Raw genomic sequence first — 57,671 nt, 5'->3', positions numbered from 1 at the left:
CTGTTCTCAGTAGCCATGATGACCATCTGGATGAATCTTGGCTTCAATTACATTATCTTATCGAGCGGACTTCAAGGGATTCCAGATGACATGTATGAAAGTGCCAAAATGGACGGAGCTGGCCCGCTCGTCACGTTCTGGCGTATCTCCTTGCCACTGTTATCACCGACGATCTTTTTTGTAACAGTAGTTTCCATCATTGGAGCCTTCCAGTCTTTTGCTCAAATTAACATTTTGACCAAAGGCGGTCCGGTGAACAGTACGAATGTATTCGTATATTCCATCTATCAGGAAGCTTTCGTTAATTTCCGGTTTGGAACGGGGAGCGCGCAGGCCATTGTCTTGTTTGCCGTCATTCTGCTGCTCACGATGATTCAGTTCAAATGGGTGGAAAGAAAGGTGCATTACCAATGAAACGACACCTGAATTCAACATTGCTGTATGTACTGCTTACGATTGCAGCTGCTCTCATTTTGTATCCGGTTATATATACGTTTTTTATGGCAGTCATGTCGCCGGAGGAAGCAAGCGCTTATCCACCAAGCTTTCTTCCACATTCTTTTCATATGGCAAATTTCACTGAAGTGTTTGAAATTGTTCCGATTGCAGCCTTTATTGGAAATACATTTCTCATTTCGGGTCTGACGATGATTGGGCAGTTGATTACAGCCAGCTTGGCGGCCTACGCCTTTGCCAAAATGGAATTCAAGGGAAAAAACTTCATCTTCAGCATGTTTGTAGCGACGATGATGATCCCTTGGGAAGTGACCATTATTCCAAACTACCTGACGGTACGAAGCTGGAACTGGCTTGATACATATCAAGGATTGACGGTTCCTTTTCTGGCGACGGCATTCGGAACATTCCTGTTAAGGCAATTTTTTCTCCAGCTTCCCAAGGAACTGTTTGAGGCGGCTCGTATGGATGGGTGCGGACATATCCGTTACTTTGTGTTCCATGTGCTTCCATTATCGCGCCCTGCGCTTGGAACACTGGCTGTGTATTCGTTCCTGAATATGTACAATTCGTATCTCTGGCCTTTACTGATCACCAATAGTGAGAATATGCGTACGGTACAGATCGGAATATCCATGCTCGAATTTCAGGAATCGACTTCATGGAATCTGGTGTTTGCGGGTACGGCACTTGTCATTTTACCGTCTCTGCTCTTGCTGATCTTTGGACTAAAGCAGTTGGTACGTGGAATGGCAGCGGGTGCGCTTAAAGGCTGATCACATATTTCAAATGAAAAGCAACACCTGCGCAAGCAGCCCATATACAGAGCTTCAACACACAAGAATATCGCAAGAGAATGCCAATTCAAGATCATTTAATCAAAGGGAGAGAAGAGAGATTATGAGATTTTTTCGTCTGAAAAGTACATTGACCCTGCTTATTCTGACTGCCATGGTGGTTGCAGCAGGTTGTAGCAATAATACTGCTGCAGAGAAGCCGAGTAATGGTAGTGATGGGGCAGCAGCGACTTCTCCAGTGAAGCTGACTTGGTGGCATTCGATGTCCGGTAACGGTGAAAAAGCAATCAAGCAGATCGCTGCTGACTTTAACGCCAGTCATAAGGACATTCAGGTAGAGCCAGTATATCAAGGCAAATATGATGATAGCTTGAACAAGCTGAAAGCGTCGCTTGGTTCCAACAGCGGCCCGGACATCATTCAAGTATACGAAATCGGTAGTAAATTCATGATCGACTCCAAAATGATCACACCTGTACAACAATTTATTGATGCAGACAAGTTCGATCTGTCGCAGCTAGAGCCGAATATTACACGATACTACACGATTGATGGTAAATTGAACGCCATGCCGTTCAATACGTCAAACCCGATACTATACTATAACAAGGATGCATTCAAAGCCGCAGGACTTGACCCAGCTAATCCTCCGAAAACGTATGCTGAGTTCGAAAAGGCTGCAAAAGCCTTGAGCAAGGATGGTAAATCCGGTGCTTCCATTGCCATCTACGGCTGGTTTATGGAGCAACTGTTTGCCAATCAGAACGCGGATTATGTGAATAATGGCAATGGTCGTGACCAAGCGGCAACGGAATCTATGCTGAATTCGGATGCCGGTGTAAAAACGCTGACGTGGTGGAAGAAAATGATCGATGAAAAGGTTGTATCCAATCTGGGACGTAACTCGGACGATACGGCAAAGGCTTTTTCCGCAGGACAAATTGCGATGACGCTGGATTCCACCGCTTCGCTGCGTAATATTGTGGAGCAGGTTGGCGATAAATTTGAAGTAGGCACAGGATTCCTGCCAAGAGCCAATGAAGCTAAAGAAGGCGGCGTGGTTGTAGGCGGCGCGAGTTTGTACATTATGAACAACAAGCCTGAAGCCCAACAGAAGGCAGCGTGGGAGTTCATTAAATTCGTCGCTTCCCCAGCTGTACAGGCACAATGGAGTGTAAATACCGGGTACTTCCCGATCACGAAAGCAGCCTATGACGAGAAGGTACTCAAAGACAATATGGTAAAATATCCGCAATTCCAGACGGCGGTTGACCAATTGCACGCATCGGCACAATCCACCGCTACACAGGGCGCAGTGATGGGCGTATTCCCAGAAGCGCGCCAAATCGTCGAAGGTGCAATCGAGGCCGTTCTGAGTGGCCAGCAACAGCCAAAACAGGCATTGGATCAAGCTGCACAAGAAATTACAGGCAAAATTGCGCAATACAATCAAACGGTGAAAAAATAGTCGGCCTTCCCTTAAAATCGGCCTGATAATCTGTAGAATGGCCCCCTTATCATCCGATTTTATGACATAGCGGATCGAATGAGTGACCCCCTCACTTATTCGATCCGTTTTTGCATTTTTATTTTTTAGAATAAGCGTTTAGACGAAATGTCTAAAATGAATTATTTTCATTTTTCCTATTGCTGGGTAACTAAAGATGGGCTTATAATAAATACATAATTTTTGTACTGGACGGTCAGTTCAAAAAAGGAGGAAGCATGAAACAGCAAACGAAGGAAATTATTTTTAACGGCGCACTTAAAGCTTTTTCCGAACGAGGATTTAACGAAACAAACATGGAAGAAATTGCTAAGGTTTGTGGCATAGCCAAAGGAACCCTGTACTACAATTTTAAAAACAAGCAAGAATTGTACATTTACATTTTGAAGATGGGGATGGAGCGATTTGTGCAGGATATCCGTGAAGCGATGGCTCAGGTTCCTATGGATCAGGTAGAACTGAGGGTTCACAAGCTGATCCAAGTACATATTGAGTTCATTGGGAGAGAGCCGGATTTCTGCCGTTTACTGGTTAGCAAGGGATGGGTCTCACAGGAACAGCATTTTAATATTAGGCAGGTGCTGGCAGACTACTTTGATTTTATGGAGGCGGAGATCGATTCCGGTAAGTTATATGGGAAAATTTCAAGTAAGCTGGATGCCAAAACAACAGCCAATTGCTTATTTGGGATTTACATTTTCGCTCCGATGCGGTCCATGGTTTGGGGCGAAACGATGAATCTGCAAGAGGTTCGAGAAAGTATCGAAGTATTTGTGTGTAATGCATTGGGCATGCAACATTAATAGACAGATGGAGTGATGAAAACATGAAAGCTAAAAAATATACGATTTACGTCGTACTTATTATTTTAATCGCGGTAGGAATTTATGCCTTGACTGCTTTCCCACGGGGTGGGAGCAGCTTGTCTGCGGATCAGTCTTCTTCCATACCTACGGCTTATGTAGAGTCGGATACCCTCAATGCCAGCTTTAAAATGGCAGGACGGATTGACCAGATGCTCGTCAAAGAAGGCGATCAGGTTAAAAAGGGGCAGGTGTTAGCCCATCTGGAAAGTCGCGAGTTGGAAGATAAGGTGAAGCAGGCACAGGCGGCGTTGCTGGCAGCTAAGAGTAATGTATCCAAAGCAAAAGCCAGTGTGTTGCAGGCTCAAGCAGGCGTAGGTCAGGCACAGGCTACTGTGAGCGCCGCTCAGGCCAAGAAGAGCCAAGGTACGACATCGGTCAGTGTGACCGCTGAGGCATCCTCCAGCCAGATTGAACAGGCCAAAGCGGCTGCGAACGCCGCCAAGGCAAAACTGGATGCGCTCAAGAGCGGGGCAAGACCGCAGGAGCTTGAGCAATTGCAAGTATCTGTGAAGATAGCCAAGGAAACGCTGGACCTGACCGTTAAAAATCTGGAGCGTGCCAAAAAGCTTCAAGAAGCCGGAGCAGCAACCCAGGCATCTTTGGATCAAGCGACATTGGAACATCAACAGGCAGTGGCCAAGTATAATGCAGAGTCGCAAAAATTGGATATGGCACGGGAGGGAAGCCGCAAGGAGGAAATTACGGCGGCTGAAGCTCAATACCGTCAAGCCTTGGCTGCGGTGAAGGAAGCACAGGCAGGAGCGGGCAAAGTTGCTGTGCAACAGGAAGATGTCAAAGCTGCTCAGGCTTCGGTAGAACAAGCGCAATCTGCTGTGAAGGCGGCGCAATCCACAGTTGAGCAGGCTCAATCTGCGGTTGCAGGTGCCAATGCTCAGGTAGCCCAAGCGGAAGCCGCACTTCAAGAGGCTCAGACCTATTTGAGCTACACGACGCTATATGCGGCCGAAGATGGAATCGTAAAATCCAAGTCGCTTAGCTTAGGTGAAATGGCTAGCGCAGGATTCCCGGTCTATACCATTGAAACTTCGACACAACGTTGGGCTAAATTCTATGTACCTGAAACGTCTCTGAATGGCCTTCAAGCAGGGGATGCCGTCCAAATTAAATTGCTGTCTGGCGGTAAGGAGCTGAAGGGTAAAGTCATTCTGTTAGAATCGGCTGCTGACTTTGCCATTCAAAAACCGAGCCAAAGCTCCGGTGACAAGGATGTCCGTTCCTTCGGTGTTAAAGTAGCATTGCCGGACCTTGCTGCTTCGGTTCCAACAGGCTCCACGGTCCTGTTTACAGGCAAAGGGGCGCAGTAATATGCAGGATTCACAGGAAAGACTTCGTATCCGCGATGTGTTTCGCGAGGAATGGCTGAGCATCTTCCGGGACCGCCGCTTTATGGCTATTCTGCTGATTACGCCGATTGTGTATACGATACTATTCGGCTTCCTATATTCACATCAGCGGATTACCGAAATGCCTGTCACAGTGTACGATGGAGATAATTCACAGCTCAGTCGCCAGATCATTCAGGCGTTCGATTCGACCGACTCATTTGCCGTTACACGGCAAGCGACCAATCAGGAAGATGCTGTCCGTCAGGTAGAGACCGGGGAAGCTAAGGTCGGAATTGTCATTCCCGACAACTTTACGACTCGGCTTAAGCATGGGGAGAATCCACCCGTGCTCACGCTGATTGACGGCAGTAATATGATGTATTCCAATAGTGCCAGTCGGATTGCGAATCAGGTCATTAGCAGCGTGAGCGCTGGAGTATCGGTCAATTCCATGAAACAAAAGGGAATGAACGCCGATCAGGCCGCGTCGACGCTGACTACCATCCCGTTCCGATCCAGAGTGCTATTTAACCCGGTATATGATTATAAGCTTTTCATGCCACTAGGGGTTATCTCTGCGGCTCTCCAGCAGTGTTTGCTGCTTGGTATCGCGTTGTCCTGCACGCGTGATAAGGAAGCAGGGACTTGGGGAAGATTTGGTGCATGGAGAAATACCCCTTGGCGTTTGGCTATTGCCAAACTGGCACCGTATTATGCAGCGGGAGCTTTCAATGTGCTGACTGTATTCAGTATCAGCGCTTTATGCTTTGATATTCCGTTTAGGGGACAGGTACTGCCGTTAATTTTGGTGTCGCTGGTCTTTAACTTTGCCTTGTGCGGATTAGGCTTCCTGTTCAGTCTCTTTTCCAAGACCAGAGTGGATGCGACCCAAACGCTGATGCTGATTGCTGTTCCTTCCTTTATGTTGTCAGGTTATACGTGGCCATTAGAGGCAATGCCCGGCTTCTTGCGGGGGCTTGCTGAAATATTGCCACTGACGTATTACCTGGACGCTGTACGGAACATCACGCTCAAAGGACTGGATATCACCTACATCTTCAAAGATATGATTGCTCTAGGCGTCATTGGTTGTGTGAGTCTGCTGGTGTCCTTTGTGATCTATCCGTTATTCTTTAGACAGCACCAGACGACAGGGCAGCATGCCGATGTGCCCGCTCAAGAAGGATTCACGCTAAAAGGCTGAGAGCAACTTTAAATCTGGAACTCATAAAAAGGCAGATCAGGAGTAAACCCTGATCTGCCTTTTACTTGTTCGTATGGTTTAAAAGCGGAAAAAATATTATTGCGGCGCTTTAAGATCCTCGATAGAATCAATCGGTACATAGGATGGAACGACAAGCCCGGACATAACGCCAGTCATGCTGGTTCCGATGTCATCCACCTTATCCTTGTATTGAGCCCAATAATCAGCATGCGTCAATGGAAGCCAAGCGGCAGCAGTAGCATCTACACTTCCGCCGGCCACGCCAGTCCACATCGGGCCGATTTCCACTTGCAGGGCTGTTACTTTATAGCCCAATTTTTGTTCCAATACATATTTCAATACGTTCGTACTGGCAATTTCAGAATCCCAAGCAGCGTAGCTCAGCTTCAAAGGATCACCGTTGACGGGCTGTAGGCCCTTGATCCATGCCTGTACCTTGTCAGGATGTTTATCAGCCCAGTTCTTGGCAGCCTGCTGTGGGGCAATACCGTCCTGAATCGCGATCATCACTTCACCCATATCTTCAGCAGTCCACTTAAAGCGGCTTAGAAATTCATAAGCCACAGGAGCATCCTGCTTCAAACCTTTGCGGGCGATTGTATGAATTTCTTCCTTATCACCGTACGCTTTTTTAGGATCTTTCAAGTATTTCAAATCATATTTGTTAAACATCCAGTGAGGAGTCCAACCTGTTACGACGATAGGCTGCTTGGCTTTGATAGCTTTATCCAGTGTAGCGGTCATAGCAGCTCCAGAGCTTTCAAGCAGCTTCCAGTCGGATAAGCCATAGTCATTAATAGCTTTAGCGGTCAGCTTCATTAGTCCGGCGCCAGGGTCGGTACCGACAATGCGGTAACCGACCTCTTTGCCAAAGTCCTCGGTTGTGGCGGAAGCCGGAGCCGCTTCGGCTCCGTTATCCTGCAAATCAGTAATCGATTTAACATCCATGTAAGCTGGAACGACCAATCCGGTTTTAACACCGCTCATATTAGCCCCAAGATCGTCGAGCTTATCCTTGTATTTAGCCCAGTAATCCGCATGTGTTAACGGCAGCCATGCAGCCGGTGAAGCATCTACATCACCACTAGCGACACCCGTCCACATAGGACCTGCTTCCACTTGAAGTGCGGTTACTTTGTAACCCAGTTTGTTCTCCAAAATATAACTTAGCAAATTCGTACTGGCAATTTCGGAATCCCAAGCGACATAACTCAGCTTGAACGTGTCGCCATTGACAGGTTGCAGTCCTTTAGTCCATTCCTGAACCTTGTCGGCATGTTTCTCCGCCCAATCCTGGGCAGCTTGTTCAGGACTGGTTCCGGCTTGAATGGCAACCATCATTTCACCCATATCTTCCGGTGTCCATTTGAAACGTTTTAGAAACTCATAAGCGATAGGAGCATCCTGCTGCAAGCCTTTACGGGCAATCGTATGAATCCCCTCGGCTTCACCATAAGACTTCTTAGGGTCTTCCAAATATTTGAGATCATACTTGTTGAACATCCAATGTGGAGTCCAACCTGTAATAATGATCGGTTTTTTCGCTTTAATGGCTTTGTCCAGTGTGGCCGTCATAGCTGCACCGGAACCTTCAACCAGCTTCCAATCAGACAAATTGTAGTCTTGAATTGCTTTGGCAGTCGATTTCATAATGCCTGCCCCGGCATCAATACCGATAATTTTGTAACCGACTTCTTCGCCAACCGGGTTGGCAGCAGCGTTACCTTTGCCAGATGCGGAATGATCTGTACCAACAAAATATTGGGAAGCACCAGCGATCAAAATGACAGCTGTAACTGCAGAAGTAATCCATACTTTTTGCTTGCTGGATACGCGGCTTTTGCCTTTTTGCGTAGGTTTAAACAGGTTTTGCGTAAAACGGTCAAGCACAATAGCCAGAACGACAACAGCTAAGCCGGCTTCAAAACCTTTACCGATTTGCAGCTGTGTCACAGCACGGTATACAACAGCACCGATGCCTTCTGCACCGATCATGGAAGCAATAACAACCATGGATAGTGACAGCATAATCGTCTGGTTAATACCAGCCATTAAGGTAGGCAATGCCAGTGGAAGCTGAACTTTGAACAGCTTTTGCGCAGAGGTTGAACCGAAAGCATCTGAGGCTTCGATGAGCTCACCTGATACTTGCATAATCCCCAAGTTAGTCATGCGAATGGTTGGGGGGATAGCAAAGATAACAGATGCGATAACACCAGGTACAACACCCAGACTGAAAAAGGTAACCGCTGGGAGCAAGTACACGAACGCAGGCATCGTCTGCATAAAATCAAGTAAAGGCGTGATAATGCGGGATGCGGATTTACTGTATGCACACCAGATCCCGATGGGAATCCCGATAACAATGGATACGAGTGCAGACGTGATGACCAGTCCGAGCGTATTCATTGTTTCACTCCAATAGCCGAGATTATCAATCAGCAGGAAGCCGATGACAGTAAACAGCGTAAGCTGAACCCGCCCGATCATAAAGGCGATAATCCCGATGATCACGATGAACACCAGAGGGTGCGGAAGCATGAACAGGCCTGAGAAAAAGCCTACTACAGCTTCTATAATAGAAGAAATAACATTAAACAATCCAGCCAGATGAATACCCATCCAGTCGACAATGGATTGAATCCACTCAGCGATTGGCAGTTTCGGTATCATGGGCATTCACCTCCTTTGTAGTGGTAACATCTCCACCAAGTGCGCCGAGCAATGCTCCACGGACGATAACGCCCAGCAGCTTTTGCTTGTCATCGACCACAGCCAGCGGCACCTTGGACGAGCTTGTAATTTCAAACAAATCATTAATGACAGTCTCGGCAGCAACCTGCGGTCCGTCAGTAATCAAAATATCTTCAATCTTCAAATTATTGCGCAGTGCATGAACAGCATCCTCGGCGTTAATAACACCCAGTAGCTTTTTAGTACGGTCAATGACGAACAAATTGGAAATCCCACGCTCCCGCATCAATTCCAGAGCCACACGCGGACCACGATCCATGGTGATGGTTTCTGGACGAAGCATGACATGAGCAGCCGTCAATACCTTGGACAGATCCACATCCTCGACGAAGCGGGCTACATAAGAGTTAGCCGGTTGGATCATAATTTCTTCCGGTGTACCGATTTGTACGACCGCACCGTCTCGCATCAAGGCAATCCGGTCACCAATCCGCAACGCTTCATCCAGATCATGGGTGATAAACACAATTGTTTTCTTCATTTTATCTTGAAGCTCCAACAGCTCATCCTGCATGTCACGGCGAATGAGAGGGTCCAATGCACTGAACGCTTCATCCATCAGGAGCACTTCAGGGTCATTAGCCAGCGCTCGTGCCAGGCCGACACGCTGCTGCATACCGCCACTCAATTCATCGGGCATTTTATCGCCCCAGTTTTTAAGACCAACCAGTTCCAACGCTTGTTGCGCCTTTTCCTGACGCTGTGCTTTTTCTACCTTTTGAATTTCAAGACCATATTCTACATTTTCTAATACAGTCCGATGTGGGAACAGGGCGAATTTTTGAAAAACCATGCTGATGGTTTTACGACGAACTTCGCGAAGTTGTTCTTTGTTCATCTTACGGAGATCTTTGCCGTGGACCAGAATTTCACCGGAGGTAGGCTCAATCAAGCGATTTAGCATTCGCACCAAAGTGGACTTGCCACTGCCCGATAGCCCCATAATTACGAAAATTTCACCTTGCTTAATTTCCATGTTGGCCTTATTGACACCAACAGTAATCTGTTTTTCTTTGGCCAACTTTTCCTTGCCCCAGCCTTGCTCCAGGAGCGGAACACCTTGCTCTGCGTGAGGACCAAAGAGTTTGCTGACATTTTTGACTTCCAAAATCGTCATACATACACCTCTTCTTTCTATACTTTGCTTGGTATTAACCCCTTGTTGCATTAAGGATTGAGTATAAAAATCATAATTCTGAACATCCTGAACGGTTAATGACAAAATTAATTGTAACAGAATCATTGCTTACATTTCAAACAAAAAAACTGTTCATAAAGTACGTACAGAAAAAACTGTACAAAGTTTCCTCTGATATGCTCCTTCGTTCTTTAGAATGCTCAAACATTCGGAACTTTACAACCGATAGTGCTTTTTTTAAAATAGACAATGAAATATAACCATAAGAAAAAGATTTATGTATATTCATAATTTTAAAAGTTTACTATCATTAGCAATTTTGCGAATTATGATTTTGAACGATCCATGCTGTTGTAATATAGACAGAAGCTTTGTTTTTGAAACATTTCACTTATTAATTGAAAGATTTCATACATTGCGTCAAAGCTAATCTTTTACGGGTAAATCGTTCATACTAGGTTGTGCAAAATGCTCTAAAATTAGGAGGTTGCAAGCATGAGCTTGTACCAGTTAGGTGATGAGCAGCAGGCTTCGCTGCAAAAAATTCGCAAACGTGTTATAGAAGCTATAGGTAAAAACATGGACCTGTATGGGATCACTTTGTCTGCGGGGCATTTATACGGTTTGCTTTTCTTTGCGGATAAACCGATGACGCTGGACGAGATGGGCCGTGAAATGGAAATGAGCAAAACGAGCATGAGTACAGGAGTTCGAACATTATTGGATCTGAAAATGGTAAATAAGGTTTGGAGCAAGGGCTCACGCAAAGACTTGTATGAAGTCGAATATGACTGGCATCAAACCTTCACTGATTTCTTCGCTATTAAATGGAGAAAAGCGGTAGAAACAAATTTACTGGTGTTGCGCAAAGCCATTGATGAGCTGGACAGATTGATGAATCAGGGTGAAGAGTACGAGGAATTTAAGGCGATTCTTCAGCAAGATCGTATGAAAATGAAGCAGGCTGTCGCTTATTACAAGTGGCTAGACCGACTAATTGACTCTATGGAAAGCGAAGAAATTTATAAGCTGATTCCCAAAGAAGAAGTTCGGGATTAATCGCTATTTCCCTATCTTGTTTATAAAAATGCCGGAGCGCAAAAGTGCTTCCGGTATTTTTTGGTTTGGCCGTGTGCAAAGGGTATAATAGAGATATGTAAAGATTGATATTATACCGTTATGTTGAAGATACGAAATAAAGGAGGCTTCATGATGGAGAGTATTACAGTACATACTCGTTTAGGTCAATTACGTGGGGAAACCGGGAATGGATATCATGTATGGAAAGGTATCCCATATGCACAGCCTCCTGTTGGAAAACTACGTTTTCACGCGCCCCAGCCTTTGGAGTCTTGGGAGGGTGTGCGGGCTGCGACGAGCTTTGGGCCAATCTGTCCGCAACCTATGCCATCCGCTGAAAGTATGACTGGAAATCTGGTGGAGCCGCCTGAGCAGTCAGAGGATTGCTTATACCTGAACATTTGGACACCTGCTTCGAAGGCTCCTGAGAAGGGACGTCCGGTGATGGTGTGGATTCATGGCGGTGCCTTTGTCACGGGGTCCGGGATTATACCTTTATATGACGGGGAACGCATGGCGAAGAATGGCGATGTTGTGGTTGTTACGATTAATTATCGATTGGGGCCGTTAGGATTTTTGCATCTGACTCCAAAGGGAGATGGCCTGACCTCTAATGCGGGACTGCTGGATCAGATCGCTGCGCTGGAATGGGTTAGGGATCACATCTCTGCCTTTGGCGGTAACCCGGACGAAGTAACGGTGTTCGGTGAATCGGCAGGCGCGATGAGTATTGCCGCTTTATTGGCGATGCCAGCCGCTAAGGGACTGTTCCAGCGTGCGATTTTGCAGAGCGGTGCGTCGCAGGTATTGCCAACCTCACAGGCCGAACAAGTGACGGCTGTGTATCTGCAGCAGCTAGGTGTGGACACTCAGCATCCAGAACGGTTGTTTACGCTGCCGACAGATGCGCTGATGCTAGCTATGGCGAAGACGCATGAAGTCATCGGACCAGGGATGGCGATGATCTATCAACCCGTCGTGGACGGTGTGACCTTGCCAGATGAACCGCTGTCTGCAATCGCGCAAGGTTCAGCAAAACAGGTATCCGTTTTGATTGGAACGAACTTGCATGAGGGGGCCTATTTCATCCGAAAAGAATCCCATCTAATGAACAAGTCAACAGCGAGTCAGGCATTGGAAATGATGACGGGCATGTCAGACATCGGCGACCTGATAGAACCATTTCCTGTTACGATTGAGGGACAGGCACAAATGTTGACTGATTTATTTTTTTGGCGTCCTGCATTGGCTCTTGCTGTTGCGCAGTCGGCGCATGCGCCTGTATGGATGTATCGTTTTGATTGGACATTGCCGGGGCATCCTACCTTTGGACAAGCGGTTCACGGTGCCGAAATTGCGTTTGTTTTCGATAATCTGGAGCTGCTAGGTAAGCTTGGATTAGAGATTCAACCGTCGATGCAGAAGCTCGCTCAAGCTATGCAGCAGGCATGGGTTGCTTTTGCACGTGATGGGAAGCCTGTGCTGTCCGAGGAGGCTTGGCCGATGTACGACAGGGAAGAGCGGACTACAGCTATTTTCCATCAGGATATTAAAATGGAGCACGACCCCGAAGGAGATAGACGCCGTCAGTTAACCGGTCAGATGACCCTATAAGTAAATAAGAGAGATCACCCCAAGTACTCACATGGAAAAAGCCTTCGCCCGTAATTAGCATACGGACGAAGGCTTTTGTTAGTCATTAGATATACTGCTGCTCATTCTTACTTTCATGAAATTGCAACGATACGATGTGTAACTTAAATCTTAAATCGCTTAACCAGCTGTTGCAAATCCTGCGCCATGTTGGACAACTCCTGAGACGAAGATGCGATTTCCTCCATGGCCGCCATTTGCTCCTGAGCGGCAGCAGAGGTTGTCTGCGAACTGTCCGCCGAATTGCGAGACAGACTTGCCAAATGGGTGACAGTAGCCGAAACTTCCTCTGTGCTGGCTGAGATTTGTTCAGCCGCAGCCGACACACTTTGAATTTGTTCCACAATATGAGATGTAGAGCGTTCAATATTCGTAAATGCACCTTCTGCATCTTGGCTAATACGTAATCCTTCACCTACCTGGTTACGAACATTACCGTTCATGGTAGCGGTGGAGCGTTGAATCAAATCGAGCATCTGAGTAATGATCTGACTGATGGAATCTGCGCTTTCCTTGGATTGCTCAGACAGCTTGCGTACCTCTATAGCGACTACGGCAAATCCACGCCCGGCTTCGCCAGCTCTGGAAGCTTCAATAGACGCGTTCAGAGACAACAAATTGGTTTGCTTGGCAATGGCGGCAATAGCTGTATTCATCTGCTTCGCATCGTCTGAGAGCTGGGATAGCTCATCCATCAGGCTAGCCGTTTGGCTTACAGCTTCCAGAATACGGTCCATTTGTGTCCGCACATGGCTGATCATTTGACTGCCTTGAGCTACATCATGCTCGGTTTGTCCTGCTGAATCTACGATGGAGCTTGCTGATTCGGCAATGGTGCTGACACCCTTGGCCATTTCTTCAACGGCATTAGCGGTTTGCTCGGATGCCTCGGCGCTGGTGGCTGCATTTTCTGCGGATTCCATAACCGTTTCCGCTACGTGTTGTACGGACTCCGTCGTTTGTTCTGTGCTTTCCTTGATCATCAGAGAAGAGGAAGCAAGTCGGGAGGACGTTTGATTGACCTCGGAAACCATCGTATGCAAGGAATGCGTCATCTGGTCAAAATTCTGTGCCAGTTCGCCGAACTCATCCTTGCTGGATAGGTTAACACGTTCGGTCAGATTTCCGTCACGGACGATGCGTGTTCCTGCTTGCAGCTTGCGCAGCGGAATTAAGAACGAGCGGACCATAAGCACAATGATGATCGCAGCGGCAAGTATGGAAATGACAATCACAATCAGGCTTTGCTTCAGAATCGGTTGGGCTGCATCACTGTAATCCTCCAGATCCGACAGTGCGACAATGCTCCATCCGGTGAGAGGGTCCTTAAGTGTAAAGGCCAGCATATCTCGATTCATAAATTGAATTTGCGACATGGAAGGAGTATCATTTTCGACGGTTGTCGCCACTTCGGGAAGTCCCTCTATGGCGTCAGCCGGTTTTTTGCCTGTCTTGTTAAAGGCTGTTCCAGTCCCAGATACAACTTTATGTTCAGAATCAACAATAATGAGTCCTCCGCGTTCACCAATCTTAACAGACTGCAGACTTTCACCCATCTTGTCCAGATTCAAAGCCAATGCAACAGCTCCTTCACCGTCCTCCAGCGTTCCCGATATATTAACGACTAAATTCCCTGTCGTGACGCTGGCAACTGGAACACCGACGAATACTTTGCCCTTTTCCAGCATCGCATTTTTGTACCATTTTCTCTCCCGGGGGTCATAATCGGCCTCCTGTTTTTTCGGCGAACGTATGTATTGCCCTTTCGCATTGCCGAGAAGCGCGGCATCTAGCTCGGGATGAGCCTTGACGATGACATCTAACTTTTTCTGAAGGGCCTCTTGGTTGGTACCAATGGAATCAGAATTGATTTCAGTGGTAAGCACGTCCAGGTCTTTCATAATGGGCGCTACATACTGATTGACATTGCTCTGGATCAAATACAGATTCGTGTATACGGAACCGCCCATTTGCTGACTGAGTTGTGTTGTAGCCCCCTGATAGGAAAAGTACCCGATAAGTACGCTCGGAATCAATAACACAGCCAAAAAAGATATTATTAATCTTGTCCTCATTAAATAAAACTGCTTGAGAAACCTGTTCCACCACGGAACTGTTTGTTTTGTTTTAGTCATAGCTCTTGCTCCTCTGTGTCTGATGATCACTACATTCTTTTATTCGACAGAAACCGACTAATTTTATAGATGTAATCTTTGAGAAACGAAGAATAATTACATGTTTTAGACACTTTTTCTGAAAGATGGGTCTGAAGAACTATATTTTATATGAATACGAATACATAAAAAAGCCAAATCGGAGATACAAAAGCATCTTCACGATTTGGCTTGGGTGAGTCATGAAAGGGACGTTGAACTGTTAATTTTTTTGCTGACGTGAAATCATAAAGAGCGTAATCCAGATGAGCATAAAACCAGTCAATTGCGCTACAGTGACAATTTGCTGAAATGCGATCCAGTTAATCACGACACCAACCATGGGAAAGCTCAGTTCTGCCATCGTAGCATAAGACGCTTTGGTCGTACTTAAGCCTTTGTAATACAGCAGCAAGCTGAGAAGACCCGGAAGCAATGCCTGCAATAGCAGATTGATAATCACAGCTGCGCCCGCCCATGTACCGGCAGGCATATTCCATGGCGCATGCTCTACAGAGGTGAGGACAATCAGCAGAGGGAGCGCCACCATGAAGCGGAGGGAGGTTACTGTTTCATATTTCATTGAACGAAGCAAGTAACTTCCCATGACTGTCGAACCGCCCCACAGCACTGCTGCACCGAGTGCAAGCAGACTACCAACCTGAACAAAATCACGAACATGTCCGAAGGGGAGCGACCAACCGAAGGTCAGAAGATACGTCCCGAACAGAGCGACAACAATTAATAATCCAAAATGACGCGGCAACATTTCCTTCAAAATAATACGGGCTAGAACAATAGCGACCAAGGGTTGAAGCTTCTGGAGTAAGAGTACAGCATTCAAATCACCATTGCTGAGCGCCATAGTGAAAATCACGCTGGCCAGAGCCGAGCCGCCCCATGAGACGAATAAAATAGCGAAAACTTGACGAAGCCGTACCGCTTTGAGTTCCTCACGATGCTTCCACAGCATCGGTGTCAGAGCGAGGAAGAGCAGCACATGCTCCATAAGTACAATTTGTGTTGAAGTAAATGACTTTAGCAAAATAATACGAAAAAGCGGGTCTGCGCCCCACAAGGCTGCTCCAATTGCGACCAGCCAAAAACCGCTTTTCATGTGGGAGCTACGATCAAAACCTTTGGATGTTAGTACAGTAGAAGATTGACTCATACTCAATTAGCTCCTTGCGAATACAGGACCGGTGGCACAAAAACCCCCGTCCATGGCGAAAGGCCATGCAAGACGGGGGTTGATCAAATAAACTTGCCGCTTTATGCAAGTTAAATGAAGTTGCTGCAAAACTAATAACGCAGTATTCATCCACTTCGCGGCATGTTGATATTTCGATCTTCTTCCATCCGGACTTTACCGTCGGCTTTGGCATCTCACCAAATCAGTCCGTATCCTGTTGCCAGATACAGAGTCGCGGGCTTAGCTCCATGAGCCATACCGCCGGTTGGGAATCTCACCCTACCCCGAAGATCCTTATTCCGTTTTTAATTTCTCCTATAGGATATACCTGTTTTAGAATGAAGTCCAGTGAAAAATGTGTGTATATCTAACAATGATTTTCATCTTTTTTTTGAAAGCGCTCTACGAAATTACATATTACGAGGTAATATCCTTATACTCAATACGTCGAATCGCCGCATAAGCCACAAGCATTCCTAGTAGAGAGAAGCCAATTTGCACGGGGGCTATGGAACTAAGTGGAGCACCGTTATTATTGGAGAAAAGCAATGCTACAATCAGGATTGAGGTCACAATGGTGGTGGGTACAGAGTATCTTCGCATCCCCATATACAGCGGAACCAATCCCATAAAGCTGGCAGCAACGGCATTGATCAGCGTTCGTGCTGATTGTTGGCCCAGTATGGAAAGAGTAAGGTTATCCGGTACAATCAAGACAAACTGGTTGAGCAGATGAATAGCAGCCGTAATGATTATTTCCGAAATAATAATAGACAAGAACGTAAACAGCAGCACAACCAAGAGCTTGGCGATCATCAGCTTTTGACGGTGAATCGGATACATGAACAAGATTGTAATCGATTTGGATTTAAATTCTCCGACGATAAAGCGGCATAGCAAAACGGAGGAAAATACAATAAATGTTGCTCTCACAAAATTGTCTATTAGATCCAAGAGTTGGGTGTATTGTGTGAATTCGGGTATTCCTTCACTTTGACTGTCCAGCGCGATAATACAGAGCAGCCCAAGAATGCATGCATTGGCGATCAGTGCTGAACGGATATAACCCGCGAGATGAAATTTTTTCAGCTCCAACTGCATCAATTTAAGCATGGAGATCACCTCCGTTTAACAGGCGCAAAAAGTAGTCTTCCAGCGTGCTGCTTTTCTGATGAATGGAATCCACCTCTATATCATTTAAAATGAGTGTTTTCGTAATTTGTTTCTGTGGTACATTTGAATCGTAAATACGTATACTCTGTTCATTTAGTACCTTTATATTATTCAGATTCAGATGATGGGAGAGGACATAGGTCGCTTTTTTACAATCGTTGGTCGTAAATTCGATATATTCCGTATTGGTTTCCCGCACCTGCTCCATCGATACTTCCTCAATCAGTCGTCCGTGATTAATCACGCCTACCGTATCCGCAATCTGCTCTATTTCCGCTAAAATATGACTGGACACGAGCAGAGTCATCCCATATTCCTTGCATAGCATGTGGAATAGTTGGCGGATTTCCTTGATACCCACGGGGTCCAGACCATTAATGGGTTCATCCAAAATGAGTAGCTCTGGCTTAGTCGCGATAGCGCGGGCAATCCCAAGACGTTGCTTCATTCCCAGCGAAAAATCCTTTACCGGCTTGTCATCCGCATTTCGCAAATTCACTAATTCCAGGGCATCCCGAACCGCCTGCTTATTATAGTAGCCCATGTATTCACAATGAAGTTCGAGATTTTGCTGTGCCGTCAGTCTGTCATAAAAAATCGGGTATTCAATAATCGAACCCATCCGTCCGAGCAGATGATACGATTTTGGCGTTAATTTCTCACCGAATAATTCAATTTCACCCGAAGTCGGCTTGAGTAAATTCGTAATCATTTTCATCATCGTTGTCTTGCCTGCCCCGTTAGGGCCGAGAAAGCCATAGGTTTCTCCCTTGCGCACATTCATACTGACTCCCGCTACAATTTCATTGCCCTTCAGGGCCTTGGTCAACTGATGTGTACGTATTACGTAAGTCATGGATGTTCTCCCTTCGTATACTGCTGATAATTCAAGGATAAAGGGCGAAATGTTCATTTTTCTTTCGTGATTCTTACAAATTTATTAAGTTGAGCACAAATCGAATTATGCAAAATGCTGAGTTCGATTAATAGTTGATTTTCTTCAATGTAAAAGAGAAGACTGTCCGCTCATAAGGTCTACTAGTCAATTGAATTTCTCCGTTCATCGTTTCAACCAGGCGTTTGGCAATCGTAAGGCCCAGTCCGCTGCCTTGTACCGCCTTATTACGGGAGTCCTCCAGTGTGTACATGCGTTCAAAAACTTTATCTTGCTCAGATTCCTGTATGCCTTTGCCACGATCCCATACCTCTATACGCACTGTATCCTGCTGTTCCAATAGAGCCAGCCCCAGCGTCCGTCCATCTGCCCCATAACGAATGGCATTCGAGATCAGATTGTTCAGCACCCGTCCAATCGCTCCTTCGTTCCCCAAGGCATGAATGGGGTGCTCCGGGATCTCAATATGCACAGTAAATCCCTGTGCGGTCAGCAGGTCATAAAACTCCAAAATGCTGCGTCTGCACAGTTCTCCCACTTCCAGTCGAGTCAACGGAATATCCGTATCATTAGCCTCCAGCTTCGCCAAGCTAAAAAAGCTGCCGATCAGCTCAATCGCTTCGCTTGTCTTTTGATGAATTTTGGATAGCAGCTTTATACGTTCTTCTGGCAAAATAGTCGGATCGCCATCCAGCATCTCGGCATATCCAAGCACAACCGTAAGCGGTGTCTTGAGATCGTGGGAAATGTTCGAAATCATTTTGCGCATGGCGATTTGGCTACGGTTGTAATCCGCAGACACTCTGAGATTCAAGTCCAGCAGTCGGTTAATTTCCGTCATGAGTCGTTGCAGTTCAACGTCACCTGTGACATATAGCAGCTTTTCCGCATGATTCACCGTCACAATCCGCTCTAGTAGGGTTCGGATATCCTTTATTTTGCGCTTATAGGCCATACGCTCCCGCCAAAGCCATACTATAACGACTGACATGATGAGGCCGACAATCCATTCAGAAATGTTTTCGATGTTCATATCAGCCATTCTCCCATTTGTAGCCAATGCCCCATAGCGTTTTAATGTGGACAGGATGAGAGGGATCTTCTTCGATTTTCTCACGCAGGCGGCGAATATGGACGTTAATCACGTTCTCGTCGCCCATATAATCGTCCTTCCAAATAAATCCGTATAATTGTGCTTTTGTAAATACCCGGTTCGGATTGGCTACAAATAGCTTCAAAATATCGGACTCTTTGGCTGTTAGCTGAATTTCATTTTCATTGCGTATGACTGTAAAATGATCAAAATCAATGCGCAGACTGCCGTAGGTCAAAACTTGTGCTTGAGGCTGTTCCTCCTGTTGTTGCTGACGGGCATATGTAGTAGATCTGCGGATCGCGGACTGAATACGAGCCGTCATTTCCAGCATTGAAAAAGGTTTGGCAACATAATCGTCTGCTCCAAAGCCCAGTCCAAGCGCTTTATCCACGTCGCTGTCCTTGGCTGACATAATCAGAATCGGTACGGCGCTGTGGGTACGGATCCGGCGGATCACCTCCATACCGTCCACCTTCGGCATCATCAAATCCACCAGTACCAGATCATAGGTATGACGTTCAAAGGCGAGAAGCCCTTCTTCCCCGTCATAGGCGGTAGTTAAATTGTAGCCTTCCTTGCTGAGTGCTTTGAGTAGCATTTCGGCAATGGATAGATCGTCTTCAATTAGTAAAATATGTTGTGACATAGGTGTGGAACACCCCTAATTTTTAGATTAAGCTCGCGTGACGAACTGTACCTGAATTATATAGAGCAGTGGAGGGGATTTCCATAATAAATATCCAAAGAGAAAATTAATGTGTCTGGTAATCTATGATTCCCCTATATTATACTGAAAGAGTTTATAATCCGATGTTTGGAATACGGTGTTATGATATCCGGGACATGCCTCATATGAGAGATTGGGTATGTCGAATCACGCTGCGGTACAGGACCGTCAATAAAGGAGAGCGACGATGTTTGTCATACGAGGAACACAAAAACTGCTGAAGGAATGGGAGACTCAACCACTTCAAGTTGATATTTATCCGCCTTTGAATAGTTGGCATGCCAGCTTGTTTTTACTGAATCGAAGAAAAAATATAGTGTTTATGCATGATATATCCCGCTTAAGCATCACGCTTTTTGGGATTAAAAAATCGCAGTACAACAACCTGCCGACTCTTTTTGTGCAAGCCTTGAAGGAATTGATGATCAGCGAAGGCTTTGATGAACAGATCGTAAAGGCTTACACACAGGAAGGCGAGCAGATGCTGGCTACGACGACGAATAGTCATAGTGTAATAAGAACCTTAGATGAGATTATTTTTATCATGAAGGAACTGGATATGGAGCATGGGTGCGAGCTGGAAAAAAACCAGTGGAATAACCGGATTGTTTTCAAAACAGTCGAATACAAGTACCCTGTTGATGTTTTTAAAGAAATGCTAGAAAAGCATTATAAACTAGAGAGTATTTGAGAATTTTATGATTTTACGAAATCAGTTCCATTTATTCCCTCTGTCCTATATAATCTAATATAGTTCTAAAAGACTATATAAAGAGAGGTAAGGGGTAAATGAAGATTAAATTGAGAAATAAAACTGGAATGATCAAGGAACGCAAAGTAGGTTTTTCATGGACTACGCTCTTTTTCGGTTTTTTCCCTGCGTTGTTTAGAGGGGACTGGAAGTGGGCTGTTATTATTTTTCTGGTGTCGATCCTTACGAGTGGGGCATCCAACTTTGTATTTTGCTTCATATATAACCGCTTACATATTAATGATTTGTTGTCCCAAGGCTATGGCCCTGCTACTAAGAAATCCCAAGCTATCCTGATTTCTAAGGGATTTATTGCTGAGAATTACGCTGCTAACTTTGCAGGTTAAATTGAGAGCTGTTTGTTAAACGAGACGTATCAAAAGAGCATCCACCAAAGTCCATGCGGGCGGGGAATGCTCTTTTTTTTATAACTCACATGATAGCAACGCTTGCGATGAAATGAATCATAGCGCAATAAGCGGCACACTTTGGTAAAATAAAACGATACAGGGTTTGACACCATCGGTCAGACTTATAAAACGGGGGGTACATAACGAAAGATGAAGAGGATTATTGATATAGCCAAGGAAGCAGGAATTGAAGAAGAACATCTGGAGACGTATGGAAAATATAAAGCGAAGCTGAATCCGTCCCTGTGGGAGCAGTTAAAGGATCGCCCGAATGGAAAGCTGGTGCTGGTTACGGCAATGAATCCCACGCCGGCGGGAGAAGGAAAAACGCTGACAACCATCGGGCTGTCACAGGCGCTGAATGCGCTGGGGCATAAAACCGTTGCTGCGTTGCGTGAGCCGTCCCTTGGCCCTTGCTTCGGCATGAAAGGAGGAGCAACCGGGGGAGGACAAGCTCAGATTGTTCCGGCAGAAGACATTAACCTGCATTTTACAGGTGATATTCACGCGATTTCAGCTGCGCATAATTTGCTGGCAGCGATGATCGATAACCATTTGTTTCATGGAAATGCTTTGCGGTTGAAACCGGAGCGGATCGTGTGGAAACGCGCTGTCGATATGAACGACCGGAGTTTACGAAATATTGTGACCGGATTGGGGTCAGGTAATGGAGCAGTGAGAGAAAGTGGCTTTCTCATTACCTCAGCTTCAGAAGTGATGGCGGTATTATGTTTAAGTGAAGATATGGACGATCTTAAAGTGCGATTGGGTCGGATGGTGATTGGTTATAACGAAGATGGCGAAACGGTAACAGCTGAGGAACTCCAGGCGGTGGAAGGTATGGCTGTGCTGCTTCGGGAAGCATTGAAACCCAATCTGGTGCAAACGTTGGAAGGAACTCCAGTTATTGTGCATGGTGGACCGTTTGCGAATATTGCGCATGGATGCAGTAGTTTGATCGGTACGAAGCTGGCCCTGAAGCTGGGAGAGGTGGTCGTCACGGAGGCTGGATTCGGGGCCGAGCTGGGAGCGGAAAAGTTTTTTGACATCAAGTGCCGTCAATCCGGTTTGCAGCCAGATGCGGCTCTGTTGGTCGTAACCGCCAAAGCGCTGAAATATAACGGTGGTGTAGCTAAAAATGAGCTGGACGCAGAAAATCTGGAGCAATTGCAACTTGGATTAGTCAACATGAACCGGCATGTTCGGAATTTGCAAAAGTTTGGCGTGCCAGTACTGGTAGCGGTCAACCATTTTGTAACAGATAGCGAAGCCGAGTTGGAACTGATTTTCTCGGAATGCCGCAAGCTGGGTGTACCCGTAGAGCTGTCACAGGTGTGGGCACGGGGAAGCCAAGGTGGAGAAAAGCTGGCTCAAAGCCTCCTAAACCTGCTCCAGGAGGACAAAGCCCATTTTGCACCATTGTATGAGCATACACTTGATTTGCAAGCGAAAATTAGTGTCATTGCGAAGGAGCTTTATGGTGCGGCAGGGGTAGCTTACACTCCTGCGGCCAAACGGGCGTTGGCCGGTATGGAGCAGCTTGGTTTTGGACAACTGCCTGTATGCATGGCCAAAACACCGTATTCTTTCTCAGATCAACCTTCTCTGCTAGGTGCACCGGAGGGCTTTACCATTCACGTGTCCAGCGTTTCTTTGTCCGCAGGGGCAGGCTTTGTGGTCGTGGAAACAGGCAATACTATGACGATGCCAGGATTACCCAAATCCCCAGCAGCTGAGCATATGTCGCTGGAGGCAGATGGAAGCATTCATGGTCTAATGTAGTATCTTTAGAAAAATGGCAGCTTATCAGGATGAAGTGACGAGCAGTTTGGGCAGTGCAGTAAGCAGTTCTTGCCGGGTCATGGCATCGCTCCAGTTCCATCGGTCAGCTTCTACGAAATATACCCGACCTTGACGTACAGCAGGAAGGCTGCGCCAGAGAGGGCTGCTGATCATGCGTTCCAGCGTACGTTTGGATTCTGGGACTGTCGGAACAAGCATAAAAATGCGGTCCCCGGCGTAATCAGGCAATTCGTTCGGATCTATTTCCGCGAAGCCATGTCCCTTGTCGAGCACCTTTTGGATCGGCTCAACGGGCTGAAAGCCCTGTGGGTGGTAGAGGGCCGACGAGAATCCGGACATACCCATGACAAAGAGCCGATCACCATGATCGAAGATGAAGACGGAGGCCGTTTCTCCGGCTGTGATTTGCGTACCGAGCTGCTGCCACATTGCCAGATTACGGGCTGTGAAGGTAGACAACCAGCGTTCGGCCTCCCGCTCCTTACCGAGCCAGGCGCCAAGTGTACGCATCCGTTCCTCCAGCGTGGCGAAGGAGTTGAAGGTGACGGTGGGAGCGATACTGGCAATGCGCTCATATTCCTGTTCATCCGAATTAGCGATGATAATTAGATCAGGATCAAGAGCGCTGGTCAAGCGAATATCCAGGGGAAGGCCCACATCGGCGACATTCACAAGACGATGTTTATAGACGCTGTATTCACTGAGTCGCAGACTTCCCCCGATGGCTTTGGCCCCTAATGCCAATAGATCGCCCATCGTTTCTCCATGATAGATGATGCGGCTTGCTCGGCGCGGAATATGAATATGGTGACCCGTCCAATCCTTGACGCGCACAGAACCGGAGACAGAAAGCGCGTACTTGCCCGGGGGAATCCCGGTCAATTGCCTAAACCGCCGATTAAAATAATATTCGTCAGAGAAACCAACCTGACGGGCAATTTCACGTAAAGGCCGTTTGCAATCCAGCAGCAGTCGCTTGGCATGATTCAAGCGCAGCTCAGTGAGGTAATGCAGCGGCTTTTTGCCTGTGATTTTACGAAACATTTGGGAGTATTGCCATATGGAAACGTTCGCCTGCTCGGCAGGACAGGTCCGTGATATAGGGATGGCATACGTACTGCGTGTTCACCCAAGGCCATGTCCGCTTGTGGTTCTGACGGCAAATCGATGACCTCAAACGTGATTTTGTAGTATTCGGGCACAGTTCCATTCAGGGGAGCGATTTGATAGGATTCACCTGGAGCTAGCCAATATCCATGACCTGTATGGAATAGATACTGCTCTGAGCCAATGTCCACCATACCTGTCCCACCGATGAACATAAGCAGACAGTGATATGAATTGGGACGTGATAATAATTCATCGGTAGGCTCACCAATCAACGCAATTTCTTTAAAATGAAAAAGCAGTGAACTGAACGGGGGAGGTTCTTTTTATTTCCTGTATGAATTTATTATCAGTCTCCAAAAGATTCTATAGTATTACGCAAGGATACGTTCAAGCTTGTCATGCCAGTCTGCATAAATCGAACAAGTCCTTCATAGACATGTACTAATTCATTTAAAACATGTGCTGAAGGGGTTGATGACATGCGCCGGATTTCATGGATGCTTGCCATGGTCATGTGTGTAACGCTGCTGCTGGCCGGGTGCGGCAAGAAGAGCGCGGACGATGTGGTTAAAGATTTGAGTGACGTGGTGAGCGACCTGAACAGCTACCACGGTACAGCTTTGATGACGCTGCATACCGGCGACACGCCGCAGGAATACAAGGTGGATATTTCCTACCGCAAGCCGTCCTATTACCGAATTGCCATGACGAACGAGAAAAAGGATGTTACGCAAATTGTGCTTCGTAATGATGAGGGTGTATTTGTACTGACACCCAGCCTGAACAAAAGCTTCCGTTTCAAAAGCGACTGGCCAAACAATCAGGGTCAAGTATATTTATATGAAACGTTGGTTCGCAGCATTATCGGCGATGCCTCCCGTCAGTTGGCTACCGACGATAAATCCTATGTGTTTGATGTGGCAGCGAATTACAACAGCCATGCGCTGGTGAGACAAAAGATATGGCTGTCCAAAAATGACTATGCACCGACTCAGGTACAGGTGTCTGATGCGAATGCCAAGGTAGTTGTTGATCTGAAATTCGATCAATTTGCTTTTGATACGAAGTTTGACAAAGACTCTTTTGATATGGAGCGGAACATGGCTTCAGGTAAGACGAGTACGGGTAGCGAAGGGGCTCCATCTTCCGGAGCAGTGGAGCCCAGCGGTCAGCTTGATCCTTCCGGTGCGATAGATGGGACGACTGGCGTGACGTCTGGCGAACCCGGACAAGAGCAGGGAACAGCAGGGGATGCAGTCCAGCAGCCGTCAGGGGAAGCGAAGGTGGACGGTACTGCCACAAATGATACATCCAAATCGGACGCAGCAGCCAACGCAGAGGCGCAGCAACAAACCCCGAGCACATCGGATGCCGCAAACGGAACGTCAGCGGGAACAGATGCGGCAGAAGCTGTGATGGGTGAATTCGGCTTGATCGAACCGTCCTACACGCCAGCCGGAGTACAGATCAAGGATACGCCGGAGCTGGAGGATAATGGTACACATGCCGTGATGCTGCGGTATAGTGGAACGTATAATTATACCATTGTGGAGGCGCGTCCAAAAGATCGGGCAGTCGCACTAGCCGCAGGCGAACTGGTTGATATTGGAGGAAGTTTTGCCGTTCTGACCGGAAGCGAACAGCAGACGATGACCTGGATGAATGACGGAATCGAGTTCAGAATCACCAGTGCTGACCTGCCTGTGAGCGAAATGATACAAATTGCCGCTTCTATACAGGATCAATCGGGTAAATAAAACTTTATAGACGGATGCAGACGGTCTAGAGTGTAAAAATGCTCTGCTGCCGCCCGTATCCGTCTTTTGTTCATTCGCGGTCTAGGATGTGCACCGCTTGTATGTCGTGTTCATTGTAGAGGATGCTGGCAAACTTCTCCTGCCATTTGACAGCCACGTTTTTGAACATTACCATTAACCTTTGGAAGCAAGAACTTTGCCACACTCCGAATGGTTAAAGGTTATGTTACAGGCTAACAATTGAAGAAGGTGACTGGATTTGCAAGCACAATACAGATCGACCCGGGCCGAAATCAACCTGGATCACCTTGGCGCCAACTATGAAGCTTTTCGCAAGGCATTGCCAGCGGATAAGCTGATACTGGTCTGTGTCAAGGCTAATGCCTACGGACACGGTGCCGTGGAAATTTCAAAGGAATTGGAACGCCTTGGTGCAGATTATTTGAGCGTCGCTTTTCTGGATGAAGCGTTGGAGCTTCGTCATGCGGGGGTTCAGCTCCCAATTCTAGTACTCGGTTATACCTCACCGGAAGCTGTACAAACGGCTTGGGAGCATGATATCTCATTGACAGTGTTCAGTGAGGAAGTGCTGGACGGTATCCGTAGACTGGACCGCCAAGGAAACGAACGCAAGTTGAAGGTGCACATCAAAATAGACAGCGGCATGGGAAGACTGGGTTTGCTGCCTGGAGAAGAGGCTATGGCTTTTGTCCGGCAGGCTCACGAATTAGAGCAAGTGCTGCTGGAAGGCATGTACACCCATTTTGCCCGCGCGGATGAAGAAGACAAAAGCTATACACTGCTACAATATGATCGGTTTCGGGGCGTGGCGGAAGCGCTAAGGGAACAAGGTATCACCATTCCCATTATACATACGGGCAACAGCGCCGCCACCATTGATACCCCTTCTCTTTCCCCCAATTTGGTGCGGATTGGTATCAGTATATACGGTCTGTACCCGTCTGATGAGGTTAACCGGCAAGCTATTGAGCTGCTGCCTGTATTGTCATTGAAGACGGCGGTGGTTTATACCAAGACGCTTCCTCCCGGCTGGGGAGTTAGCTATGGCACCCGGTATGTAACCTCCAGTGAAGAACGGATCGGTACACTGCCAATCGGCTATGCGGATGGATACTCCCGCATGCTGAGTGGGAAGATCGAAGTGTTGATACGCGGTCGCCGCGTCCCGGTACTCGGTACGATTTGCATGGACCAGTGTATGGTATCCTTACAATCTTTCGCAGAAGATGCGGAAGAAATCCAAACCGGCGAAGAGGTTGTTCTCATCGGCCAGCAGTCCGGCGAAACTATCGCGGCGGATGAGCTGGCATCCAAGCTTGGTACGATCCACTATGAGGTGATCTGCATGATCGCAGACAGGGTACCGCGTGTATACACACGAGGTCATGTTCCTGTTGTTCGAGTGAACTCGCTTCTTCCAACCCGCTGGAATTAATTTCATAACGCAAATTACCGAATAAAAGCAGGAGTTTTCGCAGAACGTCCCGAAATATGTACAAAGGAAAGAAAAGAGCGCTATAACTGTCAAAAGACGCATCAGGCTCCGCTGACACTTGTATTTCGGGGATCAAACGCCTGTACGAAAACGAACTGCGTAGTTTATAATGGAATGCAGCATAGATGATATACGAATATCATATACATTCTCTTGTATTCCGTTTGAATAAATTACCGGGAATAACGTTATAATGGTACAATGGCGACAAGGTTTTGGGGGTGGAAGAGAAGTTGGCCAATTTGCAGAACACCAAAAGAATAATGATCAGTTTGCCAGATCATCTCTTGCAGGAAGTGGACGGGATCGTAGCTATGGAAAATTCCAACCGCAGTGAATTTATCAGGCAGGCCATGAAGCTGTATGTAGGTGAACGAAAAAAACGTTACATTCGTGAAGCTATGCAGCGTGGATACATGGAAATGGCTAAAATTAACTTAACCATGGCATCCGAAGCCTTTCACGCGGAGGAAGATGCAAACAGCACCTTGGGCCGTACAGTTAGCGGGGTGTAATCCATATTGATCGTAAAGCGCGGCGACGTTTTTTTTGCAGACCTTTCACCCGTAGTCGGTTCCGAGCAAGGTGGCGTCAGACCTGTGCTGATCATTCAAAATGATATCGGCAACCGGTTTAGTCCTACTGTGATCGTAGCAGCCATCACCGCCCAGATTCAGAAGGCAAAGCTGCCTACACACGTGGAAATCGACGCGGCGACGCATGGCTTTGATCGTGATTCTGTTGTTCTTCTGGAGCAAATTCGGACGATCGACAAGCAAAGGCTTACCGACAAAATCACCCATTTAGATGAAGAAACCATGCGCAAAGTGAGCGATTCGCTACAAATCAGTCTCGGTTTGATTGATTTTTAGCGTGATGGAACGACGAGTGAAACGGGAAAAGGGCAGCGCTTGGGCGCTGTCCTTTTGTTTGTCCGATGAAAAATGCAGGTAGGGCTTGCTTTAACGTCACCTGCTGGCGCTTTGAATCATTTTTTGTGATAATGAAAGACATGGTGTAAGACAAGAGCTGTGAGGAAGAAGGGATAGGTTTGTCTAACGAGGAAACGAAGACGGAAATCCGGCAGGAGCCGAACGAAGCAGAACGCCAAGAGCGGATTGTCAAACAAGTGGCGAGAGAGCTGTCGCTGGCACTCAAGCAAATCCGGACAACGATCAGTTTGTTGGATGAAGGGAATACAATTCCTTTTATCGCGCGTTATCGTAAGGAAATGACAGGAGAGCTGGATGAAAATCAGCTACGTGAAATTGAAGATCGTGTGGTGTATTTGCGTAATCTGGAGGATCGTAAGGTAGAGGTCATCCGCATTATTGATGAGCAGGGCAAGCTGACGGAAGACCTGCAGGCTGCTATCACCTCTGCGGTTAAACTTCAGGAAGTGGAGGATCTGTACCGTCCGTATCGGCAAAAGCGCAAAACCCGCGCCAGTGTAGCAAAGGAACGGGGACTGGAGCCGCTCTCCATTTGGATCTGGAGCCAGCCGAAGCAGGGCGATACTCTGAAAGAAGCCGAGTCTTATGTAAATGCGGAACTGGGAGTGGACAGCGCCGAGGCGGCCATCCAAGGAGCCTTGGACATTTTAGCTGAAAATATAGCGGATGATGCGGCTATTCGCCAATGGGTACGTCGATATACGCTGGACCATGGTATGTTGACCTCCGAAGCGAAGGATGCGGAGCAAGAATCCGTGTATGAGAACTACTATAGCTATCGTGAACTTGCTAAGAAAATGCCACCTCACCGTATTCTGGCGATTAATCGCGGAGAGCGGGAAGGCATTCTTAAGGTTGGTCTGGAGGTAGTGCCAGATTCCATCTACAATTACGTGGCAGGTCAAGTGATTAAAGGATCGTCTGTCGTGGAGGAGCTGCTGCGCAGTGTCATTGAGGATGCGTATAAAAGACTTATCGCGCCATCTATCGAGCGTGAAGTACGCGCTGAAATGACAGAGAAGGGCGAGCAGCAGGCCATCTCCATCTTTGCAGGCAACTTGCGCAGTCTGTTGCTACAGGCTCCGATCAAGGGCCGACGTGTGCTCGGTGTCGATCCGGCCTATCGGACAGGCTGTAAGTTGGCGGTTGTCGATGACACGGGCAAGCTGCTGGAAGTGGCTGTGACATATCCGACACCGCCGAACAACAAGAAGCGCGAGGCTGCTGAAAAGTTCAAGCAGCTGATTGCCCAATACGGGATTGAATTGATTGTCATTGGTAACGGAACCGCTTCGCGCGAGACAGAGCAATTCGTAGCGGAAGTCATCGCGGACATTGGTGACAGCAGTCTAGCGTATCTGATCGTCAATGAGGCGGGCGCGAGCGTATACTCTGCCTCCAAGCTGGCACAGGAGGAATTTCCCGATTTGGACGTGGCCGAGCGCAGTGCGGCTTCCATCGCACGTCGTGTTCAGGACCCGCTGGCTGAGTTGGTCAAGATTGAGCCGAAGGCTATTGGTGTAGGCCAATACCAGCATGATGTGTCGCAGAAACATCTGGATGAAAGCTTAAAGGACGTTGTCGAATCAGCCGTTAACCATGTCGGTGTGGATGTGAACACGGCTTCCTCTGCGCTGTTATCCTATGTAGCAGGGATCAACGCGACGATTGCCAAAAACATCGTTAAGTACCGTGAGGAAAATGGAAAATTCAGCAATCGTCGTCAGTTGCAGAAGGTGCCGCGTCTTGGTGCAAAAACCTACGAGCAATCTGTAGGCTTTATCCGTATACCGGGTGGAGAAAATCCACTGGACCGCACACCGATTCACCCTGAATCGTATGCTGTCGTAGACCGCCTGTTGGCGGAACTGAACATCAGCGCTCACGATCTGGGTACTAAGACTGCAATGGAAGCACTGAGTGTGTCCAACATTGACGAACTGGCCGCCAAGCTGGAAGTCGGCGTGCCGACACTGAAGGATATTCTGGACAGCCTTCAGCGTCCGGGTCGTGACCCGCGTGACGAGCTGCCGTTGCCGGTATTCCGCAAGGATGTGCTGAAGATCGAGGATCTGGCACCGGGTATGGAGCTTCAGGGAACCGTCCGCAATGTCATTGATTTCGGCGCGTTTGTCGATATCGGTATTAAAAGTGACGGGTTGGTTCATATTTCACAGCTGCGCAGTGGCTTCGTAAAGCATCCGATGGATGTCGTATCTGTCGGTGATAACGTAACGGTGTGGGTGTTGAATGTTGATTTGAAAAAAGGCAGGGTTGGTCTGACGATGAAACCTCCTGCAGAGGCGCAATCGCAGGCATAATACTTTAAATAAAGCTGTACAACCTTCTTGTGAAGGTATAACAAAAGCCGGAATCTCCGAACTGTATCGGAGATTCCGGCTTTCATTTTTGGATGCCTTTAGCTTTTACCCGTTGTTGGCATCGAACTCCACGCCAGGTGCTTTATGATAAAAAAACCAACAATCGTTCAACAGTTTAATTTGGCGCCGGTCCTTTTTGTAAAAGGCCCGCATGAGCTGGTTGCTGAGCCATTGAGGCAAGCCGATCTCCTCCTCTGCGTTACATCTGTATGTTTAGCATATGGGGTGGGTACCTAAAGTGTGCTTATGAATTGGGGGTTAGACTTCGGTCGTTATTTTATAATATGCTTGTCAGTAAGGAGCAAAGGAGGAGAGACCGTTAGGATGGAGTCCAAGTCCCTGAGCAATTCAATGAACCATTCAATGAGCCGTTCTATGAGTAATGAAGAGCTTCAAGAATGGGTAGAGCGCATTTCGCTGGAGAGCTTCGGCGTGCCGTTTCGACATCAAGCCACCTTTAATGCGCGCTTGTCTTCCACAGGTGGTAGGTATTTTATGAAAAGTCATCATATTGAAATTAATCCACATCAACTCGCAGCTTACGGACGTTCTGAGGTGGAGAAAATTATTAAGCATGAGCTGTGCCATTATCATTTGCATTTGCGCGGGATGGGCTATCAGCATCGAGATGCTGACTTCAAAGCATGGCTGGCCCGTGTAGGAGGAAGCAGGCATTGTCAGACTCTGCCGGGAAGAACGGAACGTAAGCCTCAGCCTTATCGTTACAAGCTAGTATGCGTTTCCTGTAAACAGGAGTATATGCGCAAGCGTAAGATGAATCCTCAGCGGTATCGCTGTGGGAAATGTGGAGGGAAGCTTCGCCTGTTGGCACTTGACGGCACCCCCTGAATCATGGTAAATTAACCATACTGTAAGATAATTTACAGTAATGTTCCCTGATAGCTCAGTTGGTAGAGCACTCGACTGTTAATCGAGTTGTCACAGGTTCGAGTCCTGTTCGGGGAGCCATGGAGAGGTACCCAAGTGGCTATAAGGGGACCCTCTGCTAAGGGGTTAGGCTGCGAAAGCGGTGCGAGGGTTCGAATCCCTCTCTCTCCGTTGGTATTTTAAGTAGAAAAAGGACGCTCGTATGCATTGTAATGATGCTTGCGAGCGTCCTTTTCGTCTATATCTGCTTTGAGAATAACGGTGGACTGAAATCGTTTAAATGGAGAGGAGATGTGCTGCGTACAGCTTGAAGCGGCGTTAGCCTGTCTTGTACGCAGCCAATGACTTCTATTTCACGGTGTCAGCCTCGACTGGCTTGAGTATGTTCAACAGAGCATGAGCGACGCCATCTTCCGCATTAGTCAGAGTCACTTGGGAGCAGACGGCCTTGATGTCGTCTTTTGCATTGCCCATGGCAATGCCTGTTCCTGCCATTGTTAGCATGGAGATATCATTGTAGCTGTCCCCAATCGCTACGGCTTCCTGCATGGGAATGCTCAGATGATTCGCCAAATAACGCAATGCATTACCTTTAGACGCATCCCTATGCTCGACTTCAAAGTTACGGTCTGAAGAGATGACCATGTTCAGGCCCTGAAAACCTCGGTAACGCTCACGACCCCGCTCCAATTTGGCTTGATCAAAGGAGAAACAGAGCACGTTATAAATCTCTACATCCAGTGGAATGTCCTCATATGAAGCGATGCGGGTATGTCCGGTCTGTTCATATTGTTTTTCAGCTGCATGTAATAAAGTATCCAGCGAAATATCCGGGTTGGCACTCAGCAAGCGGTCCATTTCAACAGCAAGTAGCTGATGTCCGTTTTGTGGAGAATAAATGGCTCGGTCTGTCATGACCTCATAGTAAAAGTCGTTGTCGTGCAGCCAGCTCAGCACTTCAAACGTTTCACTCCGGCCCATAGGAGTAGAGGTTAACTGACGACGATGCACATCGTGTACGGTTGCGCCGTTTGCTCCAATGACGGGAGTTACAAGCTCTGCTTCCTCTAGCTTCGTCCAGGCGTCATAAGCGGCTCTACCAGTGGCAATTGTCACCTGAACGCCTTGCTGCTGTGCTTGGCGTATAGCCTCCGCGTTCACTTTGCTTATTTTTCCTTCCTCGTTCAGCAGTGTTCCATCCATATCAATCGCAAACAGTTTCATTTCTCTCCAACTCCTGTCTTTCGATATCTCTGTGATAAATCTTGAGTTCTAGCTAAGCAGTTTCATTTTTTATGAGGGTACAACAACTTCAACATCATAATGTTGCAAAATTTCCAGCATCGCTGGTTCTGGCAATCTGTCGGTAATCACGATATTAACTTCAGACAGATCGGCAAAACGATATGGAAAATTGATTCCGAATTTCGAATGGTCCGCAAGGATGATCACCTGATCTGCCTGCTTCATCATCTGATGCTTCAGCATACCGTCTTCTTCATGAATTAGGCTTAGTCCGTGGGCAGATATACCACCAATCCCGATAAAGGCTTTGTCTACAAAATAGTGAGACAAAGTGGCGATCACGGAGGAGCCATATACATATCGGTGTTCTTTTTGCAGGCGGCCTCCCAACAGATGTATGGAGACACCGTCTTTTCCAGATAGCACGTCAGCCTGATTGATTGAATTGGTGATGACCGAACATTCCTGCACATTCAGTCTTTCTGCACACGCCTGTACGGTGGTAGAGGAATCCAATATAATACGATCCTTATCTCGTACCATGCTGGCAGCCAGCTGTCCGATCACTTGTTTCTCCTCGGATACAGTAAGTAGTCTTTCGTTATAATTTCCAATTGAATCGTGATGAAGTGTAGGGAGAAGAGCGCCACCGCGGGTGCGAATAATTTTTTGATGTTCTTCAAGTTTTACGAGGTCTCGACGAGCCGTATCTCGTGAAACATTAAAAAATTCACAAATATCATCCACCGAAATACGTTTATGAAGCTGTAAGTAATCAACGATTTTTAACATTCGTTCTTCCTGATACATAGAAAGCTCCTCTGATATATAATTATTTCGGTATCTTGTAAGTGATTATAAGTAAATTCAAGTGATATTGCAATCATTTATCACTGTTTTCAGGATTTCAGTGATTTAAGATAAGGAATTGTAAGTTAATATGCATTTTGTACTTATAAAAACTTATTTTTTAAAAATTTTAGAAATAAGTATTGCCATTCGGTATTCTATTTGATATACTCTTTCTTGTCGCCAAGTTGGCGCATAATAATAAGGCCCGTTGGTCAAGGGGTTAAGACACCTCCCTTTCACGGAGGTAACAGGGGTTCGAATCCCCTACGGGTCATTGTTGTCTTTATAGACTACATGTTGCATGCTTAAGGGAAATTCCTGAGGTCTGGTCTAATGGCGGACAGCTTGGATGAACAGCATGAGCCATTAGCTCAGTTGGTAGAGCACCTGACTTTTAATCAGGGTGTCGAAGGTTCGAGTCCTTCATGGCTCACCATTTATATTTTGTTATGCGGTCGTGGTGGAATGGCAGACACGCTATCTTGAGGGGGTAGTGAGCGTACGCTCGTGGAGGTTCGAGTCCTCTCGACCGCATCAATGGAATAAACGGAAAAGTCTCTCGCGGTAGAGGCTTTTTTTATTTGTGTAGTGATGTAATAAAGTAATCATTATGATGAAATAATGATTCCATAGTATAATATAACGCCATAATGTTATAGAATGATAAGTATAAACTTATGAAGTGACGGTGAAAAATATGGACACTCAACTGTTAGGAAATATATCAGAAAATATTTTGGGCTTGTTTCCGATTGTGAAGAAGAAATTTTTCACCTACGGTCCGCTCGATTTCCCATTACACTTGTCGCCTAATAACTTTCAGGTATTACTGCTTCTGCGTGAGGTGCGCTTGTCTACGGTATCTGATTTATCCAAACAGCTCAATGTCTCACGTCCGAACATGACTCCTCTTCTGGACAAACTGGTGGAGCATGGGTTGGCTGACCGCCAGTCGTGTGATTCGGATCGCAGAGTCGTGAATGTGGCGATTACACAGGAAGGCGATGCTTTTTGTGAACAGGTATTTCATACCTTCTCCAATAAAATTCAAGAGAAACTGGTGTATCTGCCAGAAGAAGATTTATTGCATCTGAGCGAAACTTTGAATGAATTGAAGCATATCTTACTTAAAATCGACAACTCTGCTACGTGATTAGCGTAAGTGAACTGGCTTAAAGACCGCCCTTTCTTCGGAAAACAGGCGGTTTTTGTTGCGTGTTGTGGTATAATGGAAACCAACATACATAATTCGGTAATTTTAGCATACGTGATCTTTGAAATGGGAACAGAGAACATGATATCGTTATTTGAGAGCCTGCTAGGGAGGAAGGAACTTCTATGCAATCTATTTACCATCGCATTGAGGAACTCATCAAGGAACGGGGAATGACGAAAAAGGCGTTCTGCCAGCAGTTAGGCATTAGTACAGGGAACTTCGGGGATTGGAAAAGAGGAAAAACGACGCCGGGCACGAATAAACTCATTGAAATCGCTTCTTTTTTTGATGCCAGTCTGGATTGGATTATGCTGGGTCGAGATGTACAGGGTGAGGTGCTAAAGGAGCCGCAAGACCCTTATTTTTTTGACGCTTCAGGGCAACTGAATTGCCAGGGGGAAACGCTTAGTGAAGCGGAAAGAAATTTTATACTTGAGTATATTGAATTTACCCGCTTTCGTAAAGAGAAAAACCAGCGCAATTCTACTATGGGGTAATGGTTGCTTAGGATTTGATGAGGATTACTAATGAGTAAGGCTGAAAAATGAAAATTATTTCAGAAAAAGTTACTGTGTCGGAGGGGAAACATTTTGGGAGATCAAACTATTTATCAGCGGATTGAAGCTTTGATTAAGGATCGCGGAATGACCAAGAAGGCATTTTGTGAAAAACTTAAAATCAGTTCAGGGAATCTCGGTGATTGGAGAAGAGGTAAAACAACGCCGGGTACCGCCCATTTGATTCAGATTTCGGACTTTTTTAATGTATCGCTTGATTGGTTGATGAAAGGGATTAAGCCAGGGGAAGGCGTACTTCAGGAACAGAAGGCTGCTTATTTTTTTGGAGTGATGGGGCCACTGAATTGCCAGGCAGAAGATCTTGAGACGGAAGAACAGAATTTTATTTTAGAATATGTTGAATTTGCGAAATACCGTAAGCAAAAAAGTGAGAAGGATAAAACAAAGCCGGAATAATTTTTTGGCTAAAGATCGTCTGGGTTGAAAACCCGTAAACGAACTGGAGGGGTTCGCTTTACGGGTTTATTTGGTTTCTGGGTGATATGGAATGACCTATATGTAACTGGAATGCTTGTTGGATTTAGAGTGGCGGTGCCTCCTTATAATCGTTATCGTCGATGTTCAGAATTGCAGCAACTTGTTTTCTGTACCTTTGTGCTTTGCGGGTGCCGTGAATCAGATTGGACAAGCGTGAAGGCGGAATATTGTGTGTCTCACAAAATGTTTTCTGATCCAGTCGAAGTTCGACAAGCCGTTGTTTGATGGCCCACCCGAAGGAGGTGACAGGCATTTTGTTGTTCAAGAGAAATCGCCCCTTACGGATTCTTGCGGAATAATTGGTGTGTTATAATAATCATCAGTAAACATGTTAGAATTAACCATCTGAAACTATGATACACTTTTATACGTGTTTTTACAATCGCAAATACGTTATTTTGTTGAATTAATTACTTAATTAAGTGCTAGGTGGTTCTGATAACCCGTCTAGAGTCTACTAATAGTGTGAATTTCGATTATGTGTGAATAAAAAACACTCTGCCACCTGAGGAAAGGGACAGAGTGTTTTTGGTGTTGCTGCCAGATTGGTGAAGCGACGCATCAGGGGGATGCTGGAAGGCGTTTGAATAGACCTGAGGAGGAAAACAGTCTAGGCTCATCCAATTGGCTATTATGGCTCATATAAAGCGGTAGAGTGATGTAGGAGTTGCACCAATGTCTGTGAAGAAAGCGACGCTGAAATGTGGTTGGCTCAGGTTCGTTAAGCTTCTTCCATGCGGAGAGCAGCTCGCTGGTCATACGCTCCATAAAAGGGTTCTTTTCCTCATAGGGAGGATTGAGTAGTTTGAAGGCATCTTCCACACAGAAGGACACCGCTGCGCCAAGATAGCCGTGCATGGTCTGTTCTACATCGTTTCCGAGGAGGAAGTTAATCCAGGTGTGAACGGTAGCGAGTGTGCCAATTGCATTGTATTGAATGAGTATAGATTCCAACTGGTCAAATTCAAGCCAAGGATAAAGAGCCTTAGCGAGCTTAAGTAGACGCTGACCGGATAGACGCAACTCCTTCACATGCTGCAAGGAGGGACGTTGGGTATGCAGCATCTTATCAATGAGAGCGATTCGCCAACCGTCATTCTGCTGGATGGCGACATACAGACTTTTGATAGCCATGCCGTCAACGGTTGTAAATTGAGGATACAAATCATCCAGCATGTAATGTTCCAGATCTTGTAGACTGTTCAAATGTCCGTTGCGGAATAGTTTCTCCAGTCCGTTAAAACGGGTGAAGCCACCAACAGGTAGGGAAGGGTCCAACAATAATGCATAGTTCAGCAAACGGTTGCCTTTATGCAGGGCGGTTCGCCTCCTCGAAGTGAATCCTTATGTTATATTATTTCACTCTTTACTTAGGGATAACGAAAAAATTCGAAATGTATGTAATATATTTTTACATTTTAGTAGCCCTTTTGTCAAATTAAATATTATTATCGCTCATATATGTTAGGTAAAATAACATATAAAATAATTATTATATTTGTGTTTACAAATAGTTGATGAGAGAGTATAATAAATCTGTTGCCTCAATACATTATGATTTGCGGTCGTGGTGGAATGGCAGACACGCTATCTTGAGGGGGTAGTGGGCGTACGCCCGTGGAGGTTCGAGTCCTCTCGACCGCATTATATGCAAGACCTAGTTGAAAAAGCATCCTGACACGGTTTACGTGAAGGGATGCTTTTTTTGTTTTAATAACTGTGATAAAGAAGAATATCAGTTTTGCTGCAAAAGCTTCTCTATATCTCCCGCCAGCTTATCTGGAGTGGTTTGCGGTGCATAGCGCTTAAATACGTTACCTTCTCGTGTAATTAAGAATTTAGTAAAATTCCATTTGATCGCTTTGGACCCTAATACCCCCGGAGCTGTTTGGGTCAGGTAGCGAAATAAGGGGTGCGCTTGATCGCCATTGACATCTGTCTTGGCGAACATCGGAAAGGTAACACCATAATTGATCTGGCAAAACTCGGAAATCTCCTCGCTGGAACCTGGCTCTTGTTTGGCGAATTGGTTGCTGGGAAATCCCAAAATTTCGAGCCCCAGTTCATGGTACTGGTCATATAGCTCTTGTAACGCTTTGTATTGGGGGGTTAACCCGCATTTGCTGGCTGTGTTCACAATAAGCAGAACATTCCCTTTATATGTGGATAACGGAATTGGTTTCCCTTGCAGGGTTTGCGCATCATATTCATAAACGGTCATAGTATCTCTCCTTATTCAATATTCAGCAATTAAATTGTAAGCAATTCAAAGTAAGGTTGCAAGTCTGGAAAAGCTGTATTAAGCCTTTAGCCGCTGTAAAATCGTATTTTGTTCAAAACAGTAAATCGCATTGCAAATGGAGCGAATTAAGGTGTTTCTTCTTATAAAAGCGGGTTCAATCGGTGTTTAGCTGGTACATATAGCGTATTTTCTTCTCTTTTTACAAAAAAAGGCCAAAAACGCTCTACCCTACGCCAATATTGACATGCTTGTCATTTTCGAAAAGGGATGAAAAACAGAGATTGAGTGAGCTGTGAGAAGCATAGTTGCGTTGTAAGCGTTATTATTAATCTTCTATGCTCTAAAGGCCGATTTATAACCCCGCAGTTGAGCTTTACAGTCTTCCATGCGCGGGTGTATGATTCAAGACGTAATTTCAAATTAACTTGAATGAAGCAACAACGAAATGTCTATAGCGCTGAATTTTGCAGTTGCAAAAGCGGGGGAACCAATCGAGACTGTACGGCTTGCCGTGTGTCTCATGGGGTGAATTTTCCGGTCAAGTGCCAGAAATAGGGCGACTCTCACGTCCGAATCCGACAGCTAACCTCGTAAGCGTACAGGGAGAGGCAACAAACCGCCGTGTGCAGCCATGGTTTATTTTATCATGGATATGTAAGAAGCCGGAGGAAAGCCTTTTTCCTTCGGCTTCTTTTTGTTGTCTTTTTATACCGGGAGAGGAGCTACTGATGGAAGGTCGGTTAATTATTGTCACTGCACCGAATGAAGCGGGCAGAAGTTTTGTGAAATTGCTTATTTTCAAAAAATTGGCGTTTGCAGTTCTGACGAATAGCGCTCAGGAGGAACGACAGCTCAAAAAAATGGGTGTGGAGCACATTGTCCGCATCAATACCATGCAAGCGGGAAAATGTAATTTTCCAAAAAAAGAAATTGGTAGTGTGTATTTGTTCGAGAACAGCTTGAATCTGACTTGCCGTTTCCTGCAAATATGTCGGCCGCTAACATCGGAATCGATCTATGTTATTACGCACGGCTGTAATCCACAAGGAATTTATCGAGGATTGGGAGCGGACCATGTGATCTACACATTGAACGGAGAGGTGGGTTTTCTGCTGAACGGATAAGCACTTATAACATAGTTGTTTTATGATTTTATGATGAAATAAGAATGGCGATCTGAGGACCGATACGGAGGGTATGAACATGATGGATATATACATGCTGCTCGTCATGGCTGTGAGTTATGGAGTGATACTGCTGTTTGTACGCTGGTGTGATGCGCAGACCTCTAAAGGAGGACGAAGAGGATGATCGTTATACTTGGGCTTACGGCTATTGTGTTTATGTATTTAATCTACGCGCTCCTGAACCCTGAAAAGTTCTAGTCAGCTATAGGGGATAGAGCGGGCGGGAACAACAGATCTGAATATTTAGCATCATAGGTAGCAGGTTTCCGCAAACGTGTGCACACGTTTGGTGCTCTGAAGCAGGTCTGTTGTTCCAAACGCAGGAGCATTTTGAAGGAGGAATAGAGGATGGAGCTGCTTCAAATTGGAATTGTGATCGTCATATTGCTGCTCTTGGTAAAGCCAGTGGGCACCTATATGTATCATGTATTCTCGAATGAACCCAATCGGACGGATCGGATTTTTGGCGGAACAGAAAAGCTGATTTATAAGATAGTAGGATTGAAGAAGCTGGAGAGCATGCGTTGGACTACGTATGTTATGAGTTTCATTGCAACGAATGTCGTGCTTGTGGCGATCAGCTACTTGCTGTTGCGTTTACAGGGAATGCTTCCTGGTAATCCGGCGGGAAACAGTAATATGGAAGCATCACTAGCTTTTAATACGGTAATCAGCTTTATGACGAATACGAATCTCCAACATTATAGTGGAGAAAGCGGGCTTACGTATCTGACACAGATGGCGTTCGTCACGATGATGATGTTCACTTCGGCTGCTTCCGGTTTTGCGGTTGCTGCGGCTTTTATGAGAGGATTGACGCGGCGCGGTGAAGGAATGGGCAATTTCTTTCAAGATTTTATTAAAGCCATCATAAGAATTTTCCTGCCGCTGGCCTTTGTGCTTACGCTGGTGCTGGTTGGATTGAAGGTACCCCAGACGCTACAGCCTACGGCGGATCTTACGACGCTGAGCGGAACACAGCAGCAGATTTCTATGGGACCCATTGCTTCTCTGGAGTCCATCAAGCATTTGGGGACAAACGGGGGTGGTTATGCGGGAGCTAACTCTGCGCACCCTTTTGAAAATCCAAGTCCTTGGACGAACGTGCTGGAAATTTTGGCAATGTGGGTAATGCCGGCTTCGTTGCCGTATACCTTTGGATTGTTTGCCCGTAATCGCAAGCAGGGCTGGATTATTTTTAGCTCCATGATGGTATTGTTTCTTATTTTTCTATCCATTACGTATGTGTCTGAGAAGACAGGTAATCCGTTAATCCAGACACTGGGTGTGGATGCTTCTCAGGGAAGCATGGAAGGGAAAGAGGTTCGTTTCGGCATTGGACAATCGGCTTTGTTCACTGCGGTCACAACAGCGGCAACGACAGGTTCAGTCAATAATATGCATGATACACTAACCCCACTGGGTGGCATGGCTGCTTTGGGAGAAATGATGCTAAACGTCATTTTTGGCGGCAAGGGTGTCGGACTGATGAATATGCTGATGTATGCGATTCTGGGTGTGTTTATATGCGGACTGATGGTCGGGAGAACTCCGGAATTTATGGGGAGGAAAATTGAAGGCAAGGAAATGAAGCTGATCGCGATTGCCATTTTGGTACATCCGTTTCTCATTCTCGCCCCAACTGCACTTGCATTTATGAGTCATTGGGGATACGATGCGGTCACTAACCCTGGCTATCACGGGTTGACTCAGGTGCTCTATGAATATGCGTCATCTGCCGCAAATAACGGTTCGGGATTTGAAGGCCTTTCGGATAACAATGTATTCTGGAACATGACGACGGGGATGGTTATGTTCTTCGGCCGATATGTATCTATGATTGCATTGTTGGCTGTGGCGGCTTCGTTGAATGCCAAAGCACCGACTCCGGTGACGACGGGGACACTGCGCACGGACAACAAGTTATTTGGAGCCATTCTGATCGGGGTCGTGCTGCTGATTGGTGCGTTGACCTTTTTACCCGTCATCGTATTGGGACCTGTTGCTGAATTTTTGACCATGTGAAGAAGAAAATGAGAATGGATGAACGGGGTGTTTGATCATGAAGGAACAACGCAAACACATGCTGGACAGAAGCATCTTGAAGCATGCGATCAAGGATAGCTTTATAAAATTAAATCCGATGATTATGATGAAAAATCCTGTCATGTTCGTCGTGGAGATCAGTACATTGGTCGTGCTACTCATGTTACTGTTTCCTGGTTATTTTGGAACTGGCAAGGAAATGGGCTTTAACCTGGCCGTGTTTGTTATTCTGTTGTTTACGTTGCTTTTTGCTAATTTTGCCGAAGCACTCGCGGAGGGGCGGGGTAAGGCACAAGCTGCCTCTTTAAAAAAGTCCAAGCAGGATACACAAGCTAACAAGCTCATCGGAAATGACATTCAGGTGGTTAGCTCAACCGAATTGCGTAAGGGGGACGTGGTTATTGTCTCCCAGGGCGAAATGATTCCAAGCGATGGTGAGGTCATTGAAGGTCTGGCTTCGGTGGATGAATCTGCAATTACGGGAGAATCGGCTCCGGTCATCAAGGAATCGGGTGGTGATTTTTGCTCGGTAACCGGCGGGACGCGGGTAGTCAGTGACCGGATTAAGGTGCGAATTACGACAGAGCCGGGCGAGACATTTATTGATAAAATGATTTCGCTCGTGGAAGGCGCACAGCGGCAAAAAACGCCGAATGAGATTGCACTGAACACTTTGTTGATTAGCTTGACGATTATTTTTCTAATTGTGGTGGTTACGCTAGCGCCGATTGCCCGTCATTTTAACATTGATTTGCCTGTTCCTGTGCTGATTTCGTTGCTAGTCTGTCTGATTCCGACCACGATTGGAGGACTGCTGTCAGCTATCGGGATTGCCGGTATGGACCGGGTCACCCAGTTTAACGTACTGGCCATGTCAGGCAAGGCGGTAGAAGCTTCTGGGGATATCAACACGATGATTCTGGATAAAACAGGCACAATCACCTTCGGGAACCGGATGGCGAGTGAATTCGTGCCTGTGGAGGGCGTGGAGAAGGCAGAGTTAGTGAAGTGGGCAGCGATTAGCTCTATGAAGGATGAGACGCCAGAGGGCCGCTCGGTTCTCGAATTGATGCGCAAACAGGAGCATACGTTGGATGCATCCTTGGCAGCAGGTGGAACCTTTATCGAATTCAAGGCGGAGACCCGGATGAGTGGTCTGGATCTGGCCGATGGACGAAAGGTACGCAAGGGCGCGGTGGATTCTGTTCGGCAATGGATCGTATCGCAAAACGGCAGTGTTCCAGCCGATCTGGAGGAAAAATCCAATCAGGTAGCCTCAGAAGGAGGTACACCGCTGGCAGTCGCGCTGGATGATCAGATATACGGCATTATTTATTTGAAGGATACAGTGAAGCCAGGCATGAAGGAACGGTTTGATCAGCTCCGGGAAATGGGTATCCGTACGATCATGTGTACCGGAGATAATCCGCTGACAGCAGCTACAATTGCACGAGAAGCGGGTGTGGACGACTTTGTAGCTGAGAGCAAGCCGGAGGACAAAATCGCGGTTATCCGACGTGAGCAGGAACAGGGGAAGCTGGTTGCCATGACCGGAGACGGCACGAATGATGCACCTGCGCTGGCGCAAGCGGATGTCGGTCTGGCCATGAATAGCGGCACAGTCGCAGCCAAAGAAGCAGCTAATATGGTGGACTTGGATTCCGATCCGTCCAAAATTATTGAGGTGGTCGCGATCGGCAAGCAGCTGCTTATGACGCGCGGAGCATTGACAACGTTCAGCATTGCGAACGATGTTGCCAAATATTTTGCCATCATCCCGGCGATGTTCATGCTGGCCATTCCACAAATGGGCGCTTTAAACGTCATGGGGCTTGGCTCCCCGCTGTCCGCTATTTTGTCGGCGCTGATCTTTAACGCGGTTATTATTCCGCTTCTGATTCCGCTGGCCATGAAGGGCGTGAAGTATAAGCCGATGAGCTCGGATCGCCTGCTGGGACGGAATTTGCTGATTTACGGTCTGGGCGGTATGGTCGTACCGTTTGTCGGCATTAAGGCTATTGATTTGCTGGTGCATTTGTGGATTTAGCGCAGAAAGGGTGAACGACATGAGTGGTTTTTATCGGATGATGTCTGGACGCAGATTTGCTGCGCACGAAAAAGCCGAATCTGGCGGGCAAGGTCATAACAAACGTACAGGGACCGGGACAGTGTCGGAAGGACAACCGGAGAGACAAGAGATGCGAGGAAGTACAGTTATTGGAGTGGCTTTGCGAACATCGGTGCTGATGATTCTCTTGTGTGGTTTGGCATATCCGCTAGTCAGTACAGGAGTAGCGCAGGTTCTGTTTCCGCAGCAAGCAAACGGCAGTATGCTCCGTGACGCAGAGGGACGGGTGGTCGGCTCCGAACTGATTGGGCAGTCCTTTGCCGATTCGGCATTTTTTCAAGGTCGGGTATCGAGCGTTGATTACAATGGGGCTGGTTCAGGCTCAAGCAACTACGCGCCGTCGAATCCGGCCTTGATACAGCGAGTCAAGGACTCTATTGCGGATTGGCAGAAGCATAACCCGGATGTACCCGTCAGTCAGGTTCCGGTGGACCTGATTACGAACTCCGGCTCCGGTCTGGACCCGCACATCTCGCCACAGGCGGCACGGGTGCAAATTCCGCGCATTAGCGGCTTGACGGGTATCCCGCAGGATCAACTGAGAGCACTGGTGCAGGAGCAGACAGAAGGCCGCAGCGCCGGGGTATTCGGCGAGCCGCGTGTGAACGTGCTCAAGCTGAATCTCGCGCTTGAGGCGCAAATAAAGGTAGAGCCTGCCAAGCGTTGAGTATTCTTTATGTATACAGGATAAATAAAATAGGATGAACAAAAAAGGTATCTCGCTGCCATTGGGGCTAGTGAGATACCTTTTTAATATATTCATATTTGGCTACCGATTAACCTGAAATCGTTTGGATGATGAGCACTACATTCAAGATGATAATGACAGCGGTCACGATCCAGGTTAATACTTTTTGCCACATTTTATTTGCGAATTCACCCATAATCTTTTTGTCGCTGGTAAAGAGAAGTAATGGAATGATGGCAAAGGGAAGCTGGATGGACAGGATGACCTGGCTCAGCACAAGGAGTTCCTCCGCACCTTTTTCACCTGCGATAGCAGTGACGATAACCGCTGGAATGATCGCGATGAGGCGGGTCACTAGACGACGCAACCAAGGTGAAAGACGAAGATTCAAAAAGCCCTCCATCACGATTTGTCCAGCTAAAGTGCCTGTAACGGTTGAATTTTGACCTGAGGCGAGTAACGCCACCCCAAATAGTATGCTCGCCAGTGTGGTTCCCAGTAGTGGCGAAAGCAGGTAATAGGCATCACTAATTTCGGCTACATCTGTTCTTCCTGCCGTATGGAATACAGCAGCTGCCACGATCAAGATGGCGGCATTAATAAATAAAGCGAACATCAGCGCTATACTGGAATCCCAAGTTGCAAATGTAATAGCTTCCCGTTTACCTGCTGAAGTCTGCTCAAATTTGCGAGTTTGTACAATAGAAGAATGCAGATACAGGTTATGCGGCATTACAGTAGCGCCCATAATACCGATGGCAATATACAGCATGCTTGGATTCGTCAAAATTTGCGAGTCTGGTACAAAGCCACCCAATACGTCGCCCCATTCCGGTTGTGCCAAAATGAGATTAATCCCAAAACAGCCGGCAATCGTCGCCATCAGCACAATGACAAGTGTTTCCAATGCCCGAAAACCTTTGTTTTGCAGCAGTAAAATAAGCATGACGTCAAATGCGGTAATGATGACTCCGTATAGTAACGGTAGACCAAACAGCAACTTCAGCGCAATGGCTGAACCGATGACCTCGGCCAAATCCATGGCTGCAATAGCAATTTCGCACAAGAGCCATAAGCCGATGGCGACAGGACGACTGTAAGCATCACGGCACATTTGAGCCAAGTCTTTACCTGTGGCAATGCCAAGCTTGCCAGATAAGGCTTGTAGCAGGATGGCCATCAGGTTGGAGATTAGAATGACACTAAGCAACGTGTAGCCGAATTTCGATCCGCCAGCGATGTCTGTGGCCCAGTTGCCGGGGTCCATATAGCCGACTGCGACCATATAGCCGGGTCCAGCAAAGGCAAGAAACTTCCGAAACCAGGTTCCGTCTTTCGGGACGCTCAAGGAACGATTCACTTCCGACAGTGAAGCGATTTCCGCGAAGTTACCCTTTGTATTTTTCATACGCTTCACCTTCTTTATTGATGTTGAAATATATTATTAGTGACATAACGATTGTGTTATCCCTATTGTACACTTACAATAGTTTTTGTCTAGTGCAACTTTTGTGTGGTCAAGCAAGTTAATCGTATTTTTGAAGCAATATGGGCATCGTATAAAGCCGAACACTAGAAAAAACCAAGCTATATCGCTCTGAGGGGAGCAGCTTGGTCGTTTTGGATTTTTTTAATTGTTGTCCATATTCCGGGTGAACGCTGCTCCATATTTTATCAATTTCCTTGTAGTTATTCGGACTGAAACGATAAATAGTCCGGTACAATCCTTTTTCTTCGAATTTACGCGTTTCAGAAAAGGCTTCATTCTCCAAGTTCGGAATCGGAAGCATTTTGGTCATTTCTACGCCTGTAAGCTTTTCCAACGCTTTGGTATAGGCCATCACATGGACTCCACCCCGCACCAACAAGTAGCCTACGATCTCGCGTACGACAGGGTTGTCAGTCATGGAAGTCTGAGCAGATACAATAAAATGATTCAAGTAAGCCTTCAAGACACATGTTGACGGCCCATCAAGTTAGGGGCTTATAACATATAGTGTAAACAAGGTGAGGTGGAACTAAACGGTAAATGTAAGGTTAACAACCCTATTTCAAATGATTCATTTTGTGTAGTTCGTTTAAAGTACATACGAGAAGGAAATCATGTATAACATGACGATAGATCCCTGCGGAAAACATATGATATAGAGAAGGAGAGATGAAATCATGGAAGCATTATACACAGCATCAGCAACGGTACATGGTGGAAGAGACGGTTCAGTCGCTTCATCCGATGGAATTTTGAAGCATAAGCTCAGCACGCCGAAGGAACTGGGTGGCGCAGGTGGAGAAGCTACGAATCCGGAGCAATTGTTTGCGGCAGGCTATGGTGCCTGCTATGAGAGCGCATTGGCTAATGTGGCCCGGAAGGCTAAGGTGAAGGTAGACAATGTTGAGGTCACCAGCCACGTATCTATCGGCAAGGACCCACGCGATGGCGGCTTCCAGCTGGCGGTACGTCTGGATGTGAAAATACCCGGTATTGAACGCGCTCAGGCCGAAGATCTGGCACGCCAAGCGCATGATTTTTGTCCGTATTCCAAAGCAACACGCGGTAACATTGATGTCGAGCTTAATGTCATTTGACTGCATTTCTATAACTTTTACACTCTGGCCGCCGATTTATCGGTGGCTTTTGCACATAGATCTTGATTCGCTGAGATTTGTGACCATTTGACATCATCGCCAAAATTCATTAAGATGGCTTAGGTGATTCTGGTCATCAGGTACGAAACAAATTTGAAAAATACGGGTGATATGATGTCTTACAGACCGAATATTGTTAATTTCACGCTGGCTGGCAGCAACGAAAAAGAAGGGCTTTATGAGTTTAAAATGAGTTTGGCCGATGGAACGGAGTGCCGCGTTTTTTCTCAACGTAATCCGGAGTGGACCTTGACGAATATTAGTCGACTGCTAACGACGCCTTGCCCGGTATGCCATAAGGATTTTATCTGCAAGTGTATGGATAAGTTCCATGAGGAGTTTTTAGAGCAAATTAATACGAAACAGCTGTTTGAGAAAGCATTGAGCTAGTTTTTCGAACAGGTAAAGACTATACATTTCTAAACAAGCGTCGGATACTTTCGGCGTTTTTTTGTTTATATTCATATGGTTGCGTTGCTGGTATTCATGCCGTTGATTTTCTTGGAGGTGAAATGCATTTATGAACCAGACTGATCATGCTCATTCAGATCATTCCATTGTGTTGGTAGATGGGGTATGCCACTTTTGTCAGGGAGCGGCCCGCTTTATTATCAAGCGTGACCCTAAGGGAACATTTCATTTTGGTTCCCTGCAATCCGAGGCAGGACAAGAACTATTACGTGCAGGAGGACTATCTACAGATCAGCTGGATACGTTCGTGCTGATTGAAGACGGTACGTATTATACAAGGTCCACCGCGGCTTTGCGAATTGCCAAACGTCTTCGTTTTCCATACCCGCTGGCCTATGTGTTCATCCTGGTTCCCCGCTTTGTGCGCAACGCTGTCTATAACTGGGTGGCGCGTAACCGATATCGTTGGTTTGGCAAGGATGAAGAGGATCAATGTCAGATCCCCCCACCAGAAATCAGACAACGATTTTTTTAGTTGCTTTTTTAAGTTTCTTTTTTGGAGCGATGTCTACGAATTAGTAAGATCACAGCGATCACGATTAGTATCAGGCTCGTAACAGCTACATACACGATATGTCGTACATTGGGTACGTTAACAGACAATTTTAGCTCGTTAGATTCTAATGGAGCAATGTCCCAATACAGTGTTTTTCCGTCTTCCGACACACGGTCTGCATTATTGGTAGCAGGTTGGATGGGTAAGGATAGGCTGAAGTTAAGATCCAGCTGCCGCTCCAGTAATTTGCGCGCAAACACATTCATTTGCTCAAATTTGTCACTCAGTCCTTGAGCTTCTTCAGGAAGCATCCGTGGTAGATCGAGCTTCATGGTAAGATCAATATGCGTTGTGAAAAAATGTTGGCTCACAGCGCGCTTTATTTCTAATCCCTCAGGTAGATTTAATCCCTGACTGGGATTTTTTTTGTTTATGCTCCAATCTCCTTGATAATGCCCCTTGATTTGATATCCCTTTCTTCCCTGTTCAGCTAGCGGCTGTACATCTACATTGTTGCTTTGAATACGCTTGACTAATCGATCTAATAGCCCGGGATTGTCCAACATCATCAGTGTCTGGTTGTTTACACTGAACGTTGCATCCAGATCTACACTTTGATCGAGATGAACATCTACATGGATGTCACCCCGAGCACATGAAGTAAGGGTAAGCAGACAACACATTAGCATAAAAATGAACAGTATTTTTCGTATTAGATTTTGCTGACGTTGGTTCCGATAAGGACTGTATCCAGTTTGCTTCATGACCTGCCCCTTCTTTAAATACGTTCTTTAATTTTACTATTGGATATCTTCTATATATTACACATTGGGAGAACAAAAATCGAACGGTATAACGAAATACATAAGAATTATATTTTTTAAAAATGTTTCCCTGGGTAAAAACTTTAGTGTATACTCTAAAATATAGTATTGATAAAAAATAATTGAATCAAGGAAATAGTTTGTCCCAAAACGAAGTTCAAAGGAGGATTTTAAAATATGAACAAGCAGTTTAAGAAGGCTTTGCCGCGATGGGTAACGACAGTTGGAGTATTGTCTCTAGCTCTGGTTTTAGCGACTGCATGTACCGATGCTAAGAAGAAGGAGCAGGGAACTGCGAGAGAAACAGGACAAAAAATAAAGGCTACGGCTACCATCGGTATGATCTCTGACATTGTCGGCAAGGTCGGCGGTAATCATGTGGAGGTCACGGGAATTATGAAGTCAGGCGTTGACCCGCATTTGTACAAGGCTTCTCAGGGAGATATGCGCAAGCTGGATCAGGCCGATGTTATTTTTTATAACGGGTTGCATCTGGAAGGAAAAATGCAGGACATTCTGGAGAAGATCAGCAAGCAAAAACCCGTCATACCCGTGTCCAAAAACATCGCACAGGATCAGTTGCGTGCAGGTAGCCCGGAAATGGGATCTGAGCATGATCCGCATATCTGGTTTAACGTACAGAATTGGATGTCTGCGGTAGAAACCGTCAGAGATGAATTGTCGGCGCTAGACGCTGTTCATGCGGAGGAATATAAGGCCAACGCAGAAGCCTATCTTACTGAGCTGCGAGAGCTGGATGATTACACGAGAGAGCAGATTGCCAGTATACCGGAAGCCCAGCGCGTGCTTGTCACGGCACATGATGCTTTCGGCTATTTCGGAGATGCCTACCACATTCAAGTGAGAGGACTTCAAGGTATGAGCACAGAATCAGAAGCGGGTTCTCAAGATGTGACCAAGCTGCGAGATTATCTGGTCGAACATAAAATCAAGGCTATATTCGTAGAATCTAGTGTTCCGAGAAAGGCCATAGATGCGGTTATTCAGGGGGCCGCTCAGCAAGGTCATACAATTATGGTTGGTGGCGAGCTGTATTCGGATGCCATGGGTGAAGAAGGCACAGAAGATGGCACATATATTGGAATGGTCAAGCATAACGTTAATACGATTGTTAAAGCTCTTAAATAAGGAGGCAAAGATACATGGGGCATTCACCACTTGTTGTTCGTGATTTATCGGTAGCTTATCAAAAAAAGCCCGTTTTGTTCGATGTTTCCTTTGAGGTGCCGGAAGGCAAGCTGATTGGTATTATCGGCCCGAACGGGGCTGGGAAATCTACGTTGATCAAGGCAGCGCTTGGACTGATTCCAAAGCTTAGGGGCGAGGTGCTGGTCTACGGCAAGCCCTATAAGCAACAGCTGCTCAAGGTTGGCTATGTACCACAGCGGGAGTCGGTGGATTGGGATTTTCCGACGAACGCATTGGATGTGGTTATGATGGGACGGTATGGCAGATTGGGCTGGTTTAAGCGTCCGGGTGCAGCAGATCGTCAGGCTGCGATGGAGAGTTTGGACAAGGTTGGAATGAGCAAATATGCAGACAGGCAGATTAGTCAATTGTCTGGCGGTCAGCAACAACGTGTTTTTTTAGCCAGAGCACTCGCGCAGGATGCTCAGCTTTATTTTATGGATGAACCGTTTGTCGGTGTGGACGCTGCAACAGAAAAAGCCATTATTTCATTGCTCAACGATCTGAAACAGCAGGGTAAAACCGTACTTGTCGTTCATCATGATTTATCTACAGTCACGGATTATTTTGATCAGGTTATGCTGTTGAACGGGCATCTTATGGCGTTTGGAGAGACGACAGATATTTTTACCGAGGAAAATCTGCAGCGTACGTATGGCGGGCGTCTGAGTATACTCAAAACAAGCCCGGATTCCGGTACGATACTCGGAGTGAGGTGAGCAGTATGACAAGCTTGGCAACGCTTTTGACCGACCCGAATATGCAGTGGATTTTGCTGGGCTGTATTTTGCTCGGTTTAAGCAGCGGGGTGATTGGCAGTTTTATGTATTTGCGCAAGCAGTCTCTCATGGGAGATGCTTTGGCACATGCGGCTTTGCCGGGGGTATGTGTGGCTTTTATGATCACAGGTACAAAATCCGTGTTTGGATTTATGATTGGGGCCGCCATTGCAGGGATTGTTGCGACCTTTGCCATCAGTGCATTAACCCGGTATTCACGAATTAAAAGTGATTCCGCGATTGCAGCGGTGCTGTCGGTATTTTTTGGCTTCGGCATTATGTTGTTGACCGAAATTCAGCATAGTGGCGCTGGAAACCAAAGCGGATTGGATAAATTTCTATTTGGTCAAGCTGCGGCAATGGTATTGTCTGATGTCTATACGATGGCAGTAATTTCGGTGGTACTCATCGGAATATGTATATTATTTTTCAAGGAATTTAAGCTGCTCAGCTTTGATCCCGGCTTTGCCCGCGGACTTGGTTATCCGGCAGGGTTGCTGGATAAGTTGTTGATGCTATTGATTGTCATTGCGGTGGTTGCTGGCATTCAGGCCGTGGGAGTCATTATGATGGCTGCCCTGCTGATTACCCCGGCCGTGTCGGCAAGATACTGGACAGAGAAGCTGGGCGTCATGGTGTGCCTATCAGGCTTGTTTGGTGCTATAGCGGGCCTTGGTGGGACGCTCATTAGCTCTCTGGGGCAAAATCTGCCTACAGGACCGTTATGTGTGTTGTGTGCGACTGTGGTGTTTGGAATGAGCTTGATTTTTGCGCCGCAGCGCGGGATGATCTCCAAGGCTATCGTTCGGTTGAACGCCAGAAAAAATCTGGAGCAGACAGTCGGAACACAACCAAGGGAGGAGCGTGCCCTATGAGTTCATTTTATGTAATTTTGACGGGAATGTTAGTGGCAGGGGGATGTAGTATCGTTGGGTGCTTTCTCGTGCTCCGAAAAATGGCTATGATCGGTGATGCAATCAGTCATGCGGTACTACCGGGGATTGTCATTGCCTTTCTCATCAGCGGATCGAGGGATTCGGTGTGGATGATGTTTGGTGCGGCTGTGCTGGGTCTTCTAACGGTGTACCTAATTCAGCTATTCCAACAAAGCGGTCTGCAAAGTGATGCTGCCATTGGCGTGGTGTTTACGACATTGTTTGCTATCGGTGTTTTGCTGATCAGTGTGTTTGCTTCCAATGCCCATCTGGATATGGATCACGTTTTATATGGGGAAATTGCTTATGTGCCATGGAATACGTTCGAGATTGCCGGCTTCGATGTCGGTCCGAGGGCTGTGTGGATTACGGGCGCGATGTTTTTGATCAATTTGCTCGTGATAGGAGGCTTTTTCAAGCAATTTAAAATTACTTCCTTTGATCCCGCATTAGCAGCTTCGTTGGGCATTCCAGTTGTTTTTTTTCATTATCTGCTGATGAGCCTTGTCTCGCTAACGACGGTGGCGTCATTTGAGAGCGTGGGCGCAATTCTGGTGGTTGGCATGCTCGTTGTGCCGCCGCTTACCGCTTATCTGCTGACGGAGAAGTTGTCTCGTATGATTGTATACAGCGTCGGATTTGGGGCGATCAGTTCGGTCGTAGGCTTTTACACAGCAAGTGTATTGGATGCTTCTATTGCGGCATGTATGCTATGTGTATCGGGTGTGTTGCTGCTTTTGGCTTTTCTCTTTTCCCCGTCTCACGGTGTGATATGGCAAAAGTTATTTCAACAACGGGGGATCGTTGGCGAAGATAGCAAGTGATTGTAGGAAGTGATCCCATATGAGTTACCTAAAATAGCGTGTATTCAGGCATAAGAGGCCTGAATGCACGTTTTTTTGCGCTTATACTGCCCTGCGCGGCTTTTTTTGGAGCAAGCTTGATTGATCATCTTGAATTGATTGGGACACGGGAGTACATTCATTACAACCATATAAGAATGAACGGAATGAGCGGTTACGCTGGGGGAGGAACGAAAAGTGGAGAGCTTCAAACGTAAATCACCAGAGGAAATACTGGATTCGATTAACAAACTGCATCGAGGCAGACTCAAAATTTACATGGGTGCGGTCAGTGGCTCGGGCAAGACGTATCATATGCTGCAGGAGGGACAATCGTTGCAGCATGAAGGTATTGATGTTGTAATTTGCGCGGTCTCAACCATGCAGCGGCCTGTGACCGTCGAACAGGTCGGCACGCTGGAGCGCGTGCCTAGTATTCATTGGATAAAAGATGGTGAAGAGCAAAAGGATCTGAATGTGGAAGCTTTGGTGGCACGAAATCCCGAGGTGGTACTGGTGGATCATTTGGCACATCATAACCGGAAAGACGCCCCATTTCCAACACGGCTGGAGGATATTCGGTATTTGCTGGAGCAGGGAATTAGCGTCATTACGACGGTTAATGTTTATGAACTCGAAGGAATTACGGAGTGGGTATATCAGCTAACAGGCTTTGAAGCGGAATATACGGTTCCAGTTGATACACTGGAACTGGCGGATGAAATTCGTCTGATTGATGCCACCCCGGAGATGATTTTGGAACGGCTGGCGAAAGGCTACATGCATACACCCAATCCTGAGATGTTTCACCGGGGAAATCTCGGTAAATTGCGTGAGCTAGCCCTGCGATTGGTAGCAGAGGATGTGAACGATTCGCTGGAACGGCACCGAGAGGAGTTAGGCTTGCACGGGGCGTCAGGAGCGGCAGAGCGTATTTTGGTACCTGTTCAATATCATTGGAATGGGTCTATTTATGTACGTAGGGGGGAACAGGTCGCAAAGCGGTTGGGTGGAGATATGCTAGTGGTCTCCTTTGTCAGCTCGAAGCGCAGGCTGTCCAAGGAATCAGCAGCCTTCAAGCGTTCGATTGAGCAGTTGGCTGACAAGATCGGATCAACATTTGAAGAAATCCCGCTTTTTTCCCGCAGAAGGTTGCCTCGTCAACTGATTCATTATGCGGTGACGCACAATGTTACCCGAATTGTTATGGGGCATTCTCGGCAGACTCCGTGGCAGGAGCTGATGAAAGGATCGCTGGTGAACGGGATTTTAAAACGAATGAAAAATATGGATTTGCTGCTGATTGCGGACCGGGCCGAGCAGGAGGGTGAGCGGATCTTGCCAACAATGAGACAGGAAGAGGGAGATAATGATCCGTATCATCGTTTGAGCGTTGAGGAAGCACAGGCTGAGGCAGCCAAAATCCTGCGGGGCAAGCTCAAGGTATACATTGGCGCTGCTCCGGGGGTCGGCAAAACATACACGATGCTGAGAGAGGGGAATGATCTGCTGGAAAGCGGGATCGATGTAGTTATCGGACTGCTGGAAACGCATGGAAGAGCAGAAACATTGGCACAAGTAGGCTCTCTGGAGATGATTCCCCGTCAGTCCATTGAGCGTCATGGTGCACATTTGGAAGAGATGGACACCGAAACCATTCTCAGGCGTAATCCCGAGGTGGTGCTTATTGATGAGCTGGCACATACCAACGTGCCCGGAAGTATGAGATCTAAGCGCTATGAGGATGTGCTTACGATTTTGGAACAAGGTATTTCTGTGATATCCACAATGAATGTACAGCATCTGGAGAGCCTGAATGATGCGGTAGAACAGATTACTGGCATACGAGTGAGAGAGACTGTTCCCGACCATATGATGCGTCTGGCCGATGAAGTACAGCTTGTTGATGTGGCTCCTAAATCATTGCAGCAACGCATGCGTGAGGGCAAAATATACGATCATGCGAAGGTAGAACAGGCACTTAGCCACTTTTTTAAACTCGGCAATCTGATTGCGTTGCGTGAACTTGCTTTGCGGGAATTGGCAGATGACGTAGATGAGCGGCTGGAATCCTGGGATCGACACGAATCACTTCGGGGACCGTGGCGCAGGGAGGAAGTGATCTTCGTAGGTGTGACGCTAAGCGAAAATGCTGAAAGGTTGATTCGCCGTGGTTTTCGTATCGCCTTTCGTCTGAAGGCTGTGTGGATTGTGACTTATGCTCATGTCGGTGAGCGTATACCTGAGAGACTGAACCCTCGTCTGGAACAACTAAAGTTGCTGACCCACCGACTGGGGGGGACCTTTGAGATACGGCTTGTTTCCAGCCGACGCGAAATTGCCGACATTTTGATTGCTCCGGTGGAAGGATATTCAGGTACACAGCTCATCGTGGGGCAGTCTTCCCGAAGTAGTCGTTGGGGTAAGTCTGCGGTTGTGCCAAGGATTCTCCGTCAAGCACGTCATATGGATGTTCTCATTGTGGCGGATTATGATCCGGATATTAAGCTGGAGGTAGATCATTAATTAGCCCAGTAAATTCATAAATAGTCATATGCTGGTTACCGATGGTTCGCTGCTTCCATAGTATATTCTATCTCAAAGAAATGGAGGCGAATTTGAATGTATAAACATCGTAAGCATGATTGTCATTTTCCAAAGCCAAAAAAACGTGTCTTTAAGAAGATCATTAAGGTGACTGTCATTAAGTTTAAACCTAAATTTAAACGTGATCACTGGAAACATGAAGATTTTGATAAGAAATGTCATTGCCGGAAACGTCGCCATCATCGCCATCATGACTGTCATCGTCGTCACCACAAATTCTACTAAGATGAAGATAGTAGGAGGCGGGGCTAGACTGCCCGCCTTCTCCTAGTACGAGGATTTTGGAAGATACTTGCACAAAAAATACTTGCTCTAATATAAGCGCTATGCTATTCTACCAGTAAATAGATTGCACGTGACGGAAGCACCGTTCACCAACCGTATGTACTTACGGATGGATGAACGGTGCTTTTTTGCGTTGTTGTGTTAGGGAAAGGGATGAGCGTTATGATTCCAGTGAAAGTGGTATTGGCTGTAGAAGGCCGGGATTATATTGAGCCGCTGCTGAATTATGTTCACGGAAGCGAGTACGCCAGAAGGCTGAGAATAACGGCTTTTTCGCAACCGGAGGCATTTCATCAATACATGATGGAAACCAGCGGAATGAAAAGACCGGACGTGGTGGTTGGTGAAGCGGCTTTTTTGAATCTATGGACAGATAGGGAAGCTGCTGATATTCCTTGTTTGGTATTACATGAGGGAGAACAAGTGAGCGAATATGGACAGCCTTTATTAAAATATCAGCCCTTATCTGAGCTGGTCGGTTTTATTTTGGAAACGGCGAGACAGAAGTCGAACGGTCGGAAATGTGTAAACAGCCGGGAAGGTGGACTGATTATCGGCATGGTAGCAGCTTCCGGCGGACTGGGCAAGACAACGGCCGCACTCAATATGTCCAAACAGCTGGGGAATGAGGGATATTCGGTATTCTATCTGAATCTGGAGACGGTGGATTCAAGCTCGTTGTTCACTGGTTCAGGCAGTGCTAGCGGAGCAGAAGGAGAAGGGCTGTCCAGGCTGCTCTATGATCTCAAGGCGGAGGGGAATGAGGGCATTCCATTATCCGTGGCAGCCTATTGTGTTCGCCGCCCTGAAATTCAGGCGGATACTTTTCAGCCTGTCTATAATCGTAAGGAACTGACGGATATGACTTGTGATGAAGCGAAAGAACTGATTCGAACGGTTGCCGAAAGCGGACAGTATGATGTAGTGATCGTAGATGGCGATTCTGAAAAAGGTGACCGGGCTCAAGCTGTGCTTGAAGCTAGTCATAAGCTGATCTGGCTGCTGGCAGACGATTTAATGAGCATGCACAAGTGCGGATTATGGCTGGATGTTTTAGAAACCACGCAGCCTGAAGGGCTTGAAGATATGATATGCAAAACCAGCTTTGTGGTGAACCGCTATATGGGAACTATGATCAACTCGTTACCTCGTGACTTCATGGAGCTAAACGGAGCGTTACCCTATATACCTTCATGGAAGCAGATGCAGCACCGTGAGCTACTGCTTAGTTCACCGATTTATCAGCGGGAAATTCGTCATCTGTGCCACGAGCTGTTGAATGTGGACAGTGTAACACATCCGCCGGCCGTTTGGTCTTAAAAGGGGCTGATGAACATGAATGAGGAACGGTTTAAGGCATTGCGAGCAGATATCCGAAACGGGCTGGACGTAACGTCTTCGGTAAAGGATGCCGATCTGGTTCGGCATATTGAAAATCGAATTTTACACGATGTAGAGCTGGCGGGCTTAACTTCCCGTGAGAAGCACGCACTTGTCCGCAAGATTTTTAACTCTTTCCGTGGGCTAGATGTACTCCAGCCATTGATTGACGACCCGACCGTTACGGAAATTATGATCAACAGTCACCGCGAAATCTTTGTGGAGCGGGCTGGTGAGGTGATGCAGGTACCCGATCAATTTGAGTCCCGCGAGCGACTGGAGGATTTAATCCAGACGATTGTAGCCGGGGTGAACCGAATTGTGAATGAGGCTTCTCCCATTGTGGATGCCCGGTTAAAGGATGGGTCACGCGTAAATATTGTGCTGCCTCCAGTTGCTCTCAAGGGGCCGACGATGACAATACGGAAGTTTCCCGAGCGTCCTATGACGATGGATGACTTGATACGAATGGGTGCGCTGGATGCAGAAACCGCTGCTATGCTCAAGGACTTGGTACGTAGCAAGTACAACATTTTTATCAGCGGGGGAACGGGTTCTGGTAAAACAACTTTTCTGAATGCATTATCCCAGTTTATCCCGTCGTCTGAACGGATTATTACTATTGAAGACTCAGCAGAGCTACAAATTGTGACGGTCCCTAATCTGGTTTCTATGGAAACACGGAATGCGAACACCGAGGGGAAGGGAGAAATCACGATTCGTGATCTGATTCGTTCCTCCCTGCGTATGCGGCCCAACCGCATTGTGGTGGGTGAGGTCCGGGGGAGTGAGGCATTGGATATGCTACAAGCGATGAATACTGGTCATGATGGTTCTCTATACAATACAATGTGGTATTCATATGTAATAAGCGCTCATAAAAGAGCGCTATAAATTAATTATAAAGTACC

The 57,671-nt window shown here is 46.7% G+C and carries 53 protein-coding genes, 6 tRNA genes, 2 pseudogenes and 2 riboswitches (1 of these 63 running past the window's edge); of the genes and pseudogenes, 42 read left to right on the top strand and 19 right to left on the bottom strand.

Features of this window, described 5'->3' with window-relative positions; translation table 11 throughout:
- The 6 genes from ACL9RM_RS12135 to ACL9RM_RS12110 form a co-directional block, all read left to right on the top strand.
- Nucleotides 1–414, top strand: the end of a protein-coding gene (locus tag ACL9RM_RS12135) for a carbohydrate ABC transporter permease (RefSeq protein WP_043882098.1). Its footprint begins 552 nt before the window's first position; 414 of the gene's 966 nt are visible here — the last part of the coding sequence; the start codon falls outside the window, past its left edge; the stop codon is at nt 412–414.
- Nucleotides 411–1,232 carry a carbohydrate ABC transporter permease gene (locus ACL9RM_RS12130; RefSeq protein WP_209949644.1) on the top strand — a complete coding sequence of 274 codons (822 nt, stop codon included), beginning with the start codon at nt 411–413 and terminating at the stop codon, nt 1,230–1,232. Before ACL9RM_RS12135 ends, ACL9RM_RS12130 begins: the two co-directional genes overlap by 4 nt.
- Nucleotides 1,233–1,356: 124 nt before the next feature.
- On the top strand, nt 1,357–2,721 hold the full coding sequence (locus ACL9RM_RS12125; RefSeq protein ID WP_250259016.1) for an ABC transporter substrate-binding protein: 1,365 nt from the start codon (nt 1,357–1,359) through the stop codon (nt 2,719–2,721).
- A 257-nt stretch (nt 2,722–2,978) separates the two neighbouring features.
- Nucleotides 2,979–3,563 (top strand): TetR/AcrR family transcriptional regulator, encoded by a 585-nt coding sequence (locus ACL9RM_RS12120; protein WP_250259014.1) that lies wholly within the window; start codon nt 2,979–2,981, stop codon nt 3,561–3,563.
- A gap of 23 nt (nt 3,564–3,586) precedes the next feature.
- Entirely contained in the window at nt 3,587–4,951 is a 1,365-nt protein-coding gene (locus ACL9RM_RS12115) for an HlyD family secretion protein (RefSeq protein WP_250259012.1), read from the top strand.
- 1 nt (nt 4,952) lies between these two features.
- Nucleotides 4,953–6,176 carry an ABC transporter permease gene (locus ACL9RM_RS12110; RefSeq protein WP_254351548.1) on the top strand — a complete coding sequence of 408 codons (1,224 nt, stop codon included), beginning with the start codon at nt 4,953–4,955 and terminating at the stop codon, nt 6,174–6,176.
- 96 nt (nt 6,177–6,272) lie between these two features.
- Here ACL9RM_RS12110 and ACL9RM_RS12105 read toward each other — a convergent pair whose 3' ends face one another.
- Entirely contained in the window at nt 6,273–8,870 is a 2,598-nt protein-coding gene (locus ACL9RM_RS12105; RefSeq protein WP_069291363.1) for a glycine betaine ABC transporter substrate-binding protein, read from the bottom strand.
- Entirely contained in the window at nt 8,845–10,068 is a 1,224-nt protein-coding gene (locus ACL9RM_RS12100) for a quaternary amine ABC transporter ATP-binding protein (RefSeq protein WP_029516322.1), read from the bottom strand. Before ACL9RM_RS12100 ends, ACL9RM_RS12105 begins: the two co-directional genes overlap by 26 nt.
- 516 nt (nt 10,069–10,584) lie before the next feature.
- On the opposite strand from ACL9RM_RS12100, the gene ACL9RM_RS12095 reads away from it, so the two are divergent.
- Nucleotides 10,585–11,148 (top strand): GbsR/MarR family transcriptional regulator, encoded by a 564-nt coding sequence (locus ACL9RM_RS12095; RefSeq protein WP_028543060.1) that lies wholly within the window; start codon nt 10,585–10,587, stop codon nt 11,146–11,148.
- Between the two features lie 153 nt (nt 11,149–11,301).
- Nucleotides 11,302–12,783 carry a carboxylesterase/lipase family protein gene (locus ACL9RM_RS12090; protein WP_250268893.1) on the top strand — a complete coding sequence of 494 codons (1,482 nt, stop codon included), beginning with the start codon at nt 11,302–11,304 and terminating at the stop codon, nt 12,781–12,783.
- A 143-nt stretch (nt 12,784–12,926) separates the two neighbouring features.
- Here ACL9RM_RS12090 and ACL9RM_RS12085 read toward each other — a convergent pair whose 3' ends face one another.
- The 6 genes from ACL9RM_RS12085 to ACL9RM_RS12060 all read right to left on the bottom strand — a co-directional run bounded on the left by ACL9RM_RS12085 (nt 12,927) and on the right by ACL9RM_RS12060 (nt 19,977).
- The gene (locus ACL9RM_RS12085; protein ID WP_250267733.1) at nt 12,927–14,957 is read right to left on the bottom strand and encodes a methyl-accepting chemotaxis protein; all 2,031 of its coding nucleotides are present in this window, start codon (nt 14,955–14,957) and stop codon (nt 12,927–12,929) included.
- 241 nt (nt 14,958–15,198) lie between these two features.
- Nucleotides 15,199–16,146 carry a DMT family transporter gene (locus tag ACL9RM_RS12080; protein ID WP_076292438.1) on the bottom strand — a complete coding sequence of 316 codons (948 nt, stop codon included), beginning with the start codon at nt 16,144–16,146 and terminating at the stop codon, nt 15,199–15,201.
- A 172-nt stretch (nt 16,147–16,318) separates the two neighbouring features.
- Nucleotides 16,319–16,463: riboswitch (FMN riboswitch) on the bottom strand.
- Between the two features lie 121 nt (nt 16,464–16,584).
- Complete coding sequence (locus tag ACL9RM_RS12075; protein WP_069291366.1) at nt 16,585–17,280, bottom strand: hypothetical protein; 696 nt, start codon at nt 17,278–17,280, stop codon at nt 16,585–16,587.
- On the bottom strand, nt 17,273–18,196 hold the full coding sequence (locus tag ACL9RM_RS12070; protein WP_061829585.1) for an ABC transporter ATP-binding protein: 924 nt from the start codon (nt 18,194–18,196) through the stop codon (nt 17,273–17,275). The genes ACL9RM_RS12075 and ACL9RM_RS12070 overlap by 8 nt, the downstream gene beginning before the upstream one ends.
- Before the next feature lie 127 nt (nt 18,197–18,323).
- Complete coding sequence (locus ACL9RM_RS12065) at nt 18,324–19,268, bottom strand: sensor histidine kinase (RefSeq protein ID WP_061829584.1); 945 nt, start codon at nt 19,266–19,268, stop codon at nt 18,324–18,326.
- Between the two features lies 1 nt (nt 19,269).
- The gene (locus ACL9RM_RS12060) at nt 19,270–19,977 is read right to left on the bottom strand and encodes a response regulator transcription factor (RefSeq protein ID WP_069291369.1); all 708 of its coding nucleotides are present in this window, start codon (nt 19,975–19,977) and stop codon (nt 19,270–19,272) included.
- 268 nt (nt 19,978–20,245) lie between these two features.
- Here ACL9RM_RS12060 and ACL9RM_RS12055 point away from each other — a divergent pair, with 268 nt between their 5' ends.
- The 3 genes from ACL9RM_RS12055 to ACL9RM_RS12045 all read left to right on the top strand — a co-directional run bounded on the left by ACL9RM_RS12055 (nt 20,246) and on the right by ACL9RM_RS12045 (nt 23,001).
- Complete coding sequence (locus ACL9RM_RS12055; protein WP_414126329.1) at nt 20,246–20,749, top strand: DUF6933 domain-containing protein; 504 nt, start codon at nt 20,246–20,248, stop codon at nt 20,747–20,749.
- A 98-nt stretch (nt 20,750–20,847) separates the two neighbouring features.
- A complete protein-coding gene (locus ACL9RM_RS12050) occupies nt 20,848–21,156 on the top strand; it encodes a hypothetical protein (protein ID WP_013309242.1) in 309 nt (102 codons plus the stop codon).
- A 213-nt stretch (nt 21,157–21,369) separates the two neighbouring features.
- A complete protein-coding gene (locus tag ACL9RM_RS12045; protein ID WP_414126328.1) occupies nt 21,370–23,001 on the top strand; it encodes a formate--tetrahydrofolate ligase in 1,632 nt (543 codons plus the stop codon).
- A 24-nt stretch (nt 23,002–23,025) separates the two neighbouring features.
- On the opposite strand, the gene ACL9RM_RS12040 is transcribed toward ACL9RM_RS12045, so the two are convergent.
- Together ACL9RM_RS12040 and ACL9RM_RS12035 are read right to left on the bottom strand one after the other, a co-directional pair.
- Complete coding sequence (locus ACL9RM_RS12040; protein ID WP_414126327.1) at nt 23,026–24,066, bottom strand: ABC transporter substrate-binding protein; 1,041 nt, start codon at nt 24,064–24,066, stop codon at nt 23,026–23,028.
- The gene (locus ACL9RM_RS12035; protein ID WP_250267755.1) at nt 24,009–24,404 is read right to left on the bottom strand and encodes a hypothetical protein; all 396 of its coding nucleotides are present in this window, start codon (nt 24,402–24,404) and stop codon (nt 24,009–24,011) included. Before ACL9RM_RS12035 ends, ACL9RM_RS12040 begins: the two co-directional genes overlap by 58 nt.
- A gap of 207 nt (nt 24,405–24,611) precedes the next feature.
- Here ACL9RM_RS12035 and ACL9RM_RS12030 point away from each other — a divergent pair, with 207 nt between their 5' ends.
- From ACL9RM_RS12030 to ACL9RM_RS12010, 5 genes are all read left to right on the top strand, one after another.
- Nucleotides 24,612–25,889 (top strand): outer membrane lipoprotein-sorting protein, encoded by a 1,278-nt coding sequence (locus tag ACL9RM_RS12030; RefSeq protein ID WP_250258972.1) that lies wholly within the window; start codon nt 24,612–24,614, stop codon nt 25,887–25,889.
- Between the two features lie 259 nt (nt 25,890–26,148).
- On the top strand, nt 26,149–27,345 hold the full coding sequence (gene alr / locus ACL9RM_RS12025; RefSeq protein WP_250267757.1) for an alanine racemase: 1,197 nt from the start codon (nt 26,149–26,151) through the stop codon (nt 27,343–27,345).
- 293 nt (nt 27,346–27,638) lie between these two features.
- Nucleotides 27,639–27,920: a CopG family ribbon-helix-helix protein gene (locus ACL9RM_RS12020; protein WP_007429334.1), complete on the top strand. Its 282-nt coding sequence runs from the start codon at nt 27,639–27,641 to the stop codon at nt 27,918–27,920.
- 6 nt (nt 27,921–27,926) lie between these two features.
- A complete protein-coding gene (locus ACL9RM_RS12015) occupies nt 27,927–28,277 on the top strand; it encodes a type II toxin-antitoxin system PemK/MazF family toxin (RefSeq protein WP_007429335.1) in 351 nt (116 codons plus the stop codon).
- Between the two features lie 179 nt (nt 28,278–28,456).
- The gene (locus tag ACL9RM_RS12010; RefSeq protein ID WP_250267758.1) at nt 28,457–30,679 is read left to right on the top strand and encodes a Tex family protein; all 2,223 of its coding nucleotides are present in this window, start codon (nt 28,457–28,459) and stop codon (nt 30,677–30,679) included.
- 105 nt (nt 30,680–30,784) lie between these two features.
- Here ACL9RM_RS12010 and cmpA read toward each other — a convergent pair whose 3' ends face one another.
- Nucleotides 30,785–30,919 (bottom strand): cortex morphogenetic protein CmpA, encoded by a 135-nt coding sequence (gene cmpA, locus ACL9RM_RS12005; protein ID WP_007429337.1) that lies wholly within the window; start codon nt 30,917–30,919, stop codon nt 30,785–30,787.
- 144 nt (nt 30,920–31,063) lie between these two features.
- Between cmpA and ACL9RM_RS12000 the strand changes: the two genes are divergently transcribed.
- The 3 genes from ACL9RM_RS12000 (at nt 31,064) to ACL9RM_RS11990 (ending at nt 31,798) form a co-directional block, all read left to right on the top strand.
- Nucleotides 31,064–31,588 carry a SprT family protein gene (locus ACL9RM_RS12000; RefSeq protein WP_053324897.1) on the top strand — a complete coding sequence of 175 codons (525 nt, stop codon included), beginning with the start codon at nt 31,064–31,066 and terminating at the stop codon, nt 31,586–31,588.
- A gap of 44 nt (nt 31,589–31,632) precedes the next feature.
- Nucleotides 31,633–31,708: transfer RNA gene (locus ACL9RM_RS11995), tRNA-Asn, on the top strand.
- A 1-nt stretch (nt 31,709) separates the two neighbouring features.
- Nucleotides 31,710–31,798: transfer RNA gene (locus ACL9RM_RS11990), tRNA-Ser, on the top strand.
- A gap of 177 nt (nt 31,799–31,975) precedes the next feature.
- On the opposite strand, the gene ACL9RM_RS11985 is transcribed toward ACL9RM_RS11990, so the two are convergent.
- Both ACL9RM_RS11985 and ACL9RM_RS11980 read right to left on the bottom strand, forming a co-directional pair.
- Nucleotides 31,976–32,851, bottom strand: coding sequence for a Cof-type HAD-IIB family hydrolase (locus tag ACL9RM_RS11985; RefSeq protein ID WP_250267760.1), 876 nt, complete (start codon nt 32,849–32,851; stop codon nt 31,976–31,978).
- A gap of 69 nt (nt 32,852–32,920) precedes the next feature.
- Complete coding sequence (locus tag ACL9RM_RS11980; protein WP_414126325.1) at nt 32,921–33,682, bottom strand: DeoR/GlpR family DNA-binding transcription regulator; 762 nt, start codon at nt 33,680–33,682, stop codon at nt 32,921–32,923.
- A 244-nt stretch (nt 33,683–33,926) separates the two neighbouring features.
- Here ACL9RM_RS11980 and ACL9RM_RS11975 point away from each other — a divergent pair.
- The 6 genes from ACL9RM_RS11975 (at nt 33,927) to ACL9RM_RS11950 (ending at nt 35,914) form a co-directional block, all read left to right on the top strand.
- Nucleotides 33,927–33,998 (top strand) — tRNA-Glu (locus tag ACL9RM_RS11975).
- An 86-nt stretch (nt 33,999–34,084) separates the two neighbouring features.
- A tRNA-Lys gene (locus tag ACL9RM_RS11970) sits at nt 34,085–34,160 on the top strand.
- A gap of 15 nt (nt 34,161–34,175) precedes the next feature.
- A tRNA-Leu gene (locus tag ACL9RM_RS11965) sits at nt 34,176–34,258 on the top strand.
- A gap of 163 nt (nt 34,259–34,421) precedes the next feature.
- Entirely contained in the window at nt 34,422–34,877 is a 456-nt protein-coding gene (locus ACL9RM_RS11960; protein ID WP_049827669.1) for a MarR family winged helix-turn-helix transcriptional regulator, read from the top strand.
- A 185-nt stretch (nt 34,878–35,062) separates the two neighbouring features.
- Nucleotides 35,063–35,437 carry a helix-turn-helix domain-containing protein gene (locus ACL9RM_RS11955; protein ID WP_250267763.1) on the top strand — a complete coding sequence of 125 codons (375 nt, stop codon included), beginning with the start codon at nt 35,063–35,065 and terminating at the stop codon, nt 35,435–35,437.
- A 93-nt stretch (nt 35,438–35,530) separates the two neighbouring features.
- Nucleotides 35,531–35,914, top strand: coding sequence for a helix-turn-helix domain-containing protein (locus ACL9RM_RS11950; protein WP_069291379.1), 384 nt, complete (start codon nt 35,531–35,533; stop codon nt 35,912–35,914).
- A gap of 124 nt (nt 35,915–36,038) precedes the next feature.
- Here the strand turns inward: ACL9RM_RS11950 and ACL9RM_RS11945 are convergent, their stop codons facing one another.
- Nucleotides 36,039–36,260: a Rha family transcriptional regulator gene (locus ACL9RM_RS11945; RefSeq protein WP_069291380.1), complete on the bottom strand. Its 222-nt coding sequence runs from the start codon at nt 36,258–36,260 to the stop codon at nt 36,039–36,041.
- Between the two features lie 296 nt (nt 36,261–36,556).
- Nucleotides 36,557–37,294: an urease accessory protein UreF gene (locus tag ACL9RM_RS11940; protein WP_250267765.1), complete on the bottom strand. Its 738-nt coding sequence runs from the start codon at nt 37,292–37,294 to the stop codon at nt 36,557–36,559.
- A gap of 262 nt (nt 37,295–37,556) precedes the next feature.
- Here ACL9RM_RS11940 and ACL9RM_RS11935 point away from each other — a divergent pair.
- Nucleotides 37,557–37,639: transfer RNA gene (locus ACL9RM_RS11935), tRNA-Leu, on the top strand.
- A gap of 91 nt (nt 37,640–37,730) precedes the next feature.
- On the opposite strand, the gene ACL9RM_RS11930 is transcribed toward ACL9RM_RS11935, so the two are convergent.
- Entirely contained in the window at nt 37,731–38,216 is a 486-nt protein-coding gene (locus ACL9RM_RS11930; protein ID WP_235307732.1) for a glutathione peroxidase, read from the bottom strand.
- Between the two features lie 466 nt (nt 38,217–38,682).
- Nucleotides 38,683–38,850, top strand: a riboswitch (cyclic di-AMP (ydaO/yuaA leader).
- 115 nt (nt 38,851–38,965) lie between these two features.
- Between ACL9RM_RS11930 and ACL9RM_RS11925 the strand changes: the two genes are divergently transcribed.
- The 5 genes from ACL9RM_RS11925 (at nt 38,966) to kdpC (ending at nt 44,265) form a co-directional block, all read left to right on the top strand.
- Complete coding sequence (locus ACL9RM_RS11925; protein ID WP_250267767.1) at nt 38,966–39,361, top strand: hypothetical protein; 396 nt, start codon at nt 38,966–38,968, stop codon at nt 39,359–39,361.
- 183 nt (nt 39,362–39,544) lie between these two features.
- Nucleotides 39,545–39,622 (top strand): potassium-transporting ATPase subunit F, encoded by a 78-nt coding sequence (locus tag ACL9RM_RS11920; protein WP_071559652.1) that lies wholly within the window; start codon nt 39,545–39,547, stop codon nt 39,620–39,622.
- Nucleotides 39,623–39,772: 150 nt separating this feature from the next.
- A complete protein-coding gene (gene kdpA, locus ACL9RM_RS11915; protein WP_165176322.1) occupies nt 39,773–41,449 on the top strand; it encodes a potassium-transporting ATPase subunit KdpA in 1,677 nt (558 codons plus the stop codon).
- A gap of 37 nt (nt 41,450–41,486) precedes the next feature.
- A complete protein-coding gene (gene kdpB / locus ACL9RM_RS11910; protein ID WP_250267769.1) occupies nt 41,487–43,517 on the top strand; it encodes a potassium-transporting ATPase subunit KdpB in 2,031 nt (676 codons plus the stop codon).
- A gap of 19 nt (nt 43,518–43,536) precedes the next feature.
- Nucleotides 43,537–44,265 (top strand): potassium-transporting ATPase subunit KdpC, encoded by a 729-nt coding sequence (kdpC, locus tag ACL9RM_RS11905; RefSeq protein ID WP_061829573.1) that lies wholly within the window; start codon nt 43,537–43,539, stop codon nt 44,263–44,265.
- A 109-nt stretch (nt 44,266–44,374) separates the two neighbouring features.
- On the opposite strand, the gene ACL9RM_RS11900 is transcribed toward kdpC, so the two are convergent.
- Both ACL9RM_RS11900 and ACL9RM_RS11895 read right to left on the bottom strand, forming a co-directional pair.
- Nucleotides 44,375–45,694: an Nramp family divalent metal transporter gene (locus tag ACL9RM_RS11900; RefSeq protein WP_250267771.1), complete on the bottom strand. Its 1,320-nt coding sequence runs from the start codon at nt 45,692–45,694 to the stop codon at nt 44,375–44,377.
- Nucleotides 45,695–45,914: 220 nt separating this feature from the next.
- Nucleotides 45,915–46,193 (bottom strand): annotated as a pseudogene (locus ACL9RM_RS11895) (manganese catalase family protein); the annotation flags it as partial.
- 259 nt (nt 46,194–46,452) lie between these two features.
- Here ACL9RM_RS11895 and ACL9RM_RS11890 point away from each other — a divergent pair.
- The 3 genes from ACL9RM_RS11890 (at nt 46,453) to ACL9RM_RS11880 (ending at nt 47,878) form a co-directional block, all read left to right on the top strand.
- On the top strand, nt 46,453–46,872 hold the full coding sequence (locus ACL9RM_RS11890; protein ID WP_250267772.1) for an organic hydroperoxide resistance protein: 420 nt from the start codon (nt 46,453–46,455) through the stop codon (nt 46,870–46,872).
- A gap of 123 nt (nt 46,873–46,995) precedes the next feature.
- Nucleotides 46,996–47,322, top strand: coding sequence for a hypothetical protein (locus ACL9RM_RS11885; protein WP_025722703.1), 327 nt, complete (start codon nt 46,996–46,998; stop codon nt 47,320–47,322).
- 130 nt (nt 47,323–47,452) lie between these two features.
- Entirely contained in the window at nt 47,453–47,878 is a 426-nt protein-coding gene (locus tag ACL9RM_RS11880) for a thiol-disulfide oxidoreductase DCC family protein (protein WP_061829569.1), read from the top strand.
- 8 nt (nt 47,879–47,886) lie between these two features.
- Here ACL9RM_RS11880 and ACL9RM_RS11875 read toward each other — a convergent pair whose 3' ends face one another.
- Nucleotides 47,887–48,663, bottom strand: a complete 777-nt coding sequence (locus ACL9RM_RS11875) for a DUF3153 domain-containing protein (RefSeq protein ID WP_250267773.1) — start codon at nt 48,661–48,663, stop codon at nt 47,887–47,889.
- A 237-nt stretch (nt 48,664–48,900) separates the two neighbouring features.
- Between ACL9RM_RS11875 and ACL9RM_RS11870 the strand changes: the two genes are divergently transcribed.
- From ACL9RM_RS11870 to ACL9RM_RS11835, 8 genes and pseudogenes are all read left to right on the top strand, one after another.
- Nucleotides 48,901–49,872, top strand: coding sequence for a metal ABC transporter solute-binding protein, Zn/Mn family (locus tag ACL9RM_RS11870; protein ID WP_250267774.1), 972 nt, complete (start codon nt 48,901–48,903; stop codon nt 49,870–49,872).
- Between the two features lie 14 nt (nt 49,873–49,886).
- Nucleotides 49,887–50,651 (top strand): metal ABC transporter ATP-binding protein, encoded by a 765-nt coding sequence (locus tag ACL9RM_RS11865; protein WP_061829566.1) that lies wholly within the window; start codon nt 49,887–49,889, stop codon nt 50,649–50,651.
- Nucleotides 50,652–50,656: 5 nt separating this feature from the next.
- Nucleotides 50,657–51,586 carry a metal ABC transporter permease gene (locus ACL9RM_RS11860; RefSeq protein ID WP_069291389.1) on the top strand — a complete coding sequence of 310 codons (930 nt, stop codon included), beginning with the start codon at nt 50,657–50,659 and terminating at the stop codon, nt 51,584–51,586.
- A complete protein-coding gene (locus tag ACL9RM_RS11855; RefSeq protein ID WP_061829564.1) occupies nt 51,583–52,470 on the top strand; it encodes a metal ABC transporter permease in 888 nt (295 codons plus the stop codon). Before ACL9RM_RS11860 ends, ACL9RM_RS11855 begins: the two co-directional genes overlap by 4 nt.
- 38 nt (nt 52,471–52,508) lie before the next feature.
- A complete protein-coding gene (locus tag ACL9RM_RS11850) occupies nt 52,509–52,706 on the top strand; it encodes a hypothetical protein (protein ID WP_422759369.1) in 198 nt (65 codons plus the stop codon).
- Nucleotides 52,687–55,014 carry a histidine kinase gene (locus tag ACL9RM_RS11845; RefSeq protein ID WP_250267775.1) on the top strand — a complete coding sequence of 776 codons (2,328 nt, stop codon included), beginning with the start codon at nt 52,687–52,689 and terminating at the stop codon, nt 55,012–55,014. Before ACL9RM_RS11850 ends, ACL9RM_RS11845 begins: the two co-directional genes overlap by 20 nt.
- Nucleotides 55,015–55,542: 528 nt before the next feature.
- Nucleotides 55,543–56,700 carry a ParA family protein gene (locus tag ACL9RM_RS11840; protein ID WP_250267777.1) on the top strand — a complete coding sequence of 386 codons (1,158 nt, stop codon included), beginning with the start codon at nt 55,543–55,545 and terminating at the stop codon, nt 56,698–56,700.
- A gap of 15 nt (nt 56,701–56,715) precedes the next feature.
- A pseudogene (locus ACL9RM_RS11835) lies at nt 56,716–57,600 on the top strand (CpaF family protein); the annotation flags it as partial.
- Nucleotides 57,601–57,671 lie beyond the last annotated feature (71 nt).

The organism is Paenibacillus sp. S29, from assembly GCF_049319765.1.
Lineage (GTDB): Bacteria > Bacillota > Bacilli > Paenibacillales > Paenibacillaceae > Paenibacillus > Paenibacillus polymyxa_B.
This window is presented reverse-complemented; position numbering and strand designations above follow the sequence as displayed.

Coding starts and splice junctions, on each gene's coding strand:
- ACL9RM_RS12060 (WP_069291369.1), bottom strand. CDS start 19,977: ATGTCACAACATATTTTACTAATTGAAGACGATCTATCCATTGCCGAA.
- kdpC (WP_061829573.1), top strand. CDS start 43,537: ATGAGTGGTTTTTATCGGATGATGTCTGGACGCAGATTTGCTGCGCAC.
- ACL9RM_RS12085 (WP_250267733.1), bottom strand. CDS start 14,957: ATGACTAAAACAAAACAAACAGTTCCGTGGTGGAACAGGTTTCTCAAG.
- ACL9RM_RS11855 (WP_061829564.1), top strand. CDS start 51,583: ATGAGTTCATTTTATGTAATTTTGACGGGAATGTTAGTGGCAGGGGGA.
- ACL9RM_RS11960 (WP_049827669.1), top strand. CDS start 34,422: ATGGACACTCAACTGTTAGGAAATATATCAGAAAATATTTTGGGCTTG.
- ACL9RM_RS12075 (WP_069291366.1), bottom strand. CDS start 17,280: ATGCTTAAATTGATGCAGTTGGAGCTGAAAAAATTTCATCTCGCGGGT.
- ACL9RM_RS11865 (WP_061829566.1), top strand. CDS start 49,887: ATGGGGCATTCACCACTTGTTGTTCGTGATTTATCGGTAGCTTATCAA.
- ACL9RM_RS11925 (WP_250267767.1), top strand. CDS start 38,966: ATGGAAGGTCGGTTAATTATTGTCACTGCACCGAATGAAGCGGGCAGA.
- kdpB (WP_250267769.1), top strand. CDS start 41,487: ATGAAGGAACAACGCAAACACATGCTGGACAGAAGCATCTTGAAGCAT.
- ACL9RM_RS11955 (WP_250267763.1), top strand. CDS start 35,063: ATGCAATCTATTTACCATCGCATTGAGGAACTCATCAAGGAACGGGGA.
- ACL9RM_RS12125 (WP_250259016.1), top strand. CDS start 1,357: ATGAGATTTTTTCGTCTGAAAAGTACATTGACCCTGCTTATTCTGACT.
- ACL9RM_RS12115 (WP_250259012.1), top strand. CDS start 3,587: ATGAAAGCTAAAAAATATACGATTTACGTCGTACTTATTATTTTAATC.
- ACL9RM_RS11980 (WP_414126325.1), bottom strand. CDS start 33,682: ATGTATCAGGAAGAACGAATGTTAAAAATCGTTGATTACTTACAGCTT.
- ACL9RM_RS12100 (WP_029516322.1), bottom strand. CDS start 10,068: ATGACGATTTTGGAAGTCAAAAATGTCAGCAAACTCTTTGGTCCTCAC.
- ACL9RM_RS12030 (WP_250258972.1), top strand. CDS start 24,612: ATGCGCCGGATTTCATGGATGCTTGCCATGGTCATGTGTGTAACGCTG.
- ACL9RM_RS11890 (WP_250267772.1), top strand. CDS start 46,453: ATGGAAGCATTATACACAGCATCAGCAACGGTACATGGTGGAAGAGAC.
- ACL9RM_RS12080 (WP_076292438.1), bottom strand. CDS start 16,146: ATGAGTCAATCTTCTACTGTACTAACATCCAAAGGTTTTGATCGTAGC.
- ACL9RM_RS12000 (WP_053324897.1), top strand. CDS start 31,064: ATGGAGTCCAAGTCCCTGAGCAATTCAATGAACCATTCAATGAGCCGT.
- ACL9RM_RS11860 (WP_069291389.1), top strand. CDS start 50,657: ATGACAAGCTTGGCAACGCTTTTGACCGACCCGAATATGCAGTGGATT.
- ACL9RM_RS11985 (WP_250267760.1), bottom strand. CDS start 32,851: ATGAAACTGTTTGCGATTGATATGGATGGAACACTGCTGAACGAGGAA.
- ACL9RM_RS11920 (WP_071559652.1), top strand. CDS start 39,545: ATGATCGTTATACTTGGGCTTACGGCTATTGTGTTTATGTATTTAATC.
- ACL9RM_RS11900 (WP_250267771.1), bottom strand. CDS start 45,694: ATGAAAAATACAAAGGGTAACTTCGCGGAAATCGCTTCACTGTCGGAA.
- ACL9RM_RS11880 (WP_061829569.1), top strand. CDS start 47,453: ATGAACCAGACTGATCATGCTCATTCAGATCATTCCATTGTGTTGGTA.
- ACL9RM_RS12130 (WP_209949644.1), top strand. CDS start 411: ATGAAACGACACCTGAATTCAACATTGCTGTATGTACTGCTTACGATT.
- ACL9RM_RS11870 (WP_250267774.1), top strand. CDS start 48,901: ATGAACAAGCAGTTTAAGAAGGCTTTGCCGCGATGGGTAACGACAGTT.
- ACL9RM_RS11875 (WP_250267773.1), bottom strand. CDS start 48,663: ATGAAGCAAACTGGATACAGTCCTTATCGGAACCAACGTCAGCAAAAT.
- ACL9RM_RS12070 (WP_061829585.1), bottom strand. CDS start 18,196: ATGACTTACGTAATACGTACACATCAGTTGACCAAGGCCCTGAAGGGC.
- kdpA (WP_165176322.1), top strand. CDS start 39,773: ATGGAGCTGCTTCAAATTGGAATTGTGATCGTCATATTGCTGCTCTTG.
- ACL9RM_RS12110 (WP_254351548.1), top strand. CDS start 4,953: ATGCAGGATTCACAGGAAAGACTTCGTATCCGCGATGTGTTTCGCGAG.
- ACL9RM_RS11930 (WP_235307732.1), bottom strand. CDS start 38,216: ATGACCGTTTATGAATATGATGCGCAAACCCTGCAAGGGAAACCAATT.
- ACL9RM_RS12050 (WP_013309242.1), top strand. CDS start 20,848: ATGAAGATTAAATTGAGAAATAAAACTGGAATGATCAAGGAACGCAAA.
- ACL9RM_RS11840 (WP_250267777.1), top strand. CDS start 55,543: ATGATTCCAGTGAAAGTGGTATTGGCTGTAGAAGGCCGGGATTATATT.
- ACL9RM_RS12065 (WP_061829584.1), bottom strand. CDS start 19,268: ATGAACATCGAAAACATTTCTGAATGGATTGTCGGCCTCATCATGTCA.
- ACL9RM_RS12040 (WP_414126327.1), bottom strand. CDS start 24,066: ATGTTTCGTAAAATCACAGGCAAAAAGCCGCTGCATTACCTCACTGAG.
- ACL9RM_RS12105 (WP_069291363.1), bottom strand. CDS start 8,870: ATGATACCGAAACTGCCAATCGCTGAGTGGATTCAATCCATTGTCGAC.
- ACL9RM_RS12045 (WP_414126328.1), top strand. CDS start 21,370: ATGAAGAGGATTATTGATATAGCCAAGGAAGCAGGAATTGAAGAAGAA.
- ACL9RM_RS12090 (WP_250268893.1), top strand. CDS start 11,302: ATGGAGAGTATTACAGTACATACTCGTTTAGGTCAATTACGTGGGGAA.
- ACL9RM_RS12095 (WP_028543060.1), top strand. CDS start 10,585: ATGAGCTTGTACCAGTTAGGTGATGAGCAGCAGGCTTCGCTGCAAAAA.
- ACL9RM_RS12120 (WP_250259014.1), top strand. CDS start 2,979: ATGAAACAGCAAACGAAGGAAATTATTTTTAACGGCGCACTTAAAGCT.
- ACL9RM_RS12055 (WP_414126329.1), top strand. CDS start 20,246: ATGTTTGTCATACGAGGAACACAAAAACTGCTGAAGGAATGGGAGACT.